Raw genomic sequence first — 43,085 nt, 5'->3', positions numbered from 1 at the left:
GACAATAGTCTGCGGCTCGCCTTTGGTGCGTTCCTTAATCTCGCCAACACGCCACACCTGCTCTCCGGCATCTCGCAAAAACGTTTGCGCCCGTTGAGCGTGCTTCGCGCTTACCACCACGATCATGCCTATTCCGCAGTTAAAGGTGCGGTGCATTTCGCGCTCCCCGATATTACCCTGAGCTTGCAGCCATTTAAAAAGCGGCGGCATATCCCACGCCGATCGCTGCAGCTCCGCGCACAAATTGTCAGGAAGAATACGCGGAATGTTCTCCAGCAGCCCGCCGCCGGTAATGTGCGCCATGCCCTTCACAGGCGCGTGTTGCATCAGACCGAGCAGCGGTTTTACGTAGATGCGCGTCGGCGCAAGCAATGCTTCGCCCAAACTTTGCCCGTGGAAATCGGAATCAAGGTCAATGCCGCTTTTCTCGATAATCTTGCGAATGAGCGAAAAGCCGTTGGAATGTGCACCGCTCGAGCCCAGTCCCAAAACTGCGTCGCCCGCGCTTATGGCGCTGCCGGTAATCACCCGGTCCTTTTCAACAGCGCCGACCGCAAATCCGGCGAGATCGTATTCGCCGGCTGGGTAAAAACCCGGCATTTCCGCTGTTTCGCCGCCGATCAACGCACATCCCGCGAGCTCACAGCCGTTGGATATGCCTTGAATTACGCGTGCCGCCGTGGCTACATCGAGCTTGCCGCAGGCGAAGTAGTCGAGAAAAAATAACGGCTCCGCGCCCTGCACCAGGATATCGTTAACACTCATTGCCACCAGATCAACGCCTACCGTATCGTGTTTGTCGAGCTGGAAGGCAAGCTTAAGCTTGGTCCCGACGCCGTCGCAACCCGAGACCAGAACCGGGTTGCGGTATCTCTTGGAAATCTCAAAAAGTGCCCCAAAGCCGCCGATTCCGGCGAGTACTTCGGGCCGCATGGTTTTCTGGGCAAACGGCTTGATTTTCTCAATCAGACGGTCGCCGGCTTCTATATCCACGCCGGCATCAAAATAGGAAAGCTCGGTCTTGGGTGAGTCAGCGGGGCTCAAATTCGGTTATTGCCTCTTGCAAGATAAAGGTGAAACAGGCATGACACCCGCAAATTTTACCTCAAATGAATGCGGAACGGTTTGACCCTGTTCCGGATCGGCCGTTTTTGCACCCGCCAGACTTTGCGAGTCCGACCAATAATGGAACCCAAGACGCTGTTGAGCAGCGCTATCACGCTCTATTTTGATTGTTCTCGGCAGGAATTTTCGAACGTGCTTGGGTCGCGCGCTAGCACTGGTAGCGGGTTTTAACTAAAACGAACGAAGCGCAGCGACGACACTGCAGATTAGCCGAATGGATTTCATTTTGCTGTAGAAAAGTGTTGGCGATGGGCTATATACTGCTTTGCGGGTCTGGTTCGCATTAGAGATCGATAATGGCAAATCAATTAGTGCTTGATTTATCCTTGCGGGCGCAGCCCACGCTGGATAATTTTGTTGTCGGCAGGAACATGGAGCTCATTCATGTGTTGCGTGGTATGTTGGCGACGCAACCGCAAGAGCGCTTCGTCTATATATGGGGAAGCCCTGGCTCGGGGCGCAGCCATCTCCTTAAAGCCATGGTGGACGCGTTCCGGCACCAACATTCGAGCGCCGCCTATTTCCGCGGTGGGCAGGACAATGAAATGGCCTCAGGATATGAAAATTCGGGTGCACTGGCTGTCGACGACGTAGAGCGCTTGAACGGCAATGCGCAAATCGCGCTTTTCAACCTGTACAATCAAATGCGCGAAGGGCAAGGCAGGTTGTTGGTGAGCGGCACAGTTCCGCCGGCGCAACTCAAGCTGCGCGAGGATCTGGTCACCCGCCTGGGATGGGGCTTGGTGTTTCAGGTGCACGGCCTGAATGATGAAGAAAAAACGCAGGCACTGAGAACGCATGCCATGAACCGCGGATTTGAGCTGCCCCACGATGCCGCTGTTTATCTACTCAGCCATGGGCGACGCGACATGCCTTCACTTCTGGCGGTGCTTGATACCCTGGATAACTATTCCCTGCAAACAAAGCGGCCGGTGACGCTTCCCTTACTCCGGGAAATCATGCAACCGCTGCAATCTCCGGGGGAGTGAGCGTTGCCGACCACTTCCGAGTTCCTCGCGCATGCGGAGAAAGCCGAAACGGGCGATATCATTTGCAAACAAAACAGGTAAGCCATGCGCCTCGCTTTATTTGATCTCGATAACACGCTGCTGGCCGGAGATAGCGATTTTGAGTGGGCGCAATTCTTGATCGGCAAAATGGTTCTAGACCGCGAGTTGTATGAAGCAAAAAACCGCAGTTTTTACGACCAATACCGCTCTGGTACTCTGGACATAAACACGTTTCTGGATTTTCAGCTGAAACCTTTGTCGCGCCATCCGCGGCATGAACTCGATGCATGGCTCCTTGAGTTTACGCAAAATCGGATCCTGCCGATAATTACCAGGAAAGCACGCACGCTGGTGCAGAGCCATATCGAGGACGGCGATTTGACGGCCATCATTACAGCGACCAACCGTTTCGTTACCGCGCCCATTGCGGCAGAATTCGGAGTCAAGCACCTGATTGCCACCGAGCCGGAAGAACGCGACGGCGAGTTCACCGGTAAAGTCGCCGGAACGCCCTGCTTCCGCGCCGGCAAGGTCGCCTGCCTCGAGCGCTGGCTGTTGGAACTCGGACAAAAATTAACAGGCTTCGACGAAAGCTGGTTTTTCAGCGATTCGCTGAATGATTTGCCTTTGTTAGAGCGCGTGACTCATCCGGTCGCGGTGGATCCTGATGAGACATTGCGGGCACATGCTCTGGAAAAAAAGTGGCAGGTCATCAGCCTGCGCTAGCTTTTTTATTCTTGTCCATGGCCCGTCATCTGCCGCTCGTGGTATTACCGGTTCGTGCGCATTTGACCCTGTCTGCATGCCTGCCGTACGGCATCCTTGATCTGCCTGTGGCGCAAGAATTGCCGGCGTTGCTCGCCCAATTCCCAGGCCTTGCGCATGACGTCTGCGGGCAATTACGCAATCCCAAGCGCGGATTCGGCGCAGTGTATAATCCGGCTTGATTTCGCTAACTTTATGATTCGAAGACTTCTGCGCCGCGTCTTCAACAAGCAAGCTTCGCTTCCCGGCGCGCCGCTGATTATTCCACGCCACGTGCATGGAATCCGAAAGCAACAAATCAGCCAGGGCGCATTGAAGACTGTCGTTACCCTCAAGGAAAAAGGTTTTGCGGCGTTTGTTGTTGGCGGTGCCGTGCGGGATATGCTGCTCGATCTTGCCCCGAAGGATTTTGATGTTGCCACGAATGCCACACCGGAGCAGGTGCGTGCGGCTTTCCGCCGCGCGCACATCATAGGACGTCGCTTCCGACTTGTGCATGTAATGCACGGGAACGAGACAGTCGAGGTTTCCACATTTCGCGGCCCACGGTCCGAAATGCACGAAGCGCTGCAGGATGTTCATGGCAGACTCCTGCGCGATAATGTCTTCGGAGATCAGGCGCAGGACGCTGAACGACGCGATTTCACCATCAATGCGTTATTCTTCGATCCCACGACCGAAGAGGTCGTGGATTACCAAGGAGGCTTCGCCGATCTCAAGGCGCGGCGACTGCGTATCATTGGTGATGCCGAGAGTCGCTACCGCGAGGACCCGGTACGCATGCTGCGCGCAGTGCGCTTGGCTGCCAAGCTTCACCTGCAAATCGAGCCATCGACGCGCGCACCTATTCGCCGACTTGCGCCGCTCTTGCAAAACGTACCGGCCTCGAGGCTTTTTGAAGAAATGCTGAAGCTCCTGCTTTCCGGACACGCCGTGGAATGCGTCAAGGCTTTGCTGGAAAATGGTCTGCATCGTGGACTTTTTCCCATGCTCGACATGGTCCTCGAACGACCTCTTGGTCAAAGTTTCATAATGCTGGCGCTAAGGAACACCGACGACCGCATTCGTGCGGACAAACCGGTATCGCCGGCATTTCTGTTCGCGGCATTGCTGTGGCACGATGTGCTTGATACGTGGAAAAACCTTGAACAGCGCGGACTTCATTCCATGCAAGCCCTGCATCAGGCGATGGATCAGGTGATACGCATGCAGGCAGAGAGGCTCGCCATACCCAAGCGCTTCAGCGCGGTCATGAAGGAAATTTGGTCGCTACAGCCGCGTTTTTTGAACCGCTCGGGCAAGCGCGCATTTCGCGTTCTTGAACACCCACGCTTTCGGGCAGCATACGATTTCCTGATGATGCGCTGTAACAATGGTGAAGCGGAGGTAGAACTTGGACACTGGTGGACCGTGTTTCAAAATGCCGAGCATGAAAAACGTCACAGCATGCTGCTAGTTGACCAGATGGCAGGCAGACGCCGCCGCCGCCGCAGAAAACCGGCTTCGAATTATCCTACCCGAAATCGTGACGGGGAGACTCCGTGAATCCGCAAATGGTTTTCGTAGCGCTTGGCAGCAATCTCGAATCCCCGGTCACGCAAATACACAATGGTTTTGCCGATCTGGGCAATTTGCCGAAGACCAAGCTGGTCGCTTGTTCTTCGCTTTACCGCAGCGCACCGGTCGGCAATGTAAATCAACCGTATTTTATCAACGCCGTCGCCAAACTCGAGACTCGACTTGCGCCGCGCCGGCTGCTCGCGGCGCTCCTAGAGATCGAGCGGCGCCATGGCCGCCGGCGCGAGTTTCCCAATGCGCCGCGCACGCTGGATCTTGATTTGCTGTTGTACGGCGACCTCATCCATCATGAGCCCGGCATGACCATCCCACACCCGCGCATGCACCAGCGCGCGTTTGTATTGTCGCCGCTGCACGAGATTGCTCCGGATTCAGTCGTTCCCGGGATAGGCAGTGTTGCCGAATTGCTCGCCGCGTGCACCGGGCAGCATCTGCAAAAATTGGTAGAAGACTGAAGCATGTTGCCTGACAGGTATCGTTATATCGTGGTTGAGGGTCCGATCGGGGTGGGTAAAACGAGCCTCGCGCGGCTGTTATCAGAACGCTTGAACGGCCATTCGCTTCTGGAAAATCCTGGAGCCAATCCATTTTTGCCTCTTTTCTACCAAGATATACCGCGCTATGCGCTTTCGACGCAGTTGTTTTTCTTGTTTCATCGAGTGACGCAGTTGCAGGGTTTGGCGCAACTGGATATGTTCAATAAACTGACCATTGCCGATTTCATCCTCGACAAAGACCCCCTGTTCGCCAGACTTACACTAAATGATGATGAGTTTCGCCTTTATCATGAAATCTACCGGCACGTGCATCCGCAATCGCCGCGTCCGGATCTGGTGATTTATCTGCAAGCTTCGGTTGATACGCTGATCGAGCGGGTGCGACGGCGTGGCCAGCCGTATGAAAAAAATATTTCCGAGCACTACCTGGAGCGGCTTGTAGAAAGCTACAGTCGCTTTTTTTACCATTATGAAATGGCTCCCCTGCTGATCGTCAACAGTGACAATCTCAATTTTGTTGATGAGCCTCGGGATTTTGATTTATTGTTGGAGCGCCTTACGCAAATTCGCGGTGGCCGCGAATTCTTCAATCTGGGTACCTAAATGCGGATTACTCTGAACACACTGCATAAAATGGCGCAGGATGGCGAGAAAATAGCCATGCTCACCTGTTACGACGCAAGCTTCGCCCTGCTGTTGGAAAATGCAGGGGTGGAAGTGCTGCTCGTCGGCGATTCGCTGGGCATGGTGCTGCAAGGCCACGAATCGACGTTACCGGTGACGCTTGCAGAAATGGTCTACCACACGCGCTGCGTGGCGCGTGGCTCGAAGCGCGCCTTCATTGTCGCCGACATGCCGTTCGGCAGTTTCCAGTTGAGTCCGCAGCAGACATTCGCGAATGCTGCGCAGCTTATGGCCGCGGGGGCGCACATGGTCAAGCTTGAAGGAGGCCAAGCGGTGGTGGACAGCGTCGGTTTTCTTACGGAGCGCGGCCTTCCAGTGTGCGGACATCTTGGGCTCACCCCGCAATCGGTGCATCAGCTTGGTGGCTACCGCGTCCAGGGCAAGGGCGACCGCGAGGCAAAGCGGGTGATGCAGGACGCGAAGATGCTGGAGCAAGCGGGCGCCGGGATGCTGGTCTTGGAGGCGGTGCCCTCGGTACTGGCGAAGCAAATAACGGCGAAACTTGCGATACCCACGATTGGCATCGGCGCAGGCTTGGACTGTTCCGGCCAAGTGCTCGTGCTGCACGATATGTTGGACGTTTCGCCCGGCAAGAGGCCAAAATTCGTGAAAAACTTCCTGGACGGCAGAAACGGCGTACAAGCTGCGATTGAAGCATATGTAAAGGAAGTAAAAGCCAAATCGTTTCCCGGCCCTGAGCATTCGTTCTGATGCGAGATGCAAGTCGTTTCCAAAATTGAAGCTTTGCGCTCCAGGCTGGACAGCGAGCGCGACGTTGCGTTCGTCCCAACTATGGGTAACCTGCACCACGGGCATCTCGCGCTAGTTGATCTTGCCCACAAGCACGCGCTTTGTGTGGTAGCAAGCATATTTGTGAACCGATTGCAATTCGGTCCAAACGACGATTTTGCGCGCTATCCGCGCACCCTCGAAGAAGACTGCGCGAAGCTGCAGAGACACGGTGCGGACGTTGTGTTTGCGCCTGAGGAGAACGAGCTTTTTCCGATTCCGCAAAGGGTGACGGTGGATCTGCCGCCACTGGCAGATGAATTGTGCGGTAAATTTCGCCCCGGGCATTTCCGCGGTGTCGCTACCGTAGTGCTCAAGCTATTCAATATCGTGCAGCCGCGAATCGCCGTGTTTGGGAAAAAGGATTACCAACAACTTCTGATTATTCGCGAAATGGTGCGTGAACTTAATTTGCCGATCGAGATTATTCCTGCAGAAATTGAGCGCGCTCCTGACGGACTGGCATTAAGCTCAAGAAACAGCTATTTAAGTCCTGCGGAGCGGCTTGAGGCGCCGCGCCTGTACCGAACGCTGGCATATATAAAGGAGCGAATCGCGGGTGGGGAACGGGACTTTGGCGGACTGCAGAGGGAAGCCGAAAAAATGCTTGACAGTCATGGCTGGCGGGTGGACTATGTTGCACTGCGGAAAAACTCCACGCTGGAGCCTGCCCAAGCCATTGATAACGAAATGATTGCGCTGGGCGCCGCATGGCTTGGCGAAACCAGGCTTATCGATAACCTCGAGGTTTTCGTTACCGGCTAGACTATACTGACCAAATTCGGGGAGGGCGCTGAAATGCAGAGGACGATGCTCAAGTCGAAATTGCACCGCGTGCGCGTCACGCATGCCGAGTTGCATTATGAAGGTTCCTGCGCGATTGATCGGAGGCTAATGGATGCGGCGGACATTCGCGAGTTCCAGCAAATAGACATCTACAATATAACCAACGGCGAACGTTTTACCACGTACGCCATCCCGGCCGAACGCGATTCGGGAATTGTTTCAGTCAATGGGGCAGCGGCGCACAAAGCAAAACCGGATGATCTTTTGATCATCGCGACTTATGCTGTTTACTCGGAATTGGAATTGCAAAAATACCGTCCCGAACTGATTTACGTGGACCAGTGCAACCGTATTCTTGACCGACGCCAAGAAATCCCGATGCAGCGGGCTTGAAATCGCACTGAAATTTGAAAAAGCGGCTTCGTAGCCGCTTTTTTTATTGGTGCCGGGAGCGAGAGTCGAACTCGCATGACCTCACGGCCGCGGGATTTTGAGTCCCGTGCGTCTACCGATTCCGCCATCCCGGCTGGGGAGCTTGTTGTCCAGCGATTCTCAAAAGTCAAAGAATTATCCTCTAAAAGGCATTTTTGCAGCAAGATTGCGATATGCGAACCAGCGATTTTGATTATCATTTGCCACAGGAACTCATTGCGCAGTTTCCTGCCGAGCCGCGCAGTGCCAGCCGACTGCTTTGGCTTGACGGCGCAAGCGGTAAATTGCACGACTCTCGGTTTATGGACCTGCCGCAATTTCTCAAACCCAATGATGTGTTGGTATTGAATGATACCCGCGTTATTAAAGCCCGCATGTTCGCGAATAAAGAAAGCGGTGGCAAAGTGGAGCTGCTTGTGGAACGGGTTCTGGACAACCATCATGCGCTGGCGCAGGTGCGCGCCAGTCACGCGCCGCGGCCGGGTTCGAAGTTGTTTCTCGCAAATCATTTCGAAGCAATCGTGGAACTGCGTCAAGGGGACTTCTACACGCTGCGTTTCAGCAGCGACATCACGGTTGCGGAACTACTGGAGCGCATCGGCGTAATGCCGCTGCCCCCATACATTTCGCGGCCCGCTTCGGCGCTTGACGAAGCGCGTTATCAGACGGTTTATGCGCGCGAACCGGGCGCGGTGGCAGCGCCTACTGCGGGCCTGCATTTTGACGCGGCCATGCTCGACCATTTGCGCGAGCGTGGGGTGAAAATTGTCTTTGTGACTTTGCATGTGGGCGCAGGGACCTTCAAGCCGGTATGCGTGGATGATATCAGCGAGCATAGAATGCACAATGAGTGGTACGACATTTCCGCTGCGACCGTTTCCATAATCGAAACGGCGCAACGCGAAGGCGGACGCGTCGTGGCCGTGGGCAGCACTAGCTTGCGCGCGCTGGAAGCGGCGGCTGTAAGCCAAAAATTGCAGGCGAGTTGCGGCGAGACGGATATTTTTATCACTCCCGGCTACCGGTTTAAAGTCGTGCAACGGCTCCTTACGAATTTTCATCTGCCGCGCTCCACGTTACTTATGCTCGTGTCGGCCTTTGGCGGAGTAGAAAACATACGCCGCGCTTACCGACACGCCGTGGAAAACCGCTACCGGTTTTTCAGTTACGGCGATGCGATGTTGATCGAGCGCCAATCGTGAAAGAAGCGTGAATGGACTTCGTGGTTCGTCATACCTCGGGTAAAGCGCGTTGTGGAACCCTGAACCTTGAACACGGCGCCGTCGCGACCCCGGCATTTATTCCGGTTGGCACTTACGGTACAGTAAAAGCCGTGAGCCCGGTTGAGCTCAAGCAAATCGGCGCCGAGATCGTGCTTGGCAACACCTTTCATTTGTGGCTGCGACCGGGATTGGAGGTCATCGAAAAGCATGGCGGCCTGCACCGCTTCATGGCGTGGGACGGGCCGCTGCTCACTGATTCCGGTGGATATCAGGTTTTCAGCCTGGGCAAGCTGCGCAGAGTCAGAGAGCAGGGGGTGCAATTCCGGTCGCCGATCAATGGCGACCGCTGCTTTCTGTCGCCGGAAGAATCGATGCGAATCCAGCGCGTGCTGAATGCGGATATTGCAATGGTGTTTGATGAATGCACGCCTTACCCGGCGGATGAAGAGCAGGCGCGGACATCAATGCAGCTTTCGCTGCGCTGGGCGGAACGCTCGAAGCGCGCCTATGAAAGCGGCAGCACTGCATTATTTGGCATTGTGCAAGGCGGCATGTATGAACGTTTGCGCGAGCAATCGCTGCGCGCTTTGGTTGATATCGGATTTGACGGCTACGCCATTGGAGGATTGTCGGTGGGCGAGCCGAAGCGCGACATGCAGCGCATTCTCAGGCACATCGCTCCGCAACTGCCTATTGAGACGCCGCGTTATCTGATGGGAGTGGGTACGCCGGAAGATATCGTAGGCGCGGTAGCGCAGGGGATTGATATGTTTGACTGCGTTTTACCCACACGCAATGCCCGGAACGGCTGGATTTTTACCCGGAACGGAACGATAAAGCTGAAGAATGCCCAATATCGCGACGATATGCGACCTTTTGACGAGCAATGCGCCTGTTATACCTGCAAGAACTTTACCCGTGCCTATCTGCATTACTTGCAGCGGGCAAATGAAATTCTCGGTGCACGCTTAAATACCGTCCACAACCTGTATTATTACCTGGAATTAATGCGCGGGTTGCGACGCGCAATCTCGGCCGGCCGCTTTGTCGAGTTTGTGGAGGAGTTCCAGCAGATGCGCATCAGCGTGCTAAAATAACGGCTTTATTTGAAACCGGAGCGCGAACGTGCTGATGAAAGACGTTTTTGCACAGACTACCGGACCAGGGCAACAAGGGATGGACTGGGTCGGATTGATGCCCCTGCTGTTATTGTTTGTACTCTTGTATTTTTTAATGATACGTCCTCAAATGAAGCGTGCCAAGGAGCACAAGACAATGACAGAGGCGCTGCAAAAGGGCGACGAAGTCGTAACCGGCGGCGGAGTGCTGGGCAGGATCACCAAAGTCGGCGGCAACTATGTAACGCTGGAAATATGCGACAACGTGGAAATTCAGGTGCAGAAAACGGCGATTCAAACCTTGCTCCCGAAGGGCACCATAAAAAATGAAAAGTAGCTGGCGCGGAGATCGGGCTTGAATAAACCGCACCATGCCGCCAGCGTTTGACCGTTCACTGATGTGACATGAATCGCTACCCCCTCTGGAAATACATTCTTGTCGGCGTCGCGTTGCTGCTGGGGTTTATTTACGCGCTGCCTAATTTGTTCGGCGACGTTCCCGCGGTGCAAATTTTGCCGGCCCGTTCCGAGCTGAAAGTGGACAGCGCATTGTTGCAGCGGGTCGAAAGCCTGCTTGCCAAAGCCAATGTCCCTTCGCAAGGCGCCTTCCTCGACGTCAACACCGTTAAAGTGCGCTTTTCTGACACTGATACGCAGCTCAAAGCGAAGGACCTGCTGCAATCGAAGTTGGGCGACGATTACGTCGTTGCGCTCAACCTTCTGTCGAGCTCTCCGCGTTGGCTGTCCGACATCGGCGCACTCCCCATGTACCTGGGTTTGGATCTACGCGGCGGCGTGTATTTCCTGCTTGAGGTCGACATGAAGACCGCGCTGGATAACACGGTAGAACGCTATGGGAATGACATCCGTACCGGCCTGCGCGACAAGAGAATTGCCTATACCGGCGTTAATCGGGAAGGGCAGGTTCTTACCATCAAATTCAGGAACGACGAAGCCCGCACCCAGGGCATGGACGAGCTTGGCAAAAACTATCCCGAGCTGGCGCTAAAGGAAGTCAACGACGGAGAACCGAAGCTTCTCGCCACACTCACGCCTCAGGCGACGACGCGAATCAAGGAATACTCGCTGTTGCAGAATATCACCACGCTGCGCAACCGCGTAAATGAACTCGGAGTGGCCGAGCCGGTAATTCAGCAGCAAGGCACAGACCGCGTGGTGGTGCAACTACCCGGAGTGCAGGATACCGCAAAAGCAAAGGACATTCTCGGGCGCACTGCAGCTCTGGAAGTGCATATGGTGGATGAGGAACATTCAGATCCGGGTTCGCTGCAAGCCGCGGAACAGGGACAAATACCGTTGGGCGACGAGTTATTTAAGGACAGGGCCGGGGTTCCGCTGTTGGTAAAGAAGAATGTAGTCCTGACGGGCGAGCGCATCAGCGACGCCCGGCCGGGCTACGACGGGCAGACCGGAGAACCCGCGGTGCATATCACGCTTGACGGGACCGGCGCACGTATTTTCCAGCAGATTACTCGCGATAACGTCGGCAAACGCATGGCGATCATCCTCATTGACAGAGGCAAAGGGGAAGTAGTGACCGCACCTGTGATCCGTACGGAAATCGGAGGAGGCAGGGTACAAATCAGCGGTGGACGCATGAGCGTGGAAGAAGCGCGCGATATCGCCTTGCTGTTGCGCGCCGGCGCCTTGGCCGCGCCTATGGAGATCATCGAGGAACGCACCGTCGGGCCGAGTCTCGGTGCGGATAATATCAGGCGCGGCTTTCATTCAACATGGATCGGTTTTTCCGCGATCGCCATATTCATGATTGTCTATTATCAGTTGTTCGGTTTGATATCGGTGGTAGCGCTGGCGATTAACGTTTTGTTTCTTGTAGGACTGCTTTCCATGCTGCAAGCGACACTTACCCTTCCAGGCATGGCCGGTATCGCGCTCACCGTGGGCATGGCGATTGATGCCAACGTGCTGATCAACGAACGGATCCGCGAAGAGCTGCGCAATGGAACCACGCCGCACGCGGCTATTGCTGCTGGTTATGACCGGGCATTCGGCACCATACTCGACTCCAACATCACCACGCTGATCGCGGGCATTGCTTTGTTTATGTTTGGTTCGGGACCCGTGCGCGGCTTTGCCGTGGTGCTGTGCCTCGGGATACTGACGTCGATGTTCAGTGCGGTGGTGGTCTCGCGCAGCATGGTTAACCTGATTTACGGCCGGCGCCGCAAGCTTGAAAAACTTTCCATTGGCCAAGTATGGCATCCATTGGCTAAAGCCAAAACCTGAAATAGGATAAAACCGTGGAATTTTTCAGGATTAAACACGACATTCCGTTCATGCGCCACGCGCTGGTGTTCAACGTGATTTCCATCATCACGTTCATCCTGGCGGTGGTTTTTCTTTCCACCAAGGGCTTGAACTTCGGAGTAGACTTTACGGGCGGTACGGTGATGGAGATGCATTACATGCAAGCGGCAGAGACCCACCAAATCCGCGATACTCTTGCTAAGCACGGTTTTAGCGACGCCAGCGTGCAGAATTTCGGCACGGCGCAGGATGTATTGATCAGGCTGCCCGCCAAGGCCGGATTAACCAGCGCCAAATTGAGCGAGAAGGTGCTGGACGCACTGCGCCAGGACGACAAAACTGTGCAGATGCGGCGCGTCGAATATGTGGGGCCTGAGGTAGGCAAGGAGTTGGTGGACAACGGCTCATTGGCGCTGCTTTTGGTTTCGATCGGCATCGTGTTGTACCTGTGGCTGCGCTTCGAGTGGAAGTTTGGCCTTGCGGCGATCATTGCCAACCTGCATGATGTGGTCATCATCTTGGGCTTCTTCTCATTCTTTCAATGGGAGTTTTCGCTTTCGGTGCTGGCAGCCGTGCTGGCAATTCTCGGTTATTCAGTGAATGAATCGGTGGTCGTGTTCGACCGGATACGCGAAAACTTCCGCAAGATGCGCCGGGCCAGCACGCGGGAAATTATCAATAATGCAATTACCCGTACCATGTCGCGCACCATCATCACCCATGGTTGCACCCAATTGATGGTGACCTCAATGTTGTTTTTCGGCGGTGAAGCGCTGCATTATTTTGCGCTGGCGCTTACCATTGGGATTCTGTTCGGCATTTATTCCTCGGTGTTGGTTGCGAGTCCGATTGTGATGTGGCTCGGCGCGACGCGTGAGGATTTCATCAAGCCGGAAAAGAAGGCTGCGGTGGGAACCCTGTAACGGCGCGCCCGACGTGGAAGTCATCGCAAGCCTTTTCGACCTGTTGGCCCATCTTGATCAGCATCTGCTGACGCTATTGCAAAACTATGGAGACTGGTTTTATCCGATTCTGTTCCTGATTATATTCTGTGAAACCGGCTTGGTAGTGACTCCATTTCTTCCGGGGGACTCATTGCTTTTCGTAACCGGGACATTGACAGCGACGAATGCGCTCAATGTCCACGGAGTGGCGGCGCTGCTTATGGCGGCAGCGTTTTTAGGAGACAATACGAATTACTGGATTGGTCGCTTTCTCGGCCCCAGGGTGTTCCGCAAAGACCAATCGCATTTTTTCAACCGTGCGTATCTTGATAAAACCCGGGTCTTTTATGAAAGGCACGGCGGCAAGACCATCCTGATAGCGCGCTTCATTCCCATCGTTCGCACTTTTGCGCCGTTTGTTGCCGGGATCGGTCGCATGCGCTATACCCGCTTTCTGTTGTACAGCTTGGGCGGCAGTGTATTCTGGATCAGCTTTTTCGTATTTGGGGGGTACTACTTTGGTAATGTTCCGGTGGTGAGGCAGAATCTAACGGCGTTTATTATGCTGATCATTTTTGTTTCTATTCTGCCGGGCATTATCGAATATTTTCGCGGCCTGGCCCGGGCGCGCTGAGCCTTGCTAAATTCTCTTTGCGAGTTCGGCGGCTTTACCGACATAGTCCCAAGGCGTCATTTGCAGTAACCGGGTTTTTTCGTTTGCCGGAATCGCAAGGCTGCTAATGAACCTGTGCAATGTTTCGCGCGTGATCCCGTTCTTTCCGCGCGTTAGCTGTTTAAGTTGTTCGTAAGAATTGGCCACACCATAGCGACGCATCACCGTCTGGATAGGCTCCGCAAGCACCTCCCAATTTCGCTCCAAATCCTGCATAAGGCGTTGCGGATTGGCTTCCAGTTTGCGCAAGCCCTTGAGGCAGGAATCGCAGCCGAGCAAGGTGTAGCCCAACGCCACCCCAATGTTGCGCAGTACCGTAGAGTCGGTGAGGTCGCGCTGCCAGCGCGATACCGGAAGCTTGTCACTCAAATGCCGGAGGAGCGCATTGGCGAGTCCGAGATTGCCCTCCGAGTTTTCGAAATCGATTGGATTCACCTTGTGCGGCATGGTCGAGGATCCCACCTCCTTTTCATCCGCTCTTTGCCTGAAATACCCCAATGCGATGTAGCCCCACATATCGCGGTCGAGGTCCAAAAGAATGTTGTTGGCTGCGGCGAATGCGTCGAATAGTTCGGCCATGTAATCGTGCGGCTCGATTTGGATGGTATAGGGATTGAATTCGAGCCCGAAATGCTTGATGAAAGCTTGCGCAAATTTTTCCCAGTCGAAATCGGGGTAAGCCGCCAGGTGCGCGTTGTAGTTACCTACCGCGCCGTTGATTTTTCCGAGAATTGCGACGGCGGCGATGCGCTGAGCAGCCCGGCGCAGGCGGTATGCGACATTGGCGAACTCTTTACCTAGGGTCGTGGAGGATGCGGGCTGACCGTGCGTATGAGCGAGCATGGGCGTGGCCGCGAGCCGGTGCGCAAACTCGGTGAGCATATCGATGATTTCTTTTACAGCGGGCAGCATCACCTTTTGGCGGGCGTTTTTCAGCATCAGAGCGTAGGAAATATTGTTGATGTCTTCCGAAGTGCAGGCAAAATGGATAAATTCGGAAATCTTGGCGATTTCCGGGTTGCCCGAGAAACGCTCCCGCAGCCAATACTCGACGGCTTTGATATCATGGTTGATACGCGACTCAACCGTTTTTACAGCCTCGGCGTCGGCTTCGGAAAAGTCGGCTGCCAGCGAATCGAGCTGCGTCAGTGTGTCATCGGAAAACTGCGGGACTTCGGCAATCGTCGGCTCGCGGCTCAACGCTTTCAGCCATTCGATTTCGACCTGGATGCGGTAGCGGATAAGTGCATACTCGCTGAAATACTTGCGTAAGGCTTCGACTTTATTATGGTAGCGCCCGTCAAGCGGGGAGAGCGCGGTCAAAGGTTTCATTTTATGCCTTTAGCTAACGAGCGCATTTTATCACAGGTAACGTATGCGGACGCCTGAACCGACTGCAACGAAATTTACGCGACTGCTGCGGGAAGTCCGCGCCTGCAAGGTGTGCAAAGCACATCTGCCCAATCCGCCGAAACCGATTCTGCGCGCCGCAGCGACCGCCACCCTGATGATCGTGGGACAGGCGCCGGGGCGCAGAGTCCATGAAACCGGAATTCCATGGAATGATCCATCGGGCGACCGCTTGCGCGAATGGCTTGAGCTTGGGCGCGATGAATTCTACGACGCGCGCCACATCGCCATCATCCCCGCGGGCTTTTGTTATCCAGGCACCGGGGAGAACGGCGATTTGCCGCCGCGCCCCGAATGCGCGCCGCTTTGGCATCCTAGACTGCGCTCGTCGTTGCCGAACATAAGCCTTACTTTATTGGTTGGAAATTACGCACAGGCCTATTACCTCGGTACGAGGGCGAAACCCACGGTCACTGAGACGGTGCGCGGTTACCGGGAATATTTACCAGAATTTCTGCCACTTCCGCATCCCAGTCCGCGCAATCGCGGCTGGCTCAAAAACAACCCGTGGTTTGAGAAGAAGGTAATTCCGCAACTTCGCCTGCTCGTCTCCGACGTAATCAGGAAACCACGGTAAACGCTTCAGTAATTCGATTTTCACCGAGGCCGCGACGGCGTATCCCGTGGGGCGGAAATGTTATAATAAACACACGATTATTTTTGCCGGAAATCCCATGAAATTGATCGGGTCGCTGACGAGTCCTTTTGTGCGCAAAGCGCGCGTGGTGCTTGCCGAAAAACGCATTGATTACGAGATGCAGGTTGACATTCCCTGGAGTGAGGACACGAAGGTGCCGGAATATAATCCGCTCGGCAAGGTCCCGGTACTGCTTCTGGACGATGGCACCAGCCTGTTTGACTCGAGAGTAATCGTCGAATACCTGGATACCCTTACTCCCTTGGGACGCCTGATTCCCGAAGCAAGCCGCGAACGCACCTTGGTCAAGCGCTGGGAAGCATTGGCAGATGGCATAGCGGAAGCAGCCGCGGCAATTGTTATCGAAACAAGACGTCCCGCGAAGCTGCAAAGCAAGGATTGGATTACGCGTCAGCGCGGCAAAATCGCGGGCGGATTGAAGGCGGCGTCAATCGACCTCGGTGAAAAGAACTGGTGTTCGGGGGAGATCTATAACTTATCCGACATTGCGGTAGGCTGTGCGTTAGGGTTCCTCAATTTGCGTTTGCCTGAAATAGATTGGCGAGCATCTTGGCCAAATCTCGACAAGCTTTACGCCAAAGTCATGCAGAGGGCGTCGTTCAAAGATACGGTACCGCCGGCCGCATAAGGGCTCAGGCACTGATAATTCCGCCGCCGAGGCAAACGTTGCTTTCATAGATCACCACCGACTGTCCGGGCGTGACTGCCCATTGTGGTTCGGCGAACTCGACGTGGCAGGTATATTCATTGACCTGCGATATGCAGCATGCGGCGTCGGCTTGCCGATAGCGGGTTTTCGCGCAATACACCCAGTTACAATGCGGCAGGCGCCCACTCACCCAGCTCAGACGGACACCAGTAAGTTTCTGGCGGAATAATGCGGGGTGATCGTGACCTTGCACTACCACGAGTACATTGCGCGCCATGTCTTTGGCGGCGACATACCACGCCTCGCCTTTGCCGCCTATGCCCAATCCTTGGCGCTGGCCTATGGTGTAATACATAAGACCTATATGCTCGCCTACTATGTCGCCGTCCGGAGTTTCCATAGCGCCGGGATTTCTCGGCAGATAGCGACTCAAGAATTCGCGGAACGGACGCTCGCCGATAAAGCAGATACCGGTGCTGTCTTTTTTGTCGTGAACGGGCAATCCCCGTTGTCTTGCGATTTCGCGGACTTCGCGCTTGTACAAATTGCCGAGCGGATAAAGTGTTCTCGAGAGCTGGGCCTGATTCAGGCGGTACAGAAAATAACTTTGGTCCTTGGTGCCGTCTTCGGCTTTTAGCAGCTGGAACATGCCGTCGGCTTCGCGAATCTGGGCATAATGCCCGGTGGCGATATAGTCTGCGCCCAGGCCCAAGGCATGGTCGAGGAATGCCTTGAATTTAATTTCAGCGTTGCACAGCACATCCGGGTTCGGCGTGCGACCAGCGCGGTATTCGTTCAGAAAATCGCTAAATACGCGCTCCTTGTACTCAGCGGAGAAATTGACAGTCTCGATATCGATGCCGATGCGGTCCGCGACCGCAACCGCGTCAATTAAATCCTGTCTGGATGAACAGTATTCCTCCGTATCGTCGTCTTCCCAGTTTTTCATAAAAAGCCCGCGCACGTCGAAGCCTTGCTGCTGCAGCAGCAAGGCCGCCACTGACGAGTCCACTCCGCCAGACATGCCGACGATAACGCGCTGTTTAGACATAGTGGTTGGCACTCTTCAACCGGTCGTCGAGCGGAAACATGACGGCGGGATGGATATGACCAAAATAGAACAAGTCAACCGCGAATTCCTGACGAGTGCGGAATTCAGAAATGCACGCGGCCCAGCGTGGCTTGGTCGCGCCGCGCACTACCCGGGACATTGCGCGATGGATTTTCGGCAAACCGCGACGTTTCAGCACATTCCGGCAGCCTTTGGCGTTGAGCGATTGGTCCAGTGACCCCATGCGACTCTCGCGATCGGCACCGCCGTCGTCGCGAAAATCCGAGCTTTCCTCTCCGACGTAGGGCGCGCGTGTTCAGCGCGAGATTTGGCTTCGCCTTCAAACGCGGCGTCATTTATCTGTTCGAAAATCGCGGTCACGTCTACAAGTTACTGCCCGCTGAAAGTTACGATTGCTTGCACTGCGCACTCGTCCTTGCAACAGAGCTTCATCTCTTCGGCGTGCAGCGACAGGCAACAAAAGGAGGCTCGTAGGAAAAGTTTCGGCGCATAGGATTAATGGTAATGGACGAGGATATCCAGCGGGTACCGCGTACCTGCAAGGTAATCCTGCACGCAGCGCAACACCAGCGGACTGCGATGGCGATGCGCTTGTTTACGGATGTCTGCTTCGGTCATCCAGGCGGCGCGAATTATGCCTTGATCCAGCTTGCGTTGCGCGTCGAAGCCTGAGGTGTGCCCGGTAAAAGCAAATCGCAGGTAGGCGACATTACTGCCCGGCTTTTGCCAGCGGTAAATGCCGAGCAGGAACTCGGGTTGAAAATGATAAGCGGTTTCTTCCAGGGTTTCGCGCATTACGGCCTCAAGCAAAGTTTCATCCGCTTCGAGATGACCGGCAGGCTGGTTTAATACCGTGCCCTCATCCGTATGCTCCTCGACCAGCAAAAATTGGCCGTCGCGTTCAGCAACAGCAGCCACTGTGACATTCGGTTTCCAAATCATGCCGTTTTCCATGATCGAAGACCAATTTTAGCTTTTCTGCAAGCAACTCAAAAGATGACCGGAAATTGCAAATAAAAAAGGCAGGACGTTTGTCCTGCCTTTTGGTACTGACAGACTAGGCTCAGGATTTATTTTCTTCTGGCTTAGACTTTTTCTTCTTGGCGGTTTTTTTACCTTCTTTTTTCTTTTCAGCTTTCTTTTCAGTTTTCTTTTCCATTTTGCCGGGTTGTGCAGCTTCGGTCTTTTCAGTTGCACCCGGAGCGGCAGGCTCTGCGGCAAAGGCGGAAAGGGTTACCGCAGCGAAAATAGCGGCAACCAAACTAGACAGCAATTTACTCATGGTATTTCCTTCCAGTTGTATAGATTATTTACAGGCACAAATGTGCCGCTGGATAATAACGTACAATCCTGCATTGCGTTGACAGTGCCGTTTTTTCTTCATGTCGCTTATTTGAGACGCGCGTATCCCGGCAGGGTGAAAAACTCCACAAATTCGTTATTAGTAGTAATTTCATCGAAAATCCTGGCGGCTTCTTCATAGCGCCCAACCTCGCGAAATTGCTTATCCCCGAGTTCGTCGCGGATTTTCGCGAGTTCCTGCGGTAAAAGCTCCCGGAACAGTTCCTTCGTGACCTTGCGACCATCTTCGAGCACGCCTTTCGGACTCCTGATCCACTGCCAGATCTGTGAGCGTGCGATTTCAGCAGTGGCGGCGTCTTCCATGAGATTGTAGATCGGCACGCACCCGACCCCAGCGAGCCAGGAACCTAAATACTGCAGGCCTACACTGATGTTCATGCGCAAGCCGAGCTCCGTGATCGGTTTCTCCGGTCCAAAAGCAAGAAGATCTGCAGCCTTGACGCGAATATCATCGCGTTGCTTGTCAATCTGATTGGGCTTCGGCATCACCGCATCAAACGATGCTTTCGCAACCGTAACCAGCTTGGGATGCGCAACCCAGGTGCCGTCGTACCCATCTGTGGCTTCGCGGTCCTTGTCCGTACGTACTTTTGCCAGCGCGGCTTGGTTGGCCGCGGCATCGCCCTTGATTGGAATTTGTGCTGCCATGCCGCCCATGGCGTGAGCTCCACGCCTATGGCACGTCTTGATCAGCAGCAACGCATATGCGCGCATGAACGGGCTGGTCATGGTGACATGACTTCGGTCCGCAAGAATGAAATCCGGATCATTGCGGAATTTTTTGATGCAGCTGAAAATATAATCCCACCGCCCGGCGTTGAGCCCGGCTGAGTGCTCCCGCAGTTCGTAGAGAATTTCCTCCATCTCGAAGGCGGCAAGAACGGTTTCAATCAATACCGTGGCTCGGATGGTGCCGCGAGGAATCTCAAACTCGTCCTGCGTCAGGTTAAAAATGTCGTTCCACAACCGTGCTTCCAAGTGACTTTCGATTTTCGGCAAATAAAAGTATGCGCCGGTGTTCCTATTAAGCAGCTCTTTAATGTTGTGAAAAAAGTAAAGCGCGAAATCAAAAATTGCGCCGGAAACCGGTTCACCATCGACCTGCACATGCTTTTCAGGAAGATGCCATCCGCGCGGCCTTACCATAAGCGTCGCGGTCCGTTTGTCGAGCGTATAGCGCTTTCCGCCAGTTGAGGCGTAACTGATGGTGCCGCGTACCGCATCTCGCAGGTTGATTTGTCCCTGAATCATGTTTTCCCAAGTGGGGCTGCAAGCGTCCTCGAAGTCAGCCATGAAAACATTGGCGCCGGAATTCAGAGCATTGATGATCATTTTGCGCTCGACCGGTCCGGTGATTTCTACGCGGCGGTCAAGCAGATCATGCGGCGCTGGTGCGACGCTCCAGCGTTCTTCTCGAATCTGGCGGGTCTGCGGCAAAAAATCGGGGCGTCTGCCTGCGTCGAATTCCGCTTGGCGTGCCTGGCGCGCCTGCATCAATTCACGGCGCCGGCCTTCAAACTTGCGCACCAGCTTAACCAAAAAATTTAATGCTTGAGGCGTAAGGATTTGTGCAAATTCAGGAGTGACTTCGCCTAGAACGGCTATGCCTTCGCCCTGGGCATGAGTATGGCCCATTGATATTCTCCTTTACGTTTTAATTTTACAAACTCCAAATGCGCCGTGTATGGCACGAAAATCGCGAAGCCCTTCGTCGGACTCACGGGCGGATGCTACTGCTTGCTTTAAAGCTAGCCTCCGAAATGCGCTTCTTCGGTTGACCCGGTAAGAGCGGTAACCGATGATTCGCCGCTATGGATTACCTGCGTAACCTGATCGAAATAACCGGTGCCGACCTCACGCTGATGCTTTACAGCTGTAAAGCCCTTTTCGGCGGCCGCGAACTCCTTCTGCTGGAACTCAACAAACGCCGCCATGCCGCGCTGCATATAGCCGTGCGCCAGTTCGAACATGCTGTAGTTCAGAGCATGAAACCCCGCAAGGGTGATGAACTGGAACTTGTATCCCATGGCGCCGAGTTCGCGCTGAAAACGGGCGATCACTGCGTCGTCCAGATGCTTTTTCCAGTTAAACGATGGTGAGCAGTTATAAGCCAGCAGTTTGTTCGGAAACTGTTTGTGTATGGCATCTGCGAATTTCTTTGCAAACTCCAAATCCGGAACGCCGGTTTCACACCATAGCAAGTCGGCATAGGGCGCATACGCGACACCCCGTGATACCGCCTGTTCCAGCCCGTTTTTCACGCGGTAAAAGCCTTCGGAGGTACGTTCCCCGGTGAGGAAGGGTTTGTCATTTTCGTCAACGTCAGATGTAAGCAAATTCGCTCCTTCGGCATCGGTGCGCCCGAACAGCAGAGTAGGTACTCCGAGGATATCGGAGGCCAATCGCGCGGCAACTAGTTTTTGCACCGCCTCTTGAGTAGGAATTAACACTTTACCGCCCATGTGACCGCATTTCTTGACGGAGGCGAGCTGGTCCTCAAAGTGCACGCCTGCAGCGCCTGCCTCGATCATGGATTTCATCAGTTCGAAAGCGTTAAGTACCCCTCCAAAACCCGCTTCGGCGTCCGCGACTATCGGCACGTACCAGTCGATATGGTCCTTTCCCTCGGCATGGTGCAACTGGTCGGCGCGCGTGAACGTATTATTGATGTGCTTTACCACCGCGGGCACGCTGTCAACGGGATAAAGAGATTGATCGGGATACATCTGGCCCGCCAGGTTGGCATCCGCCGCCACTTGCCACCCGGACAAATAAACGGCTTTCAGACCTGCTTTTACCTGCTGCATGGCCTGGTTTCCGGTAAGTGCGCCGAGGGAGTTTACATACGGCTGTTCATTGAGTAGTTTCCATAATTTTTCCGCACCTCGCCTGGCGAGCGTGTGTTCGATATGAACGGTGCCACGCAGCCGCTCTACATCTTCCGCGGTGTAGGGGCGCTTCACGCCTTTCCAGCGCGGATTCTCAGACCATTCTTTTTTGATTCGGGCAATTTCCAGATCATTACTCATAAGATTTCCTAACGTAATTTTATTGGTTGGCATTTGCGGTTGTGGACGGCTGTGACTGCAACAGTCGTGCCTGCGGTAGCATCCTTATTTTGTCAACCCGACTGTCATTACAATAATCCCCGTCATTAAACTAAAGGCCGGTAGGCCAAACCCGCCGTCATCTTACTTCGCAGCGTCACCAGAGGCCGCACCTGGCAAACCTGGACTTGCTGATGCGCATAAGATGCGCGCTAAGTTATGCCGTCAATCGCCAAGCCAAGTGTTTCCTGATATTGGCTTGAGTATAACATGGCAACTGTCAAAATGCACAACAATAGCGCGCACTGCAACACCGTATGCAAATATATTATTAATCAATATAATGTATTAACAATGGCGGCCTTTAACCACGGTCAAACAGCCACTTTTTTGTGCACGGCATAATCGGCATATCTTTATGACCGCCTCGAAATTTTGCCAGTGGACATTTTCTTCTGTACCGTGTTGCCCATGCTCGACTTCGATCGCAGCGCTGTGACGCCGGCAGTTGAATTCTCAGGCCCATAATTTACTTTTTCGCTATTTAAGATCTCCATTTTCCAAATACTAGGTTCACTCTAAATTATCGGCACCACGAACGATCGAACACGCCACAAGTAGTATATTATATAAGACATAAGACCGTCGGCAACACACAGCCGCTTTTTGTCAACAAGGGCATCACATGTATAAGCACATAAAAGTACCGTCGGATGGCGAGGCCATACGGGTCATTGGCGGCAAGTCGTTGAGCGTCCCAGACCGTCCGATCATCCCGTTCATTGAGGGCGACGGTATCGGTGTGGACATTACGCCCGTCATGCGCAAGGTGGTGGATGCTGCGGTGAACAAGGCCTATGGCGGAAAACGCAGAATCATTTGGATGGAGACGTTTGCCGGTGAAAAATCCACGCAGATCTACGGAAGGGATATTTGGCTGCCCGATGAAACTTTGGACGCAGCCCGCAAATACGTGGTTTCGATTAAGGGGCCGCTGACCACTCCAGTAGGCGGCGGTATCCGTTCAATTAATGTGGCGTTGCGCCAAGAACTGGATCTGTATGTCTGCCTGCGTCCGGTGCGATACTTCAGGGGCGTGCCGAGCCCGCTGTTGCATCCCGAGAAAACGAATATGGTGATTTTCCGCGAGAACTCTGAAGATATTTACGCCGGCATCGAATGGGAATCGGAATCGGAGAAGGCGAAGAAAGTGATTAATTTCCTGATCAAGGATATGGGGGTGACGAAAATCCGCTTCCCGGAAACTTCGGGCATCGGCATCAAGCCGGTGTCGCGCGAAGGCACGGAACGACTGGTACGCAAGGCGATTCAATATGCCGTGGACAATCACCGCAAATCGGTAACTCTGGTGCATAAGGGCAACATCATGAAATACACGGAAGGCGCATTCAAGAATTGGGGTTATGCACTTGCACAACGCGAATTCCGCGCGACCGAATTGGATGGCGGTCCCTGGATGAAGCTCGAGAACGCGGGCATCGTGATCAAGGATGTCATTGCCGATGCCTTTATGCAACAAATACTGCTCCGGCCCGACGATTACGATGTCATTGCGACCCTCAATCTGAACGGCGATTACATTTCCGACGCATTAGCAGCTCAGGTCGGCGGTATCGGCATCGCGCCGGGCGCCAACATGAGTGATTCGGTAGCTATGTTCGAAGCCACCCATGGTACTGCGCCCAAATACGCTGGCAAGGATTACGTCAACCCCGGCTCACTGATACTTTCAGCGGAAATGATGCTGCGGCACATGACATGGTTCGAAGCTGCCGATCTCATCATTCATGCAATGGAAGACACCATCAAGGCTAAGACTGTAACTTACGATTTTGCACGGCTCATGGCCGGCGCCACTCAGGTTTCCTGCTCAGGATTTGGCCAGGCCTTGGTCGAGCGCATGGCAACTTAAGCCATAAAAAGCAGACTGCAGGTAATAAAAAAGCCCGCCGATCGGCGGGCTTTTGTAACTGAGTGTGCCTCGGTGCGATTCTAGCCGAGGCAAAAAATTTTTTAAGATATGGTTTGAATGTTCGATGCCTGCTTGCCCTTCGGTCCTTGGGTTACTTCGAAGGACACTTTTTGCCCTTCTTTCAGGGTCTTAAATCCATTCATGTTGATTGCAGAGAAATGCGCAAATAAGTCTTCGCTGCCATCATCAGGGGTGATAAACCCATAACCTTTTGAATCATTAAACCACTTAACTGTACCAGTTGCCATTTTGCTTCCTTGAAAAAAATTAACGGGCTCAAACCCGAACGCTGTTTGAGAATCAAGACCGCAAACGGTTAAACCGGTACTGCAGCTAACTTGAAGCCAAACATCCGAATCTGCTTTTTACGCTAATTCAAGTGCCTAAGTCAAGCGTTTAGGTAAAATATTTTTGCCATGCACTTGAAAGATTGCGGGCAATCGGCATACATTATTATTGAGTAGATGATGTATAGCGCTTTAGACTAGGTATGAAATGGCTACCCGGCAACGCGAAGACACTGTACTAGAGGTCAAAAAGAGCAAACTCAAGCCGCCCCCGATGTTTAAGGTTTTGCTACTTAACGATGACTACACACCTATGGATTTTGTAGTAGCAGTATTACAGACGATATTTACGATGAATCGTGAACAGGCCACGCAAATAATGCTCAAAGTACACAGGGAGGGGATGGGGGTATGTGGTGTGTATCCCAAAGACGTTGCGGCAACCAAAGTCGAACAAGTGGTAGCGTTTGCCAAGCAGCACCAGCATCCGTTACAGTGTGTCATGGAACAAACATGAGATTGGAGAAAGATTAAATGATTGCTCAGGAGCTCGAGGTCAGCCTTCACATGGCGTTCGTGGAAGCGCGCCAGAAGCGACACGAGTTCATCACCGTGGAACATTTGCTGTTAGCCTTGCTTGACAACCCCACTGCCTCGGAAGTTTTGCGGGCGTGCGCGGTCAACATCGAGGACCTGCGCAAACTGCTTATCGATTTTGTTATGGAGCATACTCCAAAGGTGAGCGGGGATGTGGATACTCAACCGACATTAGGCTTCCAGCGGGTGATTCAGCGCGCCATTCTGCACGTGCAATCATCGGGCAAGAAGGAGGTTACCGGAGCCAACGTACTGGTGGCGATCTTCGGCGAAAAGGATTCGCATGCCGTGTATTTCCTGCACCAAAAAGGTGTAACCCGGCTTGACGTTGTGAACTACATTTCTCATGGTATCACCAAAGTTCCGCAGAGCAGCTCCGCGAACAAGGCGGATAGCGAAGTGGAGACGGAGCAGGAACCTGGCCCCGGCGGAGCACTGGAAAATTACACAATGAATTTGAACGCCCTGGCGTTGGCCGGCAAAATTGATCCTTTGATCGGCCGCGAGCGCGAGCTCGAGCGCGTGGTGCAGACGCTATGCCGGCGTCGCAAAAACAATCCGCTCCTGGTTGGTGAAGCAGGTGTGGGCAAAACTGCGATTGCCGAAGGCTTGTCCCGGCGCATCATCGAAGGCGACGTGCCCGACGTGCTGAAGCGCAGCCAGGTTTACGCGTTGGACATGGGCGCACTGCTTGCCGGGACCAAGTACCGCGGCGATTTCGAGCAGCGACTCAAGGCGGTTCTGAAGCAGTTGCTTGACAATCCAAATGCCATACTATTCATAGACGAAATTCATACACTGATTGGAGCGGGCGCCGCTTCAGGCGGGACGTTGGATGCTTCCAACCTGCTTAAGCCCGCGCTGAACCAGGGACAGTTGAAATGCATCGGAGCTACTACGTATAACGAATACCGCGGTGTTTTCGAAAAGGATCACGCGCTGTCGCGCCGCTTCCAAAAAATAGATGTGGTGGAGCCGAGCATTGACGAGACCGTGGCAATCCTGCGTGGATTAAAGTCGCGGTTTGAATCGCACCACGGCGTGAAATATACCGCAGCTGCACTCAGCAGTGCCGCCGAGCTGTCAGCGCGCTATATCAACGACCGCCACTTGCCGGACAAGGCAATAGACGTGATCGACGAAGCGGGGGCGGCTCAGAAAATACTACCTAAATCCAAGCAAAAAAAGATCATTACCAAACACGAAATTGAGGAGATCATCGCGAAAATCGCGCGCATCCCGCCGCAGAATGTTTCCACAGATGACCGCACCGCTCTCAGAAATCTCGATCGGGATTTGAAAGCGGTGGTTTTCGGTCAGGACCAGGCGATAGACGCGCTCGCGGCCGCGATCAAGATGGCGCGGAGCGGTCTTAGTAATCCGCAAAAGCCGATCGGTTCGTTCCTGTTCTCCGGCCCTACCGGAGTAGGGAAAACCGAGGTCGCGCGCCAGCTGGCCTACATCATGGGTGTCGAGCTGATCCGTTTTGATATGTCCGAATACATGGAACGCCACGCAGTTTCGCGCCTGATCGGCGCGCCGCCGGGTTATGTGGGTTTTGACCAGGGCGGCTTACTCACTGAAGCAATTACCAAGCATCCGTATGCGGTGCTCTTGTTGGATGAAATCGAAAAAGCCCATCCCGACATCTTCAATATACTTTTGCAGGTAATGGATCATGGCACGCTCACCGATAATAACGGGCGCAAAGCGGATTTCCGGAACGTAATTATCATAATGACCACGAATGCCGGAGCGGAGTCCCTATCCAAGACTGCCATCGGCTTCACTCCGAGCAAACACGCTGGCGACGAGATGGTGGAAATCAAACGGCTGTTTACTCCGGAATTCAGGAATCGGCTGGATGCTACCATCTCATTTGCCGCGTTGGACCATGAGGTAATTCTACGGGTAGTGGATAAATTCCTGATGCAGCTCGAAGAGCAGTTGCAGGAGAAAAAAGTCGATGCGCACTTTACCGACGCGCTGAAGAATTACCTAGCCAAACGGGGTTTCGATCCGATAATGGGCGCGCGGCCCATGGCTCGGTTGATTCAGGACGTCATCCGCAGCGCGCTTGCCGATGAGCTTCTATTTGGCAAACTCTGCAACGGCGGCAAAGTGACAGTCGATATTGACGAACAGGAAAAAATACAATTGATCTTTGTTGATCAGGCCGAAAGCGTAGTTTAGTCCGCGATCTCCACCATAGGTTCCCCTGACGCGGTCCCTGTGTACGTCTCCTAAGCAAGCCCCGCGCGCCAAATTTGCAATGGTCGAGCAGGAGCAGTTGTGAATTCAAACCTCTTGCGCCGTGCTGCAACCGTAATGTTTGCCGCGATATGCGCAACGAGGCCCGCAGTGGCCGCAGCGGATTCAAATTACCCGCGTGACCTCGCGTCGGGTTGCGCGAACTGCCACGGCACCAACGGCAAAAGTGTCGGCATAGTCCCGCCGCTCGCCGGACTCGATAGGGACTATATCGTGCTTCAAATGCAGGATTTCAAACGCGGCCGAAGGCCGTCCACCGTCATGCATCAAATTGCCAAAGGATACAGCGATGAGCAGATCGAGTTGATGGCCGAATATTTCGCGGCGCAGAAATAGGAAAAACCTTGACATTATCAAGACGTCAATTCATTAAATGGGCTTCCGCGTCGGCCGCGTTCAGTGCAGCGACTTTCCCGGGCTTGGTAAGCTTTGGGAAGGGCGCCTCACCACATGTGGTTGTGATCGGCGGCGGTTATGCCGGGGCGACCGCAGCAAAATATATTAAACTTTGGGGGTCCCATATCGATGTGACGTTGGTCGAAAGCGACCCTGAATTTATTTCGTGCCCACTGTCAAACCTCGTGCTCGGTGGCAGCAAGTCCATCCGAGAGCTTACGGTGGGCTACGAGGGATTGGCCCGCCATCAGGCGCAGGTGGTACATGACGAAGCGCGTTCGATAGATGTGCGAAAGCGCACTGTGCAATTAGCGCACGGTGGCAACCTGAGCTATGACCGCGTGATTGTGGCTCCCGGCGTTCATTTCATGTATGAACGGATACCCGGGCTTAATTCCCCTGACGCGCAGAAGCGGGTGCTGCACGCCTGGAACGCGGGCGCGCAAACCGTTGCATTGAGAAAACAACTCGAGGCGATGCCCGACGGTGGAGTATACGCACTGTGCATTCCCGAGTCCCCATACCGCTGCCCGCCCGGTCCGTATGAGCGCGCGTGTCAAGTGGCGTATTATTTCAAGACACACAAGCCACGCTCAAAAGTACTGGTTCTGGATGCCAACGAAGACGTGCAGTCTGAAAAGGAGCTGTTTACCGCGGCATGGGCGGAACGGTATTCAGGTATAGTTGAATACCGTCCTAACAGCGTTTTGGTGGACGTAGACGTCGGTACGCTTACCGCCAAGCTGGAATTTGAAAACGTTAAAGCAGCTGTACTCAATGTCGTGCCGCCGCAGCGCGCGGGCATTATTGCGCAAAGCGCTGGATTGATAACGACCAACAACCGCTGGTGCGACGTCGATTTCTTGACCTATGAATCTACTGTTCACAAAAATATTCACGTACTGGGAGACGCCATTCTCGCTGCTCCGGCCATGCCAAAATCAGGGCATATGGCAAACCAGCAGGCCAAAGTATGCGCCGCCGCAGTGGTGGCTTTGCTTAGCGACCAGCCGATCAACGAGCGGCCGATGATGAATAATGCCTGCTACAGCTTCATTTCTGATCGCGAAGCGGCGCACCTGGTTTCGGTGCACGAATATGACCCGAAAAAGAAAACCATGCTGGTGGTGGCGGGCAGCAGTGGGCGGTCTGCTGCAGCTTCCGTGCTTGAGGGAAACTACGGCTGGGGATGGGCGCAGAATATTTGGGCGGATATGCTCGCCTGATGGAACTAGCGCTTAAACGGGCTATGCTCAGTGAGCTCGTCGATATAGTGCGCGATACCGCTCGTTTCTTCGTCCAAATATTTTTCAATTGCCTGGGCGAATTGCGGATGGGCCAGCCAATGAGCGGACCAAGTTTTTACCGGCAGAAAACCGCGCGCCAGTTTGTGTTCGCCCTGCGCGCCGCCTTCAAAAAAGCGTATACCGCGCGCGATGCAGAACTCGATCGATTGGTAATAACAGGTTTCAAAATGCAGACCCGGCACAAACTCCAGCGCTCCCCAATAGCGCCCATATAAGCGCTCGCGGCTTTGAAAATTGAGCGCGGCCGCCAGCCGTTCACCATCTCGCCGCGCAATAATCAACAACAAGTGCTGCGGTATTGTTTCTCCCAGCCGTATGAAAAACTCCAAATTAAGATATGGCGTGGAAAAGTGTTCCTGATAGGTGCGGTTATAGCAGGTAGTAAAAAATTTCCAGTCGGCTGCGCCGATAGCGAATCCTTCCAGCCACTCGCAGGTGATTCCGCTTTCCCGCAACTTGCGGCGCTCGAGCCGGATGTTGTTTCTTTTGCGGTGATTGAGTGTTTCGAGAAACTCGTCAAAATTTCGGTAACCGGGATTTTGCCAGTGAAACTGTACCCCTTCCCTTAACAGCAGGCCGAGTGATTCCATATGCCGCGCATCCGCGTCCTGCGGAAACAGGCAGTGCAGCGAGGATGCGCCTGATTCTCGCCCAAGCTTCAAGGCCGCATTCAGCATCAGCGATTTTTGCTCAACAGTTTTTGCTAACAGGCGTTTTCCAGTAATCGGTGTGAACGGCACTGCGCAAAGCAGCTTGGGGTAATAACAATGGCCGGAGCGCCGGTAAGCGTCCGCCCACGTCCAATCGAAAACATATTCACCGTAGGAATGTGTTTTCAAATAGAGCGGCATTGCGCCAGCCAGCCTGTCGTTTTGCCAGAGCGTGATAAAACGCGGGTTCCAGCCGGTTTGTGGGCACGCACACCCCGTTTCGTGCAACGCGCTGAAATATTCGTGGCACAGAACAGGGACGTCGCCTGCCAGTTGATTCCAGCTTTGAGCCGGAATTTCACGCAGCGTGTCAAGAATTCTGATTTTATGCAAACCGTTCATGACAATTGCTTTGACAAGCAAATTCAGCGGATGGATGCATCCGGGGGTAAAAGTCCGGTGTCGTCAATGAGCTTTTTGTCATTTTTGGGTCGAATTCGTTGAGCTGTTGGATGACATCCGCTACCTTGTCCGTTTGGTTAAGGCGGTGGTACGCCATCCCCATTTCGTATTTTGGATATGGGCTCACCGGTTGTAATTTGGCCGCTTCACGAAATGCATTGATCGCTTGGGTGTCCTGCTTCAATACGACAAACGCTAACCCCATGCCGAACCACGCGCGATCAATCGTAGGCTCGAGAGCCAAGGCTTGCCGAAATATATCTATCGCGCGGCCGTAGTTCTGCTGTTTTTCCTAAACATAGCCAAGATTGAATAGGGCCTTGGCGTCCTGAGGATTAATACTCAGGGCATCCTCGAAATAGCGTGCCGCTACCGAATACTGCTGTAGTGATGCATATATAAAGCCCAGGCTCACTAACCCGCGGTGAAACCGGGAATTGATATTGAGCGATAAATGCAGCGCTTCCGCAGCCCTGTGATAGTTATCGAACATTAGAAAAAAACGCGCGCCGTAATATTGCCACAACCATTCTTCAAAAAATTTCATGTTAAGCTCATTGGCTTCATTTTGATTGTTGGGGGGACCAAGCGTGGTTGGATTAGTTAAATATTGTGGCGGCTCGGTTCCTGTGGCGCAAGAGAAAAATGTTATATTGGCGCAATGAGAATTGCAGTTGCTCAACTCAACGCTACAGTCGGTGATCTTTCCGGCAACGCAGCGAAAATTTTGAGCTTCGCTGATCAAGCAAAGGCAGGTAAAGCAAGCATCATGGTGGCGCCTGAATTAAGCCTTTCCGGCTATCCGCCGGAAGACCTGCTGTTGCGCGACGATTTTTATCGCGCAACCCAGGAAGCGTTGAACGAACTGGTGGAAAAAGTGCACGGCATCGCCGTAATCGTGGGCCACCCGCATGCAGTGGGCGAAAAGCGCTACAACGCTGCCTCGGTAATCAGGGACGGAAAAATCATCGCAACCTATCATAAACTCCGACTCCCGAATTACACCGTGTTCGACGAACAACGCTATTTTATGCCGGGAAGCGAAGCCTGTGTGTTTGAGTTGGAGCACGTACGTTTCGCGATGAATATCTGTGCCGACATTTGGGAACCAGACGCAGCGCAACTTGCCAAGCGCGCGGGTGCACAAGTGCTTTTAGTGCTAAATGCCTCGCCCTATCACATGAACAAGCAATCCACGCGCTACAAAGTGGTGGAGGAACGTGTGCGTGAAACCGGTTTGGCAGTTATTTATGTCAATTTGGTCGGCGGGCAGGATGAGCTTGTATTCGACGGTGCTTCATTCGTGGTGAATCAGCAAGGTAAGCTCACGCACCAATTCCCGGCATTTCGCGAGGGGTTATATTGGGTAACGCTCGACAATCGAACTCCCAAGCCAGGTGACAAGGCTCCGGCGCAGACGTTGGAGGCCACCGTATATCAAGCGCTATGCCTCGGGGTGCGCGATTATGTTACGAAAAACAATTTTTGTGGCGCACTGGTAGGAATATCAGGTGGCGTGGATTCTGCATTGACGCTCGCGATTGCGGCTGATGCTCTGGGAGCGGACAAGGTGCACGCGGTGATGATGCCTTCACCCTACACCGCTGAAATAAGCTTGGAGGATTCGCGAAGCATTGCCCGAAACCTGGGCGTGCACTATAAGGAGATTCCGATAAAATCGATTTTTGACCAGTTCCTCGGCGCATTAGCGTCCGAGTTTGTCGGCCTGCCCATTGACGCCAGCGAAGAAAATATACAGGCGCGTATTCGCGGCACTTTGCTCATGGCACTTTCCAACAAATTTGGCGCGATTGTACTTACCACCGGCAATAAAAGCGAAATCGGGGCGGGTTACGCGACGCTCTATGGCGATATGGCAGGTGGGTTCGCGGTGCTAAAGGATATCGCCAAGACTATGGTGTACCGGCTTGCGCGCTATCGCAACAGCGTTTCCCAGGTGATTCCAGCGCGTGTTCTGGAGCGCGCCCCTACTGCCGAACTTAAGCCCAATCAAACAGACCAAGACAACCTGCCGCCCTATGATACTTTGGATGCCATCATGGAAGCCTATGTGGAGCAGGATTTGAGCCCGGCGGAAATTATCCGCCGCGGCTTCAGCGCAAATGACGTGCAACGGGTGGTGGGGCTTATTAAAGGCAGTGAGTACAAGCGCCGTCAATCTCCTGTCGGCATTCGCATTACCCACCGCGGGTTCGGCAAAGACTGGCGCTATCCGATTACTTCCAAGTACCGGGATATTTGATACGTTTTGGGGTGGTCGCGGCGTTCTTTTATGGTGTTGTTGGCACTATACTTAGCACCCATCTTAGCAATTGGAGAATATCAATGAAAAAAATCGAAGCAGTGATTAAACCTTTCAAGCTTGATGAAGTGCGCGAGGCCTTGTCTGCAATCGGGGCAAGCGGGCTTACCGTCACCGAAGTGAAAGGATTCGGAAGACAGAAAGGCCATACTGAGCTTTATCGCGGCGCCGAATATGTGGTGGATTTTCTGCCGAAGGTGAAAATCGAGGTGGTGGTGCCGGAGAAACTTGTTGATGCGGCCATCGAAGCAATTGTGAAAACTGCGCGCACCGGCAAAATCGGCGACGGCAAAATTTTTGTAACTTCAGTGGAGCAGGTCGTGCGTATCCGCACTAACGAAACCGGCGAGGCGGCCATTTGACGAGTTTGGTATTTGGCGGTCAGCGGTGAAAATATGTCCCTTTTCGCGTCATGCTCGATCTTCACGCCTTGAGCAACACGGTCATTGCGCCGCTTCCGCCATCTACTGGACGTGCTTCGCAGTACGCTAAAATTTCCTCGCGCTGCGAAAGCCAGGCACGCACCTTGTATTTCAGAACAGGTTCGCGGTTTTTCGAGCGCAAGCCCTTGCCATGAATGACACGCACACAGCGCAGACCGCGTTTTCTGCTTCTCTTCAGAAATGCAACCAAACTTGACAGCGCCTCATCGCTGGTGTGCCCGTGCAAATCCAGCTCGTCCTGTACCGCCCAGTGACCCCGGCGCAATTGTTTTAGAATTTGCCGCGACAATCCAGGCCGCAGAAAAGAATCCTCGTCCTGGAAATCGTGAGGTGGCACCCAGTCTGAGAGTGATTCGGATAGCGCGGCTTGTTCATCGCGCAGGCTTTGCAAGGGCAAAGGAGGCGCTGGAATTGCCGCCGCGTGCACGCGTCCGCTGTGAGGTAAGGGCTTGACGCCTTCCACTGCCTGTCGAAACAAATTCTTTTCCTCTTCCGACAAGGGCGGCGCGCTGCTCGGAACGCGTTTGCGGGTTTTCATGAGGCAAGTTCGTCCAGATATTTTTCCGCATCGAGCGCTGCCATGCAGCCGGAACCTGCACTGGTTACGGCTTGGCGGTAAACGTGATCCTGTACATCGCCGGCTGCAAACACTCCCGGAACACTGGTTGCCATGGCATTGCCCTGACTTCCGCCACGGGTAACGATGTAGCCATTCACCATCTCCAGCTGCTCCTTGAACATTTCGGTGTTAGGCGTGTGTCCGATTGCGATAAACACGCCCCGAATATCAAGGTTTGTAATAGCGCCGTTCTTGACGTTTTTAACCCGCACCCCGTTCACGCCGGTGTTGTCCCCCAGCACTTCCTCCAGCACGTGGTTCCAGGTGATCGTCACATTGCCGCTGCGGGCCTTTTCCATGAGTTTATCAATCAGAATTTTTTCTGCGCGAAATTTATCGCGCCGGTGAATAACCGTCACTCTTTTAGCGATATTCGACAAATACAGCGCTTCTTCCACGGCGGTATTGCCTCCGCCGACCACCGCAACGTGCTGCCCCTTGTAGAAAAAACCGTCGCAAGTTGCGCAGCCTGAGACGCCCCTGCCCATGTAGGCTTGTTCCGACGCAAGGCCCAGGTATTTGGCAGACGCGCCGGTGGCGATGATCAGCGCATCGCACGTGTAGCTACCTTCGTCGCCGACAAGCCTGAACGGTTTTTCGGCGAGCTTCACGGTATGAATATGATCGAAAATAACTTCGGTTTCGAAGCGTCGCGCGTGCTTTAGAAAGCGCTCCATCAATTCCGGGCCCTGTACGCCTGCTGGATCTGCCGGCCAGTTGTCGACATCGGTGGTCGTCATGAGTTGTCCCCCTTGCGCCAATCCGGTAATCAACACGGGTCTAAGGTTGGCGCGCGCAGCGTAAACAGCAGCGGTATATCCCGCCGGCCCGGATCCCAAAATCAATAAACGGCAGTGCTTGGAAGTCATCATGTATTGTGAATTCTAGTTCGAATTGCATGGCAAAAATGGATTGACTGAGAATGCGCCGGTTCTCGAGCGAAGCGGCGTTCACGAGCGGCCAATACAATTTGCGCGAATTTAACAGCAATAGCCAACGCTGTCGAGCGACGCTTTCGGTCAGAAGTGATGCCTTTTTAGGGCTTATTGTCTTATAATCACTACGCTACGAAACATGGGCGATAGGAGGCTTAGTGGCGCAAGCACGAATAATAATGTATTCCTGCCTTGGATTGGCTTTGATAGCAACTGGCGCCGCAGCGAAGGAACCTAAACCCCCGCCCCCAGCACGTTTTGATATCACCCGTTTTATCGTCGAAGGCAACACCTTGCTGAAATCCAGCGAAGTCGAAAAAATCGTTTCGCGGTATACGGGCAAACAAAAAGATATAACCGATGTACAGCGGGCGCAAGAGGCGCTACAGAATGCCTATGAGAAAAAAGGCTACCGCGCGGTAAAAGTAATTCTCCCCGAGCAGGTGGTGAACAAGGGCGTGGTACGGCTCAAGGTCATCGAAGCGCGCATCGGGTTGATTACCATACAAGGCAACGAGCACCATGACGATGAAAATGTACGCGGGAGCCTACCCCACCTAAAGCAAGGTTCCGCGCCCAATGCGCGCGATATCGCTGCTGATCTTCGAGTGGCGAATGAAAATCCGTCAAAGCAAACCGCGGTGCTGTTCAAATCCAGCAAGGAACCTGGCGACGTTGATGCCACCATTAAAGTCACAGACGAAAAACCGTGGAAGGTGTTTGCCTACGGCGACAACACCGGGGACAGTCAGACCGGCACCTATCGCGTGGGCGCCGGCTTCCAGATCTCAAATCTTTTCAATATGGATAATGTTTTCACTTTCCAGGGCCAGACATCGCCCGACCATGCAGACAGCGTAAAAATCTTCGGCGGCAGCTACCACGTTCCGCTTTATCGGCTGGGTGATTCCATCGATATCATCGCAGGGTATTCCGATGTTAACTCCGGCACGGTTCAGAATCTGTTTAACGTGAGCGGTAGCGGCACCATCGTTTTGCTGCGCTATAATAATTTGCTGCCCAGAGTCGGGGAAATTTACGAGCAAAAATTATCCTACGGATTGAACTACGAGGCGTTCAAGAATAATGTGATTACGTCCGGAACGACAATTTCAGTGATTCCCAACATTTCGGTGCACCCCGCGAGCGTCACCTATTTCGGTAACTGGCATCTACCGACTACCGAGGTCGCATTTAATGCCGGTTACTCGATGAATATACCGGGAGGCGGCAGTGGCAACCAAGCGGCTTTCCAGGCGGCGCGCGCCGGCGCCACCGATACCTATCACATCGTCGGGTTTGGCTTGGCCGGGCTTCAGACATTGCCGTATGATTTCCAATTCCGCGCGGCGTTTAACGGACAGCTGACCCGGGATGCACTCGTCCCCGGTGTGCAGTATGGCATCGGGGGATTCAACAGCGTGCGCGGTTTCCACGAGCGTGAAATAATCGACGATGCGGGCTACCAAGGAACGGTGGAAGCCTATTCGCCCGACCTCAGCGGCCAGTTGCAGCTGCCGGACGTGCACACGCGTTTACTCCTTTTTTACGACTACGGTGATGTGTGGCGCAACCATGCTTTGCCCGGTGAAATAACAAACCAGTTTATTTCCAGCACGGGCTTCGGGGTCCGCCTCGACCAAAAACATTTCGCAGTGCGTGCCGATTTTGCTACAGTGCTTCACCCGGGCGGCAGCGAAACAAGCTGGAGTAAGCGCGCGCATGTCGGAATAGTTTTTGTCTATTAGCATTAGAACATGCTAGGCTAGTCTAAACTTTAGCGGATTAACGTCATGAATACATCTGTAAATGAGCTACTAGGAAATGTTCCGTTGTTTTCGGGCTTGCAGGCAGAGGAGCTCACAGCGATGGGGCGCGTGGCTGTGGCTAGAAATTTTGCCAAGCACGCCATTATCTTGCACGAGGGTGACAAGACCGATGCGCTGTATGTCATCGCCTCCGGCAAGGTGAAGGTCGTATTGAGCACTGGCGGTGGCAAAGAAGTCATACTGGCTATTTTGGGCAAAAGCGAATTTTTCGGAGAAATGGCGCTGCTGGACCAACAGCCCCGCTCGGCCGATGTGGTTGCCATGGAGCCGACCCAACTATATGCGATTTCAAAAGGGGATTTCGTTAACTGTCTCGCCCACAATCCGCAAATGGCGTTCAAGATCATTCAGGGGCTGATTCAGAGGCTGCGCAGCGCCGATAGAAAAATCCAAAGTCTGGCGTTGATGGATGTTTACGGCAGGGTAGCAAGAACCCTGCTTGAATTGGCCAAACCGGAGGACGGCAAGTTGATCGTCGGCGAAAAACTCTCGCAACAAGACCTTGCGGACATGATCGGTGCATCACGTGAGATGGTAAGCCGCATATTGAAAGATCTCGCACTCTCCGGCCATATACGTTTCGAAGCCAGAAGAATCATAGTCAACGAAGGGATGCCGGGAAAGACCGCAAGCGCTTCGAAAGTGTGACCCCAGCAGGGCCGGGTTGAAGCCGAACGCCTAGATATCATCATCGAGTTTGAAAAAGACCGGGCCTTCAAGCTGGCGGCGCTGCCACTCGGGCAGGGAGTATTGTTCAATGCTCGGGCATAAATTACCCTGCGTCGTGCGTTCAACTTGATATAATCGGAACTGCAAGTTGAGTTTGCAAGGCAAGGATGCTTTCCCCCCACAACAGATCCAAATCGGACGCGCGCAAACCGCTGCCGCCCAAGATTGCGGCGCTACTGCGTGAATCATGGTGGCTGGCACTGGTCGCCGCGGCGCTGTACGTTGCGCTGGTGCTGACAAGCTACGACAAGCTTGACCCCGCTTGGTCACAATTCAGCCAGGTTACCGAGGTGCACAACTTGGGGGGTCGTTTTGGCGCTTGGCTTGCCGATATTCTGCTTTATCTCTTCGGAATCTCCGCTTATTGGTGGGTCGTGTTTCTTCTGTTCGCCACCTGGTGGGGTTACAAACGCATTGACAGTGTGGGACTCAGTGATCGCCGCTCGTTTGTCGTTGCCGCGTGCGGGTTTGTCATTCTGCTCATTGCCAGCAGCGGAATGGAAGCATTGCGCTTCTACAGCATTAAAGCGGTGCTGCCTCTCGCACCCGGAGGCATGCTGGGTGGAATAATCAGCAAGGCTGCAGTTACTGCTTTGGGATTTATCGGAGGCACCCTAATTCTGCTGACGCTGATAGCCATAGGCCTTACTCTATTTAGCGGGCTCTCCTGGATCAAGCTGTTCGAGGGTGTGGGAGGTTTAATTGAAGATGGCTACTTGTTCGTTATCCATTCGTTGCGCAACTGGCGCGATAGGCGCGTAGGCAAGGAGGCGTTGAGCCGGCGCGAGGTGTTCGTTGAAGTGGAAAAGAGACGCTTCGAGGACCACCAGCCGCTTCACATCGAACCGCCGGTTGCAGAAATTCCGAAGTCCTCGCGCGCCGAGCGCGAGAAGCAGGTGCCGCTGTTCGAAGACCTGCCGGACACGCCCTTGCCGCCATTACACCTGCTCGACAAGGCGGGCGAGGAAGTTGAGGCGTTGTCTGCCGACACGCTGGAATTCACCTCGCGACTTATTGAGAAAAAACTGCTGGATTTTGGCGTGGAGGCGAAGGTAATCGCGGCATATCCGGGCCCGGTAATCACGCGCTTCGAGATTGAGCCCGCGGTCGGAGTAAAAGGCAGCCAGATCGTTAATCTAGTGAAGGACCTCGCGCGAGCGTTGTCTGTGGTGAGCATTCGCGTGGTGGAGACCATTCCGGGCAAGGCCTGCATGGGTCTTGAAATTCCCAATCCCGAGCGTCAGGTGGTCCGGCTTTCGGAAATCCTGAGCTCCCAGGCCTACGCCGAGATGACATCGCCGCTAACCCTCGCGTTGGGCAAGGATATCAGCGGGCACCCGGTGGTTGCCGACCTCGCCAGGATGCCGCATATACTGGTCGCGGGCACGACCGGCTCTGGCAAATCCGTGGCAATCAACGCCATGATATTGAGCCTTGTATACAAGGCATCGCCAGCCCAAGTGCGCATGATATTGATTGACCCCAAGATGCTGGAGCTTTCGGTGTACGAAGGAATCCCGCATTTGCTTGCGCCGGTAGTGACGGATATGAAGCAGGCGGCCAATGCGCTGCTCTGGTGCGCAGGCGAAATGGATAGGCGCTTCAGGCTGATGTCAAACCTGGGCGTGCGCAACATTGCGGGATATAACCAGAAAGTCCGCGACGCGCAAAAAGCCGGGGCGCCGCTCACCAATCCGTTCACTGTTACCCCGAATAATCCCGAGCGCCTTGAACAAATGCCGCTGATTGTACTGGTTATTGACGAATTGGCGGATCTGATGATGGTGGTGGGCAAGAAAGTTGAAGAATTGATCGCCCGCCTTGCGCAGAAAGCGCGCGCCGCAGGCGTGCACTTGATATTGGCAACGCAAAGACCCTCGGTGGACGTGATCACCGGACTTATCAAGGCGAATATACCGAGCCGCATCGCTTTCCAGGTTTCTGCTAAGGTGGATTCGCGCACCATACTCGATCAGGTGGGAGCAGAGGCGTTGCTCGGCCAAGGGGACATGCTTTATCTGCCGCCGGGGTTGGGCTATCCACAGCGGGTGCACGGTGCGTATGTCTCAGACCAAGAAATGCACAAGGTAGTAAATTATTTGAAAGCACTGGGCGCGCCGCAGTACGTGGACGACGTATTGGAAGGCCAGGAGGCGGATTTGTACGACGAAGCCTCCGGTTCTGTTTCGGAATCCGATCCGCTTTATGATGAAGCGGTGGCAATCGTTTTAAAATCGCGCCGCGCATCGATTTCGCTGGTGCAGCGGCACTTGCGCATCGGTTACAATCGCGCTGCGCGATTGATCGAACAGATGGAGCGGGGAGGTCTGGTTTCCGGCATGCAGAGCAACGGCAATAGGGAAGTATTGGCGCCCGCGGGCGATTCGGCGGCGTACTCTTCCCGCAAGCCGGCATTCTAAACACGGGATGGTGGTAGATAAATGTCATGAATAGTTCTCTTTCGACGACCATCATCACGCTCAAACGCGACGCGGTGGCCGATACCCAGGGGCTGCGGAAGGATTAATGAAAAAAGCCGGTATTGCCGCCGCCTTACTTTTCGCGCTTGGCGGCTTGTCTCCGGCAGACGCTTCGAGCATTGATAGGTTAAAAGAGTTTATCCGGCATACCACCACGGGGAAGGCGCAATTCAACCAGGAACTCCTGGATAAGAACGGCCGCAGCGTACAGAAATCGAACGGCACCATGGAGTTCTCGCGTCCCGGCAAATTCCGCTGGAGTTACCAAAAACCCTACGCGCAGCTAATCGTGGGCGATGGCGAAAAACTCTGGGTATACGATCCGGAACTGAATCAGGTTACTGTCAAAAAACTTGATCAAGCGTTGGGCCAAAGCCCGGCCGCATTGCTTGCCGGCAGCAATGAAATCGAAAAGGAGTTTAACCTTAAGGATGACGGCACTCAAAACGGTCTGGAGTGGCTGCAAGCGTTGCCGAAAACGGAAGATGCGTCATTCGAGAGCATACGCATGGGATTCGATAAATCCGGCCTGCAGGTCATGGAACTGCGTGATCGCTTCGGACAAACCACCATTTTGCATTTCTCTGAATTGGAGCTAAATCCCCGCTTGAGCCCAAAATTGTTTGAATTCACTCCTCCAAAGGGTGCTGATATTGTCGGTGAGTAATTTGTTCGAGCGAAAAGTGCCTGCCGCGCCGTTGGCCGATCGCCTGCGCCCGCAGCGTCTTGAAGACGTGATCGGTCAAACGCATCTGCTTGGCAAAGGCAAACCGTTACGGCTGGCGTTCGAATCCGGCAAGCCGCATTCGATGATACTATGGGGGCCGCCGGGGTCCGGGAAAACGACGCTGGCGCGGCTGATGGCCAGCATTTTCAATGCCGAATTTATTGCTCTGTCCGCGGTGCTTGCCGGCGTCAAGGATATCCGCGAGGCAGTTGAAAGAGCCGAGTTCGTCCTGCAACAGTCCGGACGCCATACCATATTATTTATTGACGAGGTGCACCGCTTTAACAAAGCACAGCAGGACGCGTTCCTGCCTTTTGTAGAACAAGGGCTGGTCACATTTGTAGGCGCTACCACCGAGAATCCGTCGTTCGAAGTCAACAGCGCTCTGCTTTCCCGCGCTGCAGTCTACGTGTTGCACCCGCTGAGCGATGAGGAGTTGGAGATTTTGTTCGAACGCGCGCGAAAACTCGCCATTCCAAGCGCGAGCTTTAGCCCGGAAGCAAAGTCTCTGCTGATCGGCTACGCGGATGGCGACGCCAGACGACTGCTCAACATGCTGGAGCATCTAGCTACCGCCGTTGAGCAGAATCAAACTACGCAGATCGGCGCGCAATATATCCAAAATGTGCTGGCGCAAAGTGTCAGAAGGTTTGACAAAGGCGGGGACGCATTTTATGACCAGATTTCCGCCCTGCATAAATCGGTGCGGGGCTCGAATCCCGACGCGTCTCTCTACTGGATGTGCCGTATGTTGGACGGTGGGGCGGATCCACGCTATATCGGCAGGCGGCTGGTACGCATGGCGGCGGAAGACGTGGGCCTGGCAGATCCTCGTGCCTTGCGAATTGCCTTGGACGCTTGCGAAGTGTATGAGCGCCTGGGTAGTCCCGAAGGCGAGCTTGCGCTGGCCGAGGCAGTGATTTACCTTGCGTGCACCGCCAAGAGCAACTCCGTGTACACCGCGTTCAGCGACGCGCGCCACTTTATCGGCGCAGACAAATCGCGGCCGGTTCCCGAGCATTTACGCAACGCGCCGACCAAGTTAATGAAGGACATGGGCTTTGGCAAGGATTACCGCTACGCGCACGATGAACCGGAAGCCTACGCCGCCGGAGAAAATTATTTTCCGGCCGGCATGCCGGCGCAGACCTTCTATCATCCCACGGACCGCGGACTTGAAGCGAAGATTGCGGAACATTTAAAGCGTTTAAGCGAGCTCGACAAAAAAGCGAAAAAGCCTTAGCTGCTCACTACCACGGCTAAATACGGATTATTAACTATGCTTGACCCGCAATTGCTCCGCAGCAGTATCGAAACCGTAGCGAAAAAGCTTCGAGATACTCGCAATTTTCCTTTTGATGTCGAAATCTATCATAAGCTCGAAAAGGAGCGAAAGGACAAACAGATTCGGAAGGAAGAATTAGAAGCTCATCGAAATACGACATCCACGCAAGCGTTCAATGCAAAGAAGCAAGGCGACTTAGCAAAGTTTTCTGAACTTGTGCAAGAGGTCAACTCCGAGGCCGAGGAACTTAAGGCTCGGGAAATCGAGCTAGCCGAAATTAACGCCAAACTTGACGACCTTCTGCTCAATATTCCAAACATTCCTCATGAGAGCGTGCCTTTCGGCAAATCTTCGGAAGACAATACCGAGCTAAGGAGGGTAGGCTCGCCGCGCAATTTCAGTTTTCGCATAAAGGACCACGTGGATTTAGGAGATGGTTTGAAACAGCTTGATTTCACCGCGGCAAGCAAGATTAGCGGCGCACGCTTTGTATTAATGAAGGCAGGCTTGGCGCGTCTGCATCGGGCGATTGCCCAGTTCATGCTTGACGTGCACACCAACGAGCATAATTACACTGAAGTTTATGCGCCTTACTTGGTGAATGCAGAAAGCATGCGAGGCACCGGCCAGCTGCCGAAGTTTGAGGAAGATCTGTTCGGCGTATTTCCCGGCGGATCTTTCTTGCAAAGTTTACCAAACGAGGCTACGGCTGACCTGCTTAAGAATCGCCTATATTTGATACCCACCGCGGAAGTGCCGGTAACCAACATAGTTCGAGATGAAATCCTACCGCTGGAAAGTCTCCCTCTCAAATTTGTTTGCCACTCGCCCTGTTTTCGCAGCGAGGCCGGTTCCTATGGCAAAGATACGCGCGGAATGATTCGCCAACATCAGTTCGACAAGGTTGAACTGGTGCAGGTCGTGCATCCAGCGAAATCCTATCAGGCACTGGAGGAACTTACGGGACACGCTGAAGCTATTCTGAAGAAATTGGAACTGCCTTATCGCCTTGTGACGTTGTGCACCGGCGATATGGGTTTTGCTGCGGCCAAGACCTACGACATCGAAGTCTGGCTGCCTGGACAGAACGCCTACCGAGAAGTATCTTCATGTAGCAATTTCGAAGCGTTCCAGGCGCGGCGCATGCGGGCGCGCTTTCGCAACGAGAAGGGCAAAACAGAGCCGGTGCACACACTGAATGGCTCGGGACTTGCAGTGGGGCGCACGCTGATCGCGGTCATGGAGAATTATCAAAACTCCGGCGGAGGAATCGAAATCCCCGCTGCCCTAAAGCCTTATATGGGTGGACTGAAATCCATCGAACCCGCGAAATAGCCAAGCGTAAAAAAATTGCGAATTGATGCTAGAATGCCGCGCTACCGGAGAGGTGCCGGAGTGGTCGAACGGGCCGGTCTCGAAAACCGGTATACGCGCAAGCGTATCGTGGGTTCGAATCCCACCCTCTCCGCCAGCTAGTCTGCAGCTTTTCTTCTCTCTCTTGGTTCTGGTGCAACAACATCAAGGAGCATTGGGAGCGTAAACTGATTGGGTTCGTCCTCGGAGCCCGCTATGACTTCCTCGAGCAGCCTCAATATCCTTTTCAAGTACCGGCACTTTAACCGCGAGATCATTATCCTGTGC

44 protein-coding genes and 2 tRNA genes are annotated in these 43,085 nt (G+C 53.9%); 31 read left to right on the top strand and 15 right to left on the bottom strand.

Going from position 1 to position 43,085, the window contains the following annotated elements; genetic code table 11:
- A partial coding sequence (gene purM / locus VLV32_05615) for a phosphoribosylformylglycinamidine cyclo-ligase (GenBank protein ID HUL41365.1) occupies positions 1–1,044 on the bottom strand: 1,044 nt, incomplete at its 3' end.
- Between the two features lie 377 nt (positions 1,045–1,421).
- Between purM and hda the strand changes: the two genes are divergently transcribed.
- The 9 genes from hda to panD all read left to right on the top strand — a co-directional run bounded on the left by hda (position 1,422) and on the right by panD (position 7,627).
- On the top strand, positions 1,422–2,114 hold the full coding sequence (gene hda / locus VLV32_05610) for a DnaA regulatory inactivator Hda (protein HUL41364.1): 693 nt from the start codon (positions 1,422–1,424) through the stop codon (positions 2,112–2,114).
- Between the two features lie 84 nt (positions 2,115–2,198).
- On the top strand, positions 2,199–2,861 hold the full coding sequence (locus VLV32_05605; GenBank protein ID HUL41363.1) for an HAD family hydrolase: 663 nt from the start codon (positions 2,199–2,201) through the stop codon (positions 2,859–2,861).
- A gap of 17 nt (positions 2,862–2,878) precedes the next feature.
- Complete coding sequence (locus tag VLV32_05600; GenBank protein HUL41362.1) at positions 2,879–3,082, top strand: hypothetical protein; 204 nt, start codon at positions 2,879–2,881, stop codon at positions 3,080–3,082.
- Positions 3,083–3,095: 13 nt separating this feature from the next.
- On the top strand, positions 3,096–4,445 hold the full coding sequence (gene pcnB / locus VLV32_05595; GenBank protein HUL41361.1) for a polynucleotide adenylyltransferase PcnB: 1,350 nt from the start codon (positions 3,096–3,098) through the stop codon (positions 4,443–4,445).
- A complete protein-coding gene (gene folK, locus VLV32_05590; GenBank protein HUL41360.1) occupies positions 4,442–4,933 on the top strand; it encodes a 2-amino-4-hydroxy-6-hydroxymethyldihydropteridine diphosphokinase in 492 nt (163 codons plus the stop codon). The genes pcnB and folK overlap by 4 nt, the downstream gene beginning before the upstream one ends.
- A gap of 3 nt (positions 4,934–4,936) precedes the next feature.
- Positions 4,937–5,578 carry a deoxynucleoside kinase gene (locus VLV32_05585; protein ID HUL41359.1) on the top strand — a complete coding sequence of 214 codons (642 nt, stop codon included), beginning with the start codon at positions 4,937–4,939 and terminating at the stop codon, positions 5,576–5,578.
- Entirely contained in the window at positions 5,579–6,370 is a 792-nt protein-coding gene (gene panB / locus VLV32_05580; GenBank protein HUL41358.1) for a 3-methyl-2-oxobutanoate hydroxymethyltransferase, read from the top strand.
- A 6-nt stretch (positions 6,371–6,376) separates the two neighbouring features.
- On the top strand, positions 6,377–7,213 hold the full coding sequence (gene panC / locus VLV32_05575) for a pantoate--beta-alanine ligase (GenBank protein ID HUL41357.1): 837 nt from the start codon (positions 6,377–6,379) through the stop codon (positions 7,211–7,213).
- Positions 7,214–7,246: 33 nt separating this feature from the next.
- Entirely contained in the window at positions 7,247–7,627 is a 381-nt protein-coding gene (gene panD / locus VLV32_05570; protein ID HUL41356.1) for an aspartate 1-decarboxylase, read from the top strand.
- Positions 7,628–7,674: 47 nt separating this feature from the next.
- Here the strand turns inward: panD and VLV32_05565 are convergent.
- Positions 7,675–7,761: transfer RNA gene (locus tag VLV32_05565), tRNA-Leu, on the bottom strand.
- Positions 7,762–7,839: 78 nt separating this feature from the next.
- Here VLV32_05565 and queA point away from each other — a divergent pair.
- The 6 genes from queA to VLV32_05535 all read left to right on the top strand — a co-directional run bounded on the left by queA (position 7,840) and on the right by VLV32_05535 (position 13,874).
- On the top strand, positions 7,840–8,868 hold the full coding sequence (gene queA / locus VLV32_05560) for a tRNA preQ1(34) S-adenosylmethionine ribosyltransferase-isomerase QueA (GenBank protein ID HUL41355.1): 1,029 nt from the start codon (positions 7,840–7,842) through the stop codon (positions 8,866–8,868).
- Positions 8,869–8,879: 11 nt separating this feature from the next.
- A complete protein-coding gene (gene tgt, locus VLV32_05555; GenBank protein HUL41354.1) occupies positions 8,880–9,986 on the top strand; it encodes a tRNA guanosine(34) transglycosylase Tgt in 1,107 nt (368 codons plus the stop codon).
- Positions 9,987–10,065: 79 nt separating this feature from the next.
- Positions 10,066–10,344, top strand: coding sequence for a preprotein translocase subunit YajC (gene yajC / locus VLV32_05550; GenBank protein ID HUL41353.1), 279 nt, complete (start codon positions 10,066–10,068; stop codon positions 10,342–10,344).
- A 68-nt stretch (positions 10,345–10,412) separates the two neighbouring features.
- Entirely contained in the window at positions 10,413–12,275 is a 1,863-nt protein-coding gene (gene secD / locus VLV32_05545) for a protein translocase subunit SecD (protein ID HUL41352.1), read from the top strand.
- Positions 12,276–12,289: 14 nt separating this feature from the next.
- Positions 12,290–13,219, top strand: a complete 930-nt coding sequence (secF, locus tag VLV32_05540) for a protein translocase subunit SecF (GenBank protein HUL41351.1) — start codon at positions 12,290–12,292, stop codon at positions 13,217–13,219.
- A gap of 13 nt (positions 13,220–13,232) precedes the next feature.
- Positions 13,233–13,874 (top strand): DedA family protein, encoded by a 642-nt coding sequence (locus VLV32_05535; protein ID HUL41350.1) that lies wholly within the window; start codon positions 13,233–13,235, stop codon positions 13,872–13,874.
- A gap of 6 nt (positions 13,875–13,880) precedes the next feature.
- On the opposite strand, the gene purB is transcribed toward VLV32_05535, so the two are convergent.
- Entirely contained in the window at positions 13,881–15,245 is a 1,365-nt protein-coding gene (gene purB / locus VLV32_05530; protein ID HUL41349.1) for an adenylosuccinate lyase, read from the bottom strand.
- 43 nt (positions 15,246–15,288) lie between these two features.
- Here purB and VLV32_05525 point away from each other — a divergent pair, with 43 nt between their 5' ends.
- Entirely contained in the window at positions 15,289–15,900 is a 612-nt protein-coding gene (locus tag VLV32_05525) for a uracil-DNA glycosylase family protein (protein HUL41348.1), read from the top strand.
- Positions 15,901–15,997: 97 nt separating this feature from the next.
- Positions 15,998–16,609, top strand: coding sequence for a glutathione S-transferase (locus VLV32_05520; protein HUL41347.1), 612 nt, complete (start codon positions 15,998–16,000; stop codon positions 16,607–16,609).
- A 4-nt stretch (positions 16,610–16,613) separates the two neighbouring features.
- On the opposite strand, the gene mnmA is transcribed toward VLV32_05520, so the two are convergent.
- From mnmA to aceA, 6 genes are all read right to left on the bottom strand, one after another.
- Complete coding sequence (gene mnmA, locus VLV32_05515; protein ID HUL41346.1) at positions 16,614–17,681, bottom strand: tRNA 2-thiouridine(34) synthase MnmA; 1,068 nt, start codon at positions 17,679–17,681, stop codon at positions 16,614–16,616.
- Complete coding sequence (locus VLV32_05510) at positions 17,674–17,925, bottom strand: hypothetical protein (protein ID HUL41345.1); 252 nt, start codon at positions 17,923–17,925, stop codon at positions 17,674–17,676. Before VLV32_05510 ends, mnmA begins: the two co-directional genes overlap by 8 nt.
- 272 nt (positions 17,926–18,197) lie before the next feature.
- Entirely contained in the window at positions 18,198–18,656 is a 459-nt protein-coding gene (locus tag VLV32_05505; GenBank protein ID HUL41344.1) for an NUDIX hydrolase, read from the bottom strand.
- 109 nt (positions 18,657–18,765) lie between these two features.
- On the bottom strand, positions 18,766–18,984 hold the full coding sequence (locus VLV32_05500; protein ID HUL41343.1) for a hypothetical protein: 219 nt from the start codon (positions 18,982–18,984) through the stop codon (positions 18,766–18,768).
- A gap of 107 nt (positions 18,985–19,091) precedes the next feature.
- Positions 19,092–20,699, bottom strand: coding sequence for a malate synthase A (gene aceB, locus VLV32_05495; protein ID HUL41342.1), 1,608 nt, complete (start codon positions 20,697–20,699; stop codon positions 19,092–19,094).
- A 113-nt stretch (positions 20,700–20,812) separates the two neighbouring features.
- Positions 20,813–22,093 (bottom strand): isocitrate lyase, encoded by a 1,281-nt coding sequence (gene aceA / locus VLV32_05490; GenBank protein HUL41341.1) that lies wholly within the window; start codon positions 22,091–22,093, stop codon positions 20,813–20,815.
- Positions 22,094–22,796: 703 nt separating this feature from the next.
- Here aceA and icd point away from each other — a divergent pair.
- Complete coding sequence (gene icd, locus VLV32_05485; GenBank protein ID HUL41340.1) at positions 22,797–24,044, top strand: NADP-dependent isocitrate dehydrogenase; 1,248 nt, start codon at positions 22,797–22,799, stop codon at positions 24,042–24,044.
- Positions 24,045–24,145: 101 nt separating this feature from the next.
- On the opposite strand, the gene VLV32_05480 is transcribed toward icd, so the two are convergent.
- On the bottom strand, positions 24,146–24,352 hold the full coding sequence (locus VLV32_05480) for a cold-shock protein (protein HUL41339.1): 207 nt from the start codon (positions 24,350–24,352) through the stop codon (positions 24,146–24,148).
- Between the two features lie 247 nt (positions 24,353–24,599).
- On the opposite strand from VLV32_05480, the gene clpS reads away from it, so the two are divergent.
- From clpS to VLV32_05460, 4 genes are all read left to right on the top strand, one after another.
- Positions 24,600–24,908: an ATP-dependent Clp protease adapter ClpS gene (gene clpS / locus VLV32_05475; GenBank protein ID HUL41338.1), complete on the top strand. Its 309-nt coding sequence runs from the start codon at positions 24,600–24,602 to the stop codon at positions 24,906–24,908.
- A 17-nt stretch (positions 24,909–24,925) separates the two neighbouring features.
- Positions 24,926–27,181 carry an ATP-dependent Clp protease ATP-binding subunit ClpA gene (clpA, locus tag VLV32_05470; GenBank protein ID HUL41337.1) on the top strand — a complete coding sequence of 752 codons (2,256 nt, stop codon included), beginning with the start codon at positions 24,926–24,928 and terminating at the stop codon, positions 27,179–27,181.
- Positions 27,182–27,280: 99 nt separating this feature from the next.
- Complete coding sequence (locus VLV32_05465) at positions 27,281–27,595, top strand: cytochrome c (GenBank protein ID HUL41336.1); 315 nt, start codon at positions 27,281–27,283, stop codon at positions 27,593–27,595.
- Between the two features lie 83 nt (positions 27,596–27,678).
- The gene (locus VLV32_05460; protein HUL41335.1) at positions 27,679–28,881 is read left to right on the top strand and encodes an FCSD flavin-binding domain-containing protein; all 1,203 of its coding nucleotides are present in this window, start codon (positions 27,679–27,681) and stop codon (positions 28,879–28,881) included.
- Positions 28,882–28,886: 5 nt separating this feature from the next.
- Here the strand turns inward: VLV32_05460 and VLV32_05455 are convergent, their stop codons facing one another.
- Genes VLV32_05455 through VLV32_05445 form a run of 3 tightly spaced genes read right to left on the bottom strand, consistent with a single transcriptional unit; the run spans position 28,887 to position 30,621 of the window.
- Positions 28,887–30,014, bottom strand: coding sequence for a GNAT family N-acetyltransferase (locus tag VLV32_05455; GenBank protein ID HUL41334.1), 1,128 nt, complete (start codon positions 30,012–30,014; stop codon positions 28,887–28,889).
- Positions 29,998–30,318, bottom strand: coding sequence for a hypothetical protein (locus VLV32_05450; GenBank protein ID HUL41333.1), 321 nt, complete (start codon positions 30,316–30,318; stop codon positions 29,998–30,000). Before VLV32_05450 ends, VLV32_05455 begins: the two co-directional genes overlap by 17 nt.
- Before the next feature lie 48 nt (positions 30,319–30,366).
- Positions 30,367–30,621 (bottom strand): tetratricopeptide repeat protein, encoded by a 255-nt coding sequence (locus tag VLV32_05445; protein ID HUL41332.1) that lies wholly within the window; start codon positions 30,619–30,621, stop codon positions 30,367–30,369.
- A 114-nt stretch (positions 30,622–30,735) separates the two neighbouring features.
- Here VLV32_05445 and VLV32_05440 point away from each other — a divergent pair, with 114 nt between their 5' ends.
- Both VLV32_05440 and VLV32_05435 read left to right on the top strand, forming a co-directional pair.
- Entirely contained in the window at positions 30,736–32,337 is a 1,602-nt protein-coding gene (locus tag VLV32_05440; protein ID HUL41331.1) for an NAD+ synthase, read from the top strand.
- Positions 32,338–32,420: 83 nt separating this feature from the next.
- Positions 32,421–32,759 carry a P-II family nitrogen regulator gene (locus VLV32_05435; GenBank protein HUL41330.1) on the top strand — a complete coding sequence of 113 codons (339 nt, stop codon included), beginning with the start codon at positions 32,421–32,423 and terminating at the stop codon, positions 32,757–32,759.
- Positions 32,760–32,820: 61 nt separating this feature from the next.
- Here VLV32_05435 and VLV32_05430 read toward each other — a convergent pair whose 3' ends face one another.
- Both VLV32_05430 and trxB read right to left on the bottom strand, forming a co-directional pair.
- The gene (locus VLV32_05430) at positions 32,821–33,378 is read right to left on the bottom strand and encodes a Smr/MutS family protein (GenBank protein HUL41329.1); all 558 of its coding nucleotides are present in this window, start codon (positions 33,376–33,378) and stop codon (positions 32,821–32,823) included.
- Positions 33,375–34,331 (bottom strand): thioredoxin-disulfide reductase, encoded by a 957-nt coding sequence (trxB, locus tag VLV32_05425; protein HUL41328.1) that lies wholly within the window; start codon positions 34,329–34,331, stop codon positions 33,375–33,377. Before trxB ends, VLV32_05430 begins: the two co-directional genes overlap by 4 nt.
- A gap of 242 nt (positions 34,332–34,573) precedes the next feature.
- Between trxB and VLV32_05420 the strand changes: the two genes are divergently transcribed.
- From VLV32_05420 to VLV32_05390, 7 genes are all read left to right on the top strand, one after another.
- Complete coding sequence (locus VLV32_05420; protein ID HUL41327.1) at positions 34,574–36,142, top strand: ShlB/FhaC/HecB family hemolysin secretion/activation protein; 1,569 nt, start codon at positions 34,574–34,576, stop codon at positions 36,140–36,142.
- A 45-nt stretch (positions 36,143–36,187) separates the two neighbouring features.
- Entirely contained in the window at positions 36,188–36,871 is a 684-nt protein-coding gene (locus VLV32_05415; protein ID HUL41326.1) for a Crp/Fnr family transcriptional regulator, read from the top strand.
- Positions 36,872–37,059: 188 nt separating this feature from the next.
- Positions 37,060–39,372, top strand: coding sequence for a DNA translocase FtsK 4TM domain-containing protein (locus tag VLV32_05410; protein ID HUL41325.1), 2,313 nt, complete (start codon positions 37,060–37,062; stop codon positions 39,370–39,372).
- A gap of 106 nt (positions 39,373–39,478) precedes the next feature.
- Complete coding sequence (lolA, locus tag VLV32_05405) at positions 39,479–40,099, top strand: outer membrane lipoprotein chaperone LolA (protein HUL41324.1); 621 nt, start codon at positions 39,479–39,481, stop codon at positions 40,097–40,099.
- A complete protein-coding gene (locus VLV32_05400) occupies positions 40,092–41,402 on the top strand; it encodes a replication-associated recombination protein A (protein HUL41323.1) in 1,311 nt (436 codons plus the stop codon). Before lolA ends, VLV32_05400 begins: the two co-directional genes overlap by 8 nt.
- 36 nt (positions 41,403–41,438) lie before the next feature.
- Positions 41,439–42,779, top strand: coding sequence for a serine--tRNA ligase (gene serS / locus VLV32_05395; protein ID HUL41322.1), 1,341 nt, complete (start codon positions 41,439–41,441; stop codon positions 42,777–42,779).
- A 46-nt stretch (positions 42,780–42,825) separates the two neighbouring features.
- A tRNA-Ser gene (locus VLV32_05390) sits at positions 42,826–42,915 on the top strand.
- The last annotated feature ends 170 nt before the right edge of the window (positions 42,916–43,085 follow it).

This window comes from Burkholderiales bacterium, assembly GCA_035518095.1.
Taxonomy (GTDB): domain Bacteria; phylum Pseudomonadota; class Gammaproteobacteria; order Burkholderiales; family JAHFRG01; genus JAHFRG01.
The sequence above is the reverse complement of the archived record's forward strand: the minus strand, read 5'-3'. Positions and strand labels throughout refer to the sequence as shown.

Bases quoted from the DNA above. Each gene is read 5' to 3' on its own strand.
- hda (HUL41364.1), top strand. From the start codon at position 1,422: ATGGCAAATCAATTAGTGCTTGATTTATCCTTGCGGGCGCAGCCCACG.
- VLV32_05605 (HUL41363.1), top strand. From the start codon at position 2,199: ATGCGCCTCGCTTTATTTGATCTCGATAACACGCTGCTGGCCGGAGAT.
- VLV32_05600 (HUL41362.1), top strand. From the start codon at position 2,879: ATGGCCCGTCATCTGCCGCTCGTGGTATTACCGGTTCGTGCGCATTTG.
- pcnB (HUL41361.1), top strand. From the start codon at position 3,096: ATGATTCGAAGACTTCTGCGCCGCGTCTTCAACAAGCAAGCTTCGCTT.
- VLV32_05585 (HUL41359.1), top strand. From the start codon at position 4,937: ATGTTGCCTGACAGGTATCGTTATATCGTGGTTGAGGGTCCGATCGGG.
- panB (HUL41358.1), top strand. From the start codon at position 5,579: ATGCGGATTACTCTGAACACACTGCATAAAATGGCGCAGGATGGCGAG.
- panC (HUL41357.1), top strand. From the start codon at position 6,377: ATGCAAGTCGTTTCCAAAATTGAAGCTTTGCGCTCCAGGCTGGACAGC.
- panD (HUL41356.1), top strand. From the start codon at position 7,247: ATGCAGAGGACGATGCTCAAGTCGAAATTGCACCGCGTGCGCGTCACG.
- queA (HUL41355.1), top strand. From the start codon at position 7,840: ATGCGAACCAGCGATTTTGATTATCATTTGCCACAGGAACTCATTGCG.
- tgt (HUL41354.1), top strand. From the start codon at position 8,880: ATGGACTTCGTGGTTCGTCATACCTCGGGTAAAGCGCGTTGTGGAACC.
- yajC (HUL41353.1), top strand. From the start codon at position 10,066: ATGGACTGGGTCGGATTGATGCCCCTGCTGTTATTGTTTGTACTCTTG.
- secD (HUL41352.1), top strand. From the start codon at position 10,413: ATGAATCGCTACCCCCTCTGGAAATACATTCTTGTCGGCGTCGCGTTG.
- purB (HUL41349.1), bottom strand. From the start codon at position 15,245: ATGAAACCTTTGACCGCGCTCTCCCCGCTTGACGGGCGCTACCATAAT.
- VLV32_05525 (HUL41348.1), top strand. From the start codon at position 15,289: ATGCGGACGCCTGAACCGACTGCAACGAAATTTACGCGACTGCTGCGG.
- VLV32_05520 (HUL41347.1), top strand. From the start codon at position 15,998: ATGAAATTGATCGGGTCGCTGACGAGTCCTTTTGTGCGCAAAGCGCGC.
- mnmA (HUL41346.1), bottom strand. From the start codon at position 17,681: ATGTCTAAACAGCGCGTTATCGTCGGCATGTCTGGCGGAGTGGACTCG.
- VLV32_05510 (HUL41345.1), bottom strand. From the start codon at position 17,925: ATGGGGTCACTGGACCAATCGCTCAACGCCAAAGGCTGCCGGAATGTG.
- VLV32_05505 (HUL41344.1), bottom strand. From the start codon at position 18,656: ATGGAAAACGGCATGATTTGGAAACCGAATGTCACAGTGGCTGCTGTT.
- VLV32_05500 (HUL41343.1), bottom strand. From the start codon at position 18,984: ATGAGTAAATTGCTGTCTAGTTTGGTTGCCGCTATTTTCGCTGCGGTA.
- aceB (HUL41342.1), bottom strand. From the start codon at position 20,699: ATGGGCCATACTCATGCCCAGGGCGAAGGCATAGCCGTTCTAGGCGAA.
- aceA (HUL41341.1), bottom strand. From the start codon at position 22,093: ATGAGTAATGATCTGGAAATTGCCCGAATCAAAAAAGAATGGTCTGAG.
- icd (HUL41340.1), top strand. From the start codon at position 22,797: ATGTATAAGCACATAAAAGTACCGTCGGATGGCGAGGCCATACGGGTC.
- VLV32_05480 (HUL41339.1), bottom strand. From the start codon at position 24,352: ATGGCAACTGGTACAGTTAAGTGGTTTAATGATTCAAAAGGTTATGGG.
- clpS (HUL41338.1), top strand. From the start codon at position 24,600: ATGGCTACCCGGCAACGCGAAGACACTGTACTAGAGGTCAAAAAGAGC.
- clpA (HUL41337.1), top strand. From the start codon at position 24,926: ATGATTGCTCAGGAGCTCGAGGTCAGCCTTCACATGGCGTTCGTGGAA.
- VLV32_05455 (HUL41334.1), bottom strand. From the start codon at position 30,014: ATGAACGGTTTGCATAAAATCAGAATTCTTGACACGCTGCGTGAAATT.
- VLV32_05445 (HUL41332.1), bottom strand. From the start codon at position 30,621: ATGAAATTTTTTGAAGAATGGTTGTGGCAATATTACGGCGCGCGTTTT.
- VLV32_05440 (HUL41331.1), top strand. From the start codon at position 30,736: ATGAGAATTGCAGTTGCTCAACTCAACGCTACAGTCGGTGATCTTTCC.
- VLV32_05435 (HUL41330.1), top strand. From the start codon at position 32,421: ATGAAAAAAATCGAAGCAGTGATTAAACCTTTCAAGCTTGATGAAGTG.
- VLV32_05430 (HUL41329.1), bottom strand. From the start codon at position 33,378: ATGAAAACCCGCAAACGCGTTCCGAGCAGCGCGCCGCCCTTGTCGGAA.
- trxB (HUL41328.1), bottom strand. From the start codon at position 34,331: ATGATGACTTCCAAGCACTGCCGTTTATTGATTTTGGGATCCGGGCCG.
- VLV32_05420 (HUL41327.1), top strand. From the start codon at position 34,574: ATGTATTCCTGCCTTGGATTGGCTTTGATAGCAACTGGCGCCGCAGCG.
- VLV32_05415 (HUL41326.1), top strand. From the start codon at position 36,188: ATGAATACATCTGTAAATGAGCTACTAGGAAATGTTCCGTTGTTTTCG.
- VLV32_05410 (HUL41325.1), top strand. From the start codon at position 37,060: ATGCTTTCCCCCCACAACAGATCCAAATCGGACGCGCGCAAACCGCTG.
- lolA (HUL41324.1), top strand. From the start codon at position 39,479: ATGAAAAAAGCCGGTATTGCCGCCGCCTTACTTTTCGCGCTTGGCGGC.
- serS (HUL41322.1), top strand. From the start codon at position 41,439: ATGCTTGACCCGCAATTGCTCCGCAGCAGTATCGAAACCGTAGCGAAA.